63 protein-coding genes and 1 pseudogene (2 of these 64 only partly in view) are annotated in these 52,089 nt (G+C 62.1%); 35 read left to right on the top strand and 29 right to left on the bottom strand.

Annotated elements, in window-relative coordinates; genetic code table 11:
* The 3 genes from ACP7AD_RS03580 to ACP7AD_RS03570 form a co-directional block, all read left to right on the top strand.
* Nucleotides 1-230: the 3' end of a tRNA-dihydrouridine synthase gene (locus ACP7AD_RS03580; protein WP_426144483.1), read on the top strand. It extends 826 nt beyond the left edge of the window; the window shows 230 of its 1,056 coding nt (coding positions 827-1,056); its start codon lies beyond the left edge, outside the window; its stop codon occupies nucleotides 228-230.
* A 148-nt stretch (nucleotides 231-378) separates the two neighbouring features.
* Nucleotides 379-762: a hypothetical protein gene (locus ACP7AD_RS03575; protein ID WP_426144484.1), complete on the top strand. Its 384-nt coding sequence runs from the start codon at nucleotides 379-381 to the stop codon at nucleotides 760-762.
* Nucleotides 763-962: 200 nt separating this feature from the next.
* Nucleotides 963-3,230, top strand: a complete 2,268-nt coding sequence (locus ACP7AD_RS03570) for a glycoside hydrolase family 5 protein (protein ID WP_426144485.1) — start codon at nucleotides 963-965, stop codon at nucleotides 3,228-3,230.
* Nucleotides 3,231-3,628: 398 nt separating this feature from the next.
* Here the strand turns inward: ACP7AD_RS03570 and ACP7AD_RS03565 are convergent, their stop codons facing one another.
* Nucleotides 3,629-4,084 carry a DUF4864 domain-containing protein gene (locus tag ACP7AD_RS03565; protein WP_426144486.1) on the bottom strand — a complete coding sequence of 152 codons (456 nt, stop codon included), beginning with the start codon at nucleotides 4,082-4,084 and terminating at the stop codon, nucleotides 3,629-3,631.
* Between the two features lie 204 nt (nucleotides 4,085-4,288).
* Here ACP7AD_RS03565 and ACP7AD_RS03560 point away from each other — a divergent pair, with 204 nt between their 5' ends.
* The 4 genes from ACP7AD_RS03560 (at nucleotide 4,289) to gshA (ending at nucleotide 8,056) form a co-directional block, all read left to right on the top strand.
* Nucleotides 4,289-4,693 (top strand): TspO/MBR family protein, encoded by a 405-nt coding sequence (locus tag ACP7AD_RS03560; protein ID WP_426144487.1) that lies wholly within the window; start codon nucleotides 4,289-4,291, stop codon nucleotides 4,691-4,693.
* A gap of 31 nt (nucleotides 4,694-4,724) precedes the next feature.
* Complete coding sequence (locus ACP7AD_RS03555; RefSeq protein ID WP_426144488.1) at nucleotides 4,725-5,495, top strand: SGNH/GDSL hydrolase family protein; 771 nt, start codon at nucleotides 4,725-4,727, stop codon at nucleotides 5,493-5,495.
* An 89-nt stretch (nucleotides 5,496-5,584) separates the two neighbouring features.
* Nucleotides 5,585-6,247, top strand: coding sequence for an alpha/beta hydrolase (locus ACP7AD_RS03550; RefSeq protein ID WP_426144489.1), 663 nt, complete (start codon nucleotides 5,585-5,587; stop codon nucleotides 6,245-6,247).
* Between the two features lie 234 nt (nucleotides 6,248-6,481).
* Nucleotides 6,482-8,056, top strand: a complete 1,575-nt coding sequence (gene gshA, locus ACP7AD_RS03545) for a glutamate--cysteine ligase (protein WP_426144490.1) — start codon at nucleotides 6,482-6,484, stop codon at nucleotides 8,054-8,056.
* A 9-nt stretch (nucleotides 8,057-8,065) separates the two neighbouring features.
* Here gshA and ACP7AD_RS03540 read toward each other — a convergent pair whose 3' ends face one another.
* Together ACP7AD_RS03540 and ACP7AD_RS03535 are read right to left on the bottom strand one after the other, a co-directional pair.
* Nucleotides 8,066-8,296 (bottom strand): oxidoreductase-like domain-containing protein, encoded by a 231-nt coding sequence (locus ACP7AD_RS03540; protein ID WP_426144491.1) that lies wholly within the window; start codon nucleotides 8,294-8,296, stop codon nucleotides 8,066-8,068.
* A 17-nt stretch (nucleotides 8,297-8,313) separates the two neighbouring features.
* Nucleotides 8,314-8,583, bottom strand: a complete 270-nt coding sequence (locus ACP7AD_RS03535) for a hypothetical protein (protein ID WP_426144492.1) — start codon at nucleotides 8,581-8,583, stop codon at nucleotides 8,314-8,316.
* Nucleotides 8,584-8,758: 175 nt separating this feature from the next.
* On the opposite strand from ACP7AD_RS03535, the gene ylqF reads away from it, so the two are divergent.
* The 15 genes and pseudogenes from ylqF (at nucleotide 8,759) to ACP7AD_RS03460 (ending at nucleotide 18,449) form a co-directional block, all read left to right on the top strand.
* The gene (ylqF, locus tag ACP7AD_RS03530; protein WP_426144493.1) at nucleotides 8,759-9,718 is read left to right on the top strand and encodes a ribosome biogenesis GTPase YlqF; all 960 of its coding nucleotides are present in this window, start codon (nucleotides 8,759-8,761) and stop codon (nucleotides 9,716-9,718) included.
* 173 nt (nucleotides 9,719-9,891) lie between these two features.
* A complete protein-coding gene (locus ACP7AD_RS03525) occupies nucleotides 9,892-10,110 on the top strand; it encodes a dodecin family protein (protein WP_426144494.1) in 219 nt (72 codons plus the stop codon).
* A 239-nt stretch (nucleotides 10,111-10,349) separates the two neighbouring features.
* Entirely contained in the window at nucleotides 10,350-10,706 is a 357-nt protein-coding gene (locus ACP7AD_RS03520; RefSeq protein ID WP_426144495.1) for a hypothetical protein, read from the top strand.
* A 67-nt stretch (nucleotides 10,707-10,773) separates the two neighbouring features.
* Entirely contained in the window at nucleotides 10,774-11,346 is a 573-nt protein-coding gene (locus tag ACP7AD_RS03515; RefSeq protein ID WP_426144496.1) for a hemerythrin domain-containing protein, read from the top strand.
* 195 nt (nucleotides 11,347-11,541) lie between these two features.
* Nucleotides 11,542-12,258 carry a Crp/Fnr family transcriptional regulator gene (locus ACP7AD_RS03510; protein WP_426144874.1) on the top strand — a complete coding sequence of 239 codons (717 nt, stop codon included), beginning with the start codon at nucleotides 11,542-11,544 and terminating at the stop codon, nucleotides 12,256-12,258.
* Nucleotides 12,259-12,454: 196 nt separating this feature from the next.
* On the top strand, nucleotides 12,455-13,195 hold the full coding sequence (locus tag ACP7AD_RS03505; RefSeq protein ID WP_426144497.1) for a Crp/Fnr family transcriptional regulator: 741 nt from the start codon (nucleotides 12,455-12,457) through the stop codon (nucleotides 13,193-13,195).
* A 121-nt stretch (nucleotides 13,196-13,316) separates the two neighbouring features.
* Nucleotides 13,317-13,601 (top strand): hypothetical protein, encoded by a 285-nt coding sequence (locus tag ACP7AD_RS03500; protein ID WP_426144498.1) that lies wholly within the window; start codon nucleotides 13,317-13,319, stop codon nucleotides 13,599-13,601.
* 223 nt (nucleotides 13,602-13,824) lie between these two features.
* A pseudogene (locus ACP7AD_RS03495) lies at nucleotides 13,825-14,022 on the top strand (ice-binding family protein); the annotation flags it as partial.
* Between the two features lie 134 nt (nucleotides 14,023-14,156).
* The gene (locus ACP7AD_RS03490) at nucleotides 14,157-14,522 is read left to right on the top strand and encodes an OmpA family protein (RefSeq protein ID WP_426144499.1); all 366 of its coding nucleotides are present in this window, start codon (nucleotides 14,157-14,159) and stop codon (nucleotides 14,520-14,522) included.
* Between the two features lie 707 nt (nucleotides 14,523-15,229).
* Nucleotides 15,230-15,610, top strand: a complete 381-nt coding sequence (locus ACP7AD_RS03485; RefSeq protein WP_426144500.1) for a hypothetical protein — start codon at nucleotides 15,230-15,232, stop codon at nucleotides 15,608-15,610.
* A gap of 41 nt (nucleotides 15,611-15,651) precedes the next feature.
* A complete protein-coding gene (locus tag ACP7AD_RS03480; protein ID WP_426144501.1) occupies nucleotides 15,652-15,894 on the top strand; it encodes a hypothetical protein in 243 nt (80 codons plus the stop codon).
* Nucleotides 15,891-16,337: an Hsp20/alpha crystallin family protein gene (locus ACP7AD_RS03475; protein WP_426144502.1), complete on the top strand. Its 447-nt coding sequence runs from the start codon at nucleotides 15,891-15,893 to the stop codon at nucleotides 16,335-16,337. The genes ACP7AD_RS03480 and ACP7AD_RS03475 overlap by 4 nt, the downstream gene beginning before the upstream one ends.
* A gap of 38 nt (nucleotides 16,338-16,375) precedes the next feature.
* Nucleotides 16,376-16,933, top strand: a complete 558-nt coding sequence (locus tag ACP7AD_RS03470) for an Hsp20/alpha crystallin family protein (protein WP_426144503.1) — start codon at nucleotides 16,376-16,378, stop codon at nucleotides 16,931-16,933.
* A 68-nt stretch (nucleotides 16,934-17,001) separates the two neighbouring features.
* Nucleotides 17,002-17,418 (top strand): hypothetical protein, encoded by a 417-nt coding sequence (locus tag ACP7AD_RS03465; protein WP_426165985.1) that lies wholly within the window; start codon nucleotides 17,002-17,004, stop codon nucleotides 17,416-17,418.
* A 53-nt stretch (nucleotides 17,419-17,471) separates the two neighbouring features.
* On the top strand, nucleotides 17,472-18,449 hold the full coding sequence (locus tag ACP7AD_RS03460) for a DHH family phosphoesterase (protein WP_426144504.1): 978 nt from the start codon (nucleotides 17,472-17,474) through the stop codon (nucleotides 18,447-18,449).
* Here ACP7AD_RS03460 and ACP7AD_RS03455 read toward each other — a convergent pair.
* From ACP7AD_RS03455 to ACP7AD_RS03430, 6 genes are all read right to left on the bottom strand, one after another.
* Nucleotides 18,422-19,045, bottom strand: a complete 624-nt coding sequence (locus tag ACP7AD_RS03455; RefSeq protein ID WP_426144505.1) for a class I SAM-dependent methyltransferase — start codon at nucleotides 19,043-19,045, stop codon at nucleotides 18,422-18,424. The two genes, ACP7AD_RS03460 and ACP7AD_RS03455, sit on opposite strands and share 28 nt — an antisense overlap.
* Entirely contained in the window at nucleotides 19,042-19,458 is a 417-nt protein-coding gene (locus tag ACP7AD_RS03450) for a hypothetical protein (RefSeq protein ID WP_426144506.1), read from the bottom strand. Before ACP7AD_RS03450 ends, ACP7AD_RS03455 begins: the two co-directional genes overlap by 4 nt.
* On the bottom strand, nucleotides 19,442-20,068 hold the full coding sequence (locus tag ACP7AD_RS03445) for a nucleotidyltransferase domain-containing protein (protein WP_426144507.1): 627 nt from the start codon (nucleotides 20,066-20,068) through the stop codon (nucleotides 19,442-19,444). Before ACP7AD_RS03445 ends, ACP7AD_RS03450 begins: the two co-directional genes overlap by 17 nt.
* A gap of 306 nt (nucleotides 20,069-20,374) precedes the next feature.
* On the bottom strand, nucleotides 20,375-23,206 hold the full coding sequence (locus ACP7AD_RS03440) for a class I SAM-dependent DNA methyltransferase (protein ID WP_426144508.1): 2,832 nt from the start codon (nucleotides 23,204-23,206) through the stop codon (nucleotides 20,375-20,377).
* A gap of 185 nt (nucleotides 23,207-23,391) precedes the next feature.
* Complete coding sequence (gene nirK, locus ACP7AD_RS03435) at nucleotides 23,392-24,792, bottom strand: copper-containing nitrite reductase (protein ID WP_426144509.1); 1,401 nt, start codon at nucleotides 24,790-24,792, stop codon at nucleotides 23,392-23,394.
* Between the two features lie 236 nt (nucleotides 24,793-25,028).
* Nucleotides 25,029-25,538: an RrF2 family transcriptional regulator gene (locus ACP7AD_RS03430; RefSeq protein WP_426144510.1), complete on the bottom strand. Its 510-nt coding sequence runs from the start codon at nucleotides 25,536-25,538 to the stop codon at nucleotides 25,029-25,031.
* A gap of 218 nt (nucleotides 25,539-25,756) precedes the next feature.
* Between ACP7AD_RS03430 and ACP7AD_RS03425 the strand changes: the two genes are divergently transcribed.
* The 3 genes from ACP7AD_RS03425 to ACP7AD_RS03415 all read left to right on the top strand — a co-directional run bounded on the left by ACP7AD_RS03425 (nucleotide 25,757) and on the right by ACP7AD_RS03415 (nucleotide 28,918).
* A complete protein-coding gene (locus ACP7AD_RS03425) occupies nucleotides 25,757-28,033 on the top strand; it encodes a nitric-oxide reductase large subunit (RefSeq protein ID WP_426144511.1) in 2,277 nt (758 codons plus the stop codon).
* Between the two features lie 78 nt (nucleotides 28,034-28,111).
* Nucleotides 28,112-28,375 (top strand): DUF2249 domain-containing protein, encoded by a 264-nt coding sequence (locus ACP7AD_RS03420; RefSeq protein ID WP_426144512.1) that lies wholly within the window; start codon nucleotides 28,112-28,114, stop codon nucleotides 28,373-28,375.
* Nucleotides 28,376-28,516: 141 nt separating this feature from the next.
* Nucleotides 28,517-28,918 (top strand): SirB2 family protein, encoded by a 402-nt coding sequence (locus ACP7AD_RS03415; RefSeq protein WP_426144513.1) that lies wholly within the window; start codon nucleotides 28,517-28,519, stop codon nucleotides 28,916-28,918.
* Between the two features lie 78 nt (nucleotides 28,919-28,996).
* Here the strand turns inward: ACP7AD_RS03415 and ACP7AD_RS03410 are convergent, their stop codons facing one another.
* A complete protein-coding gene (locus tag ACP7AD_RS03410) occupies nucleotides 28,997-29,878 on the bottom strand; it encodes a LysR family transcriptional regulator (RefSeq protein ID WP_426144514.1) in 882 nt (293 codons plus the stop codon).
* A gap of 104 nt (nucleotides 29,879-29,982) precedes the next feature.
* Between ACP7AD_RS03410 and ACP7AD_RS03405 the strand changes: the two genes are divergently transcribed.
* Genes ACP7AD_RS03405 through ACP7AD_RS03395 form a run of 3 tightly spaced genes read left to right on the top strand, consistent with a single transcriptional unit; the run spans nucleotide 29,983 to nucleotide 31,871 of the window.
* A complete protein-coding gene (locus tag ACP7AD_RS03405) occupies nucleotides 29,983-30,330 on the top strand; it encodes an HPF/RaiA family ribosome-associated protein (RefSeq protein WP_426144515.1) in 348 nt (115 codons plus the stop codon).
* Between the two features lie 38 nt (nucleotides 30,331-30,368).
* Nucleotides 30,369-30,830, top strand: coding sequence for a TerB family tellurite resistance protein (locus ACP7AD_RS03400; protein ID WP_426144516.1), 462 nt, complete (start codon nucleotides 30,369-30,371; stop codon nucleotides 30,828-30,830).
* A 42-nt stretch (nucleotides 30,831-30,872) separates the two neighbouring features.
* Nucleotides 30,873-31,871, top strand: coding sequence for a TerC family protein (locus ACP7AD_RS03395; protein WP_426144517.1), 999 nt, complete (start codon nucleotides 30,873-30,875; stop codon nucleotides 31,869-31,871).
* A gap of 19 nt (nucleotides 31,872-31,890) precedes the next feature.
* On the opposite strand, the gene ACP7AD_RS03390 is transcribed toward ACP7AD_RS03395, so the two are convergent.
* On the bottom strand, nucleotides 31,891-32,355 hold the full coding sequence (locus ACP7AD_RS03390) for a TerB family tellurite resistance protein (RefSeq protein ID WP_426144518.1): 465 nt from the start codon (nucleotides 32,353-32,355) through the stop codon (nucleotides 31,891-31,893).
* Between the two features lie 369 nt (nucleotides 32,356-32,724).
* Here ACP7AD_RS03390 and ACP7AD_RS03385 point away from each other — a divergent pair, with 369 nt between their 5' ends.
* Nucleotides 32,725-33,330: a hypothetical protein gene (locus ACP7AD_RS03385; RefSeq protein ID WP_426144519.1), complete on the top strand. Its 606-nt coding sequence runs from the start codon at nucleotides 32,725-32,727 to the stop codon at nucleotides 33,328-33,330.
* 191 nt (nucleotides 33,331-33,521) lie between these two features.
* Here the strand turns inward: ACP7AD_RS03385 and trxC are convergent, their stop codons facing one another.
* Nucleotides 33,522-33,959: a thioredoxin TrxC gene (gene trxC / locus ACP7AD_RS03380; RefSeq protein ID WP_426144520.1), complete on the bottom strand. Its 438-nt coding sequence runs from the start codon at nucleotides 33,957-33,959 to the stop codon at nucleotides 33,522-33,524.
* Nucleotides 33,960-34,125: 166 nt separating this feature from the next.
* Here trxC and ACP7AD_RS03375 point away from each other — a divergent pair, with 166 nt between their 5' ends.
* Nucleotides 34,126-34,668 (top strand): DUF2242 domain-containing protein, encoded by a 543-nt coding sequence (locus tag ACP7AD_RS03375; RefSeq protein ID WP_426144875.1) that lies wholly within the window; start codon nucleotides 34,126-34,128, stop codon nucleotides 34,666-34,668.
* Between the two features lie 3 nt (nucleotides 34,669-34,671).
* Here the strand turns inward: ACP7AD_RS03375 and ACP7AD_RS03370 are convergent, their stop codons facing one another.
* The 3 genes from ACP7AD_RS03370 to ACP7AD_RS03360 form a co-directional block, all read right to left on the bottom strand.
* Complete coding sequence (locus tag ACP7AD_RS03370; protein ID WP_426144521.1) at nucleotides 34,672-35,262, bottom strand: pseudouridine synthase; 591 nt, start codon at nucleotides 35,260-35,262, stop codon at nucleotides 34,672-34,674.
* A gap of 258 nt (nucleotides 35,263-35,520) precedes the next feature.
* Nucleotides 35,521-36,642 carry a zinc ribbon domain-containing protein gene (locus ACP7AD_RS03365; RefSeq protein WP_426144522.1) on the bottom strand — a complete coding sequence of 374 codons (1,122 nt, stop codon included), beginning with the start codon at nucleotides 36,640-36,642 and terminating at the stop codon, nucleotides 35,521-35,523.
* A 76-nt stretch (nucleotides 36,643-36,718) separates the two neighbouring features.
* Complete coding sequence (locus tag ACP7AD_RS03360; protein ID WP_426144523.1) at nucleotides 36,719-37,789, bottom strand: SPFH domain-containing protein; 1,071 nt, start codon at nucleotides 37,787-37,789, stop codon at nucleotides 36,719-36,721.
* Between the two features lie 209 nt (nucleotides 37,790-37,998).
* Here ACP7AD_RS03360 and ACP7AD_RS03355 point away from each other — a divergent pair, with 209 nt between their 5' ends.
* Nucleotides 37,999-38,970 (top strand): YcjF family protein, encoded by a 972-nt coding sequence (locus tag ACP7AD_RS03355; protein WP_426144524.1) that lies wholly within the window; start codon nucleotides 37,999-38,001, stop codon nucleotides 38,968-38,970.
* Between the two features lie 34 nt (nucleotides 38,971-39,004).
* On the opposite strand, the gene ACP7AD_RS03350 is transcribed toward ACP7AD_RS03355, so the two are convergent.
* From ACP7AD_RS03350 to ACP7AD_RS03340, 3 genes are all read right to left on the bottom strand, one after another.
* The gene (locus ACP7AD_RS03350) at nucleotides 39,005-39,433 is read right to left on the bottom strand and encodes a hypothetical protein (RefSeq protein ID WP_426144525.1); all 429 of its coding nucleotides are present in this window, start codon (nucleotides 39,431-39,433) and stop codon (nucleotides 39,005-39,007) included.
* A gap of 109 nt (nucleotides 39,434-39,542) precedes the next feature.
* A complete protein-coding gene (locus ACP7AD_RS03345) occupies nucleotides 39,543-40,151 on the bottom strand; it encodes a DUF938 domain-containing protein (RefSeq protein ID WP_426144526.1) in 609 nt (202 codons plus the stop codon).
* A 96-nt stretch (nucleotides 40,152-40,247) separates the two neighbouring features.
* Entirely contained in the window at nucleotides 40,248-41,141 is an 894-nt protein-coding gene (locus tag ACP7AD_RS03340; protein ID WP_426144527.1) for a peptidoglycan DD-metalloendopeptidase family protein, read from the bottom strand.
* A gap of 169 nt (nucleotides 41,142-41,310) precedes the next feature.
* Between ACP7AD_RS03340 and ACP7AD_RS03335 the strand changes: the two genes are divergently transcribed.
* Nucleotides 41,311-41,781, top strand: a complete 471-nt coding sequence (locus tag ACP7AD_RS03335) for a hypothetical protein (protein WP_426144528.1) — start codon at nucleotides 41,311-41,313, stop codon at nucleotides 41,779-41,781.
* A gap of 41 nt (nucleotides 41,782-41,822) precedes the next feature.
* Here ACP7AD_RS03335 and ACP7AD_RS03330 read toward each other — a convergent pair whose 3' ends face one another.
* Nucleotides 41,823-42,038, bottom strand: coding sequence for a hypothetical protein (locus ACP7AD_RS03330; RefSeq protein WP_426144529.1), 216 nt, complete (start codon nucleotides 42,036-42,038; stop codon nucleotides 41,823-41,825).
* A 447-nt stretch (nucleotides 42,039-42,485) separates the two neighbouring features.
* Here ACP7AD_RS03330 and ACP7AD_RS03325 point away from each other — a divergent pair, with 447 nt between their 5' ends.
* The gene (locus tag ACP7AD_RS03325) at nucleotides 42,486-43,193 is read left to right on the top strand and encodes an SOS response-associated peptidase (protein ID WP_426144530.1); all 708 of its coding nucleotides are present in this window, start codon (nucleotides 42,486-42,488) and stop codon (nucleotides 43,191-43,193) included.
* A 199-nt stretch (nucleotides 43,194-43,392) separates the two neighbouring features.
* Here ACP7AD_RS03325 and ACP7AD_RS03320 read toward each other — a convergent pair whose 3' ends face one another.
* From ACP7AD_RS03320 to ACP7AD_RS03305, 4 genes are all read right to left on the bottom strand, one after another.
* Nucleotides 43,393-43,776 (bottom strand): DUF86 domain-containing protein, encoded by a 384-nt coding sequence (locus ACP7AD_RS03320; protein WP_426144531.1) that lies wholly within the window; start codon nucleotides 43,774-43,776, stop codon nucleotides 43,393-43,395.
* Nucleotides 43,773-44,063 (bottom strand): nucleotidyltransferase family protein, encoded by a 291-nt coding sequence (locus ACP7AD_RS03315; protein ID WP_426144532.1) that lies wholly within the window; start codon nucleotides 44,061-44,063, stop codon nucleotides 43,773-43,775. Before ACP7AD_RS03315 ends, ACP7AD_RS03320 begins: the two co-directional genes overlap by 4 nt.
* Before the next feature lie 125 nt (nucleotides 44,064-44,188).
* Nucleotides 44,189-45,061, bottom strand: a complete 873-nt coding sequence (locus tag ACP7AD_RS03310; RefSeq protein WP_426144533.1) for a GIY-YIG nuclease family protein — start codon at nucleotides 45,059-45,061, stop codon at nucleotides 44,189-44,191.
* Nucleotides 45,061-46,926: a glutamine--tRNA ligase/YqeY domain fusion protein gene (locus tag ACP7AD_RS03305; protein ID WP_426144534.1), complete on the bottom strand. Its 1,866-nt coding sequence runs from the start codon at nucleotides 46,924-46,926 to the stop codon at nucleotides 45,061-45,063. The genes ACP7AD_RS03310 and ACP7AD_RS03305 overlap by 1 nt, the downstream gene beginning before the upstream one ends.
* Nucleotides 46,927-47,062: 136 nt before the next feature.
* Here ACP7AD_RS03305 and ACP7AD_RS03300 point away from each other — a divergent pair, with 136 nt between their 5' ends.
* Complete coding sequence (locus ACP7AD_RS03300; protein WP_426144535.1) at nucleotides 47,063-47,560, top strand: hypothetical protein; 498 nt, start codon at nucleotides 47,063-47,065, stop codon at nucleotides 47,558-47,560.
* A 142-nt stretch (nucleotides 47,561-47,702) separates the two neighbouring features.
* Here the strand turns inward: ACP7AD_RS03300 and ACP7AD_RS03295 are convergent, their stop codons facing one another.
* From ACP7AD_RS03295 to ACP7AD_RS03285, 3 genes are all read right to left on the bottom strand, one after another.
* Nucleotides 47,703-48,293, bottom strand: a complete 591-nt coding sequence (locus ACP7AD_RS03295; RefSeq protein WP_426144536.1) for a DUF3455 domain-containing protein — start codon at nucleotides 48,291-48,293, stop codon at nucleotides 47,703-47,705.
* 132 nt (nucleotides 48,294-48,425) lie between these two features.
* Complete coding sequence (locus ACP7AD_RS03290) at nucleotides 48,426-48,740, bottom strand: DUF924 family protein (RefSeq protein ID WP_426144537.1); 315 nt, start codon at nucleotides 48,738-48,740, stop codon at nucleotides 48,426-48,428.
* 22 nt (nucleotides 48,741-48,762) lie between these two features.
* Complete coding sequence (locus ACP7AD_RS03285) at nucleotides 48,763-48,897, bottom strand: hypothetical protein (RefSeq protein WP_426144538.1); 135 nt, start codon at nucleotides 48,895-48,897, stop codon at nucleotides 48,763-48,765.
* A gap of 100 nt (nucleotides 48,898-48,997) precedes the next feature.
* On the opposite strand from ACP7AD_RS03285, the gene ACP7AD_RS03280 reads away from it, so the two are divergent.
* On the top strand, nucleotides 48,998-49,831 hold the full coding sequence (locus ACP7AD_RS03280) for an undecaprenyl-diphosphate phosphatase (RefSeq protein WP_426144539.1): 834 nt from the start codon (nucleotides 48,998-49,000) through the stop codon (nucleotides 49,829-49,831).
* Nucleotides 49,832-50,510: 679 nt separating this feature from the next.
* Here the strand turns inward: ACP7AD_RS03280 and ACP7AD_RS03275 are convergent.
* From ACP7AD_RS03275 to ACP7AD_RS03265, 3 genes are all read right to left on the bottom strand, one after another.
* Nucleotides 50,511-50,804 (bottom strand): hypothetical protein, encoded by a 294-nt coding sequence (locus tag ACP7AD_RS03275; RefSeq protein ID WP_426165982.1) that lies wholly within the window; start codon nucleotides 50,802-50,804, stop codon nucleotides 50,511-50,513.
* Nucleotides 50,805-50,811: 7 nt separating this feature from the next.
* A complete protein-coding gene (locus tag ACP7AD_RS03270) occupies nucleotides 50,812-51,654 on the bottom strand; it encodes an alpha/beta hydrolase (RefSeq protein WP_426144540.1) in 843 nt (280 codons plus the stop codon).
* A gap of 88 nt (nucleotides 51,655-51,742) precedes the next feature.
* On the bottom strand, nucleotides 51,743-52,089 hold the 3' end of the coding sequence (locus tag ACP7AD_RS03265; RefSeq protein ID WP_426144877.1) for a peptidase. It continues 481 nt past the right edge of the window; only the last 347 of its 828 coding nucleotides appear in the window; its start codon lies beyond the right edge, outside the window; its stop codon occupies nucleotides 51,743-51,745.

The raw sequence follows: 52,089 nt of genomic DNA, 5'->3' as shown, positions 1-52,089 counted from the left end.
CACGCGCCGGCCGGCTCAAGCAGTGGCTGAACTTTTTGCGCCGGCGTTTTCCCGAAGCCGAAATCGCTTACCAACAGATCAGGACGGTGAATGACCCGGCGCTGATCGATGCCTGGCTGGCGGGAATGCTGCAGGCGCAGTTTGTTGATGCCGCGTCATTACCCAAAGCAGCCGTTAAAGCTATCTCATCGGTTTGCGCGACAGCAGACTTCATTGGAAAAGTGTCATGACGTGTGTCAAGGGTGGCAGTACAACTGGAGGTTGTCTGACGGCGTCGCAGTCGCTTGGACCACGTGAACGGCGTGGCGTAAGAATTAAATTGGTGTTTTAACCAGCGTACCGCTTGTTTTTTCGCGTTAATTTTCTACAGGAGCGCCCATGAACTCATCGACCACCCAATCTACAGGCGTACAACCTGCTGATCCAGACCTTGCAGAGCAGGCAGTTCCCGGCCATGGTGTTCCATCCCAGGACCCGAACTCTGCAGCACAGGTTGCTCTCGATCCTGAGGAAGCCGAGCGGGAATCAAAGTCCGCCCTGATGGGGGGCGGGATCGTGGCCGGTGTGGCTACAGGTGCAGCCATTGGTGCTGTGGTTGCCGGTCCGGTCGGTGTCATGGTGGGAAGCACGATTGGCGCTGTTGCCGGCGCGCTCGGCGGCAGCGCTGCCGGTGGGTTGGCAAGTCCGGAAAGTACGACCAGCGCTGATGAGGCGCCAAAGGATGCCGAAGGCACCGATCGCAGCATCCCGCCACGCCCTTGACGACGGCGGATGTCAATAGGCCGGTCGCTGGTTGACGAGGGGCCGACGTTCCCTTAAAAAACAGGGTTTTCACGGGGAAAACATCAATGCACAGGCGAGAATTTTCACAGGCTGCCGCTGCCATGGCTGCCCTTGGCCTCTGGGGCCGGCAGCATGCGCAGGCGGCCGGACAGCTTGATGCAAAAAGGCCTCCGGTTGTCATGGGGAGCAATCTTTCCGGCCTTGAATGGGCCAAGCCTGGCCTGCGCCATGGCCTCAGTTCCGCGCCCAATATTCATTTCACGGTGCCGCGAAAAGCCGATGTGGCCTATCTGGCGTCGTGCGGTTTCACCAAGAACCGGCTGCCCATCCAGTGGGAACTGCTCCAGCCCATGCTGCCGGGCACCGTGGCGAATGCCGCTGCCCGGTCGCTGATTGGCGAACCTGGCGCCTTTCATGCGGGCTATGCGTCCTACATCACCGGATTGCTTGACGCGCATGCCGCTTCAGGCACGCGCTGCATCATCGACCTGCATAACTACGCGCGCTATCAGGACTTCGTCTATCAGCTTGACGGCTCGGTCATCGGCCTGAAGGCGGCGCGTGATTCCTTGCTTCGGCCCTACACGACCGACAGGTCGCAGATACAGCGGCGGATTTTTGCGCTGGCAAAGGGCGCCACCCTCACGCCGGCCCTGTTTGCCGATGTGTGGCGCCGCGCCGCGACGATGTGGAAAGACCATCCCGGCCTGGGCGGCTACGGGCTGATGAACGAGCCCCGCGAAATGCCAGAGCGGGGCAGCATCGTTGAAAGCACAAGAGGCCGCGACGACCTGATGATCCTGCCGGTGTTCATGCAGGCGGCCATTGACGCCATCCGCGCCATTGACAAGGAAACGCCGATTTACGTCGGTGGCAACGAATGGAGCAGCGCAGCCAGCCTGGCGACGAAAAACCCGGGTTATCCGCTGTCGGGAAGCGGGCTGATTTATGAAGTGCATGCCTACCTGGACCGGCGCAGCACCGGACATGCCTTTGACTGGGACACCGAATCGTCTCCCCGGACAATCGGCGGTGTGCAGGGCGCGCCGATCACCCGCAACACCGGACGCGAGCGGATCAGCTCGGCGGTGGACTGGGCCAGGGAGAAAGGGGTGAAGCTCGCGCTGGGTGAAATCGGCATGCCGGTCGATGACCCGCGCTGGGCCGACAGCTTCAGGAACACGATCGACCTGGCGCTGCAAAACGGTGTCGAGGTGTACAGCTGGATGGCCGGCAACCACTGGCCGATACGCAGCAATGCCTTGAACCATGTGGCCGGCTGGCACCAGAACAAAACGCTTGAGCCGCTGGTTTCAAGCGTCATGAAAGCGTCGGCCGGCATTGCGCAGGCCATGCTGTTCGACGACGGCCCGGGCCATGCACGCGCGGGCACGCCTGTCACCATCACGGTGTATGCCCGGGGCAACCTGGCCTGGCCCCTGCGCCTTGCGGTGACGGTCAAGGGACGGGGCAAGCTCAGCAAGGAGGAGCTGACGATTCCGGCCGGTCCGAACGGACAGGATTCCTTCAGCTACACGCCGGCTGAAAACCAGGTGGCCGTGCTGAGCTATGCCAGCCTGGGCCAGCCTTCCGTGCCGGTGCCGCCGTCGCGCAAGGTGTTCTCGCTGACCGACCCGGTGGCCCACGCGGCCACCAGCCTGGGCGACGCGGCCATGGCGATCATCGCCCGCTATGGCGCCTGCAAATGGGACATGGCCGACGGCCACACCGACTTCATGCTCGGCGCACCGGCAGCCAGCGGCCAGGTGGTGCGCGCCGTGTCCGACTCGGGCTACGGCTCAAACCCGGGCAATGCGATGGAAATGATCAACTGGATCAACACGGAAACCCCGGCCATGGGGAAAATGACGCTGCCGGTGCTGCGCGTGGCCAATGGCCGGAAAAGTTCGGTGCACCAAACGGACACCTTTGGCTTCTGGTGCAAGAAGTCGGTGCCGCAAGCCGGCGTGCGGCCCAATCCCGTCAACCGCGTTCCCTACAACATCGAGGACAGCTACTTTGCCATTGCCGCCGTCGGCATTGCTGCGCAAGACAGCAGCGGCCTGGTCTTTCAGGCGTCCGAGACAGAGGCCAGTCACGCCTGCGAACTGGCGTTTTCAAAGGGCCACCCTGTCGTCAGGTGGGAGGATGCCAAGGGCCGCAAGGTGGAACTGACCGGCCCCGACAAGCTGGCGCCGAACCGGTTGTCGGTGCTGTCCTTCACCTGCGCGCCCGAGGAACAGGCGCTGCGCATCAATTCGGCGCTGGTGGACAGCGCCAGCGCCACGTTTGCACCGGGCTATTTCAACCAGATGCTGATTGGCTGGGGTTTTCGCAGCTATTACCCGCAAGAGGGTTTCAGCGGCAACATTTATGCAGTCATCACCGGCAAGGGCGTTCCGTCGATGAGCGAGTTGGCCGTTTTGGAGCGGTATCTGCGCGGCTAGCGTCGCGCGCAGCGCAAGCAAACCAGATCAAACAGAGCGTGAAGCTGTTGGCGAACGAGCGGTAGAACCAGCAAGCCTTCGGCATCGTCGCCAGCCATCGATCAAGTACCCAAGGGCCCAGCGCAGCGATGGCCCGTCAGAGCGTTCAGATCTAACCCGCTCCCGCCCCCAGGGCAACTTTCTTTGGTGACTTTCTTTTTTGCCAGAAAAGAAAGTCACCCTCCGCCGGGCAGGCGCTCACCCCTAAAACCACAGAAGAACCCACCAAGCCAAAGGCAATCAACAAACGACGTAGTAATTAAATCGGAAGCGTTAGCAGTTACGAATTTTTGATAAAAAGTGGCTTTCGCGCAATACTGGCGGGCGCGAGCAGCTATTGAATATATAGCGGCAGCGCGTCACGCCATGCGCCCCTTGTTCGGCACGACCTGGCAGCCGGTGATGCGCCATGACTTGTCTTTTTGCCGCTGCACGCTGTAGAGCGCCAGCCAGGCGCTGCCGCTTTCATCGGTCAATTGCACCCGCTGGATCACCTGGCCATGATGGTCCTCGGGCTTGAGGAAAGCGGTGGAAGCGGGGCGGTAGATGGCCGGGTAGCTTTTGCGCACCATCTCCATGAAACGGCTGGCCGTGCCGACCGATGCGCGCACATTGGGGGCAGCGAACGAAAACGCGGCGGCGGCATCGTCCCGGGCCAGCGCTGCCAGTTGCGCCTCGACCACGGCGCGCACGCCTTTTTCATCGGCCTCTGTCATGGCCCATGAGGGCATTGGCGCCAGAAGCATGAAGGCCGCCGCCAGCCAGCCTGCCAAATGGGCAAGAAAAAGACGTGAGGAAAGCAGGCTGTTTTTCATGGTGACGCTTTTCATTAAGGCCCCGCAGATGCAGTCATTGCATCATGCCGCAAGCCTTGCTGAAAAGTACGCAGCGGCTTCGCAAACAGATTCAAGACCGTGCAACTCGCGCCTGCGTCCTACCCGGTCAAAGGGCTGCCAGGGCATGACCGGGCCAGGCGCTGGTGTTAAAAAGCAGCATTCCTACTTCACAGATGACTCGACATGGACAGCATCAGCAGCGCCGCATGGTATGCGCAACTCGCCAAACCCTTTTTTGCGCCGCCCGCCTGGATTTTTGGCCCGGCCTGGACCGTGCTGTACATCGTCATTGCCATCAGCTTTGGCTTTGTGCTGGTGCAGACGCTCAGGCGGCGGCTGCCCTTCGCGGTTTTGCTGCCCTTCATTCTGAACCTGCTGTTTAACGCCGCCTACACGCCGATCCAGTTCGGCCTGCGTAACAACTCGCTGGCAAGCGTTGATATCCTGCTAGTGTTGGGCACGCTGGTCTGGGCTATGGCAGTTATCTGGCGGCGGGTGCGCTGGGTGGCGCTGGTGAACATTCCCTACCTGCTGTGGGTGGCGTTTGCCACGGTGCTGCAACTGAGCATCACCTGGCTGAACCGCTGAAAATCCGCCGAACCCGCCAGCGTCGCCGGCCATGACATCGAGTTTTTTCAGCGCCCGCCGTCTGCCCCGTGCGCTGTGGGCGGTGGCCACGCTGGCCATCGCGGCCACCGCCGGCCAGGCGGCATGGCGCATCAAGCAAGCCGCCGAGCTGGCGCGTCAGAGCGAGCCGCTCCAGGTGTCGCCAGCCGGCGCCACGGCCAGTGTGCTGATTGCCGGCGACAGCACGGCGGTCGGTACCGGCGCGACTTCAGCCGCTCACAGCGTGGCCGGCCTGATCGCCAGCAACCATCCCCGCTTGCGCATCGTCAACCGCGCCACGGACGGCGCGCGGTTTGCCGACATTGCCCGCCAGCTGGAAGGCGGCGAGCGCTTCGACGCGGTGCTGGTGCTGGGCGGCGGCAACGACGTGATTCGCCTGACCGCTCAAGACGCGCTGGAGCAGGACATTGCCAGGGTCGCCCGAATGGCCGCTGCCCGCGCGCCGCTGGTTGTCATCATGCCGCCCGGCAATGTCGGAAATGCGCCGTTTTTCATGGCGCCGCTGTCATGGCTGATGGCGCGGCGCTCCCGCGCGATGCACCGTCTGGTGCGCCAGGCCGCCGCAGACCACGGCGCCCTCTATGTCAGCCTGTACAAGGAAAAGGCCGACGACCCGTTCGCGCAGCGGCCCGATGAACTCAACGCCCGCGATGGCCTGCACCCCAGCGACGCCGGCTACCGGCTGTGGCATGACGCGCTCAATGCACAGGCGGGGCTGGACAGCCGGCTGGCGGCGCTGGCAGGTGTCACAGGCGGGAACTAAAATCCATCCTTGTGGCGGCCATGATGACCTTGGCGGCCCGGACAGCGGCACTGTCCCGAACTTTATTTTTACTTTTTATTGGCAAACGCATGTCCCTCCAGATCATTGAAGCGCAGACCGGCGAAGACCCCGTCGCCACCATTCTCATCCTGCACGGCCTGGGCGCCGACGGGCGCGACTTCGTGCCGATTGCCGAGCAGCTTGACCTGTCCAGCATCGGGCCAGTGCGCTTCTTGTTTCCCAGCGCGCCGCACATGCCGGTGACGATCAACGGCGGCTACACCATGCCGGCCTGGTACGACATTTTGGGCGCCGACCTGGTCAGCCGCCAGGACGAAGCCGGCATGCGCCAGACGCAGGCGTCGATGGAAGCCATCATCGCCAACGAAAAAGCGCGCGGCATTGCGGCCAAGCGCATCGTCGTCGCCGGTTTCTCGCAAGGCTGCGCCATGGCGCTGATGGCCGGCCTGCGCCACACCGAGCGGCTGGCCGGCATTGCAGGCCTGTCGGGCTATTTGCCGCTGGCTGAAAAAACCGCCGCCGAAGGCAGCGCTGCCAACCGGGACGTGCCGATCTTCCTGGCCCACGGCTCGCGCGACGGCGTGGTCGCGCTTGAGCGCGCCGTGGCCACGCGCGATGCGCTGACCGCGCTGGGCTACCCGGTCGAATGGCATGAATACCCGATGGAGCATTCGGTCTGCCCGCAGGAAGTGGCCGACCTGCAGAAATGGCTGCTGCGCGTGCTCGCCTGAGCCGGTTTTTAATGAAATAGGCCGTTTGCGCATGATGGGTGTGCGTCGGCAGCTCCTGAAAATATAGCAAGTAAAGCCACCGCAAGTTGCCCAAACCATTCTGCCCGGCGCTCAGCCGGCTTTTTGGCATGGGCTGGCGAAGCCTGTTGGCCGCAGGCAAACAACCCGCGACAACGCAAAGCACCCGCCTGTGATAACTTCCACGCCATTCCCAAGAATCCGAGAGAACACTGTATGACCCCATTGCAGGCCAACGCCGACGCAATTTTGCAACAACGCCTGAAGGCATTGACTCCCCAGCAGCTCAAGGGCATGCGCCGGGGCATTGAAAAGGAAAGCCTGCGCGCCCAGCCCAATGGCGCTCTAGCGCTGACGCCGCACCCCGCCGCGCTCGGTTCGGCCCTGACGCATCCGAGCATCACCACCGACTTCAGCGAGTCGCAGGTCGAGTTGGTCACCAGCGCCCATGCCAGCCCAGAAGTCGCGCTGGAAGAACTTACGCAGCTGCACCAGTTCACCTACCACGCGTTAAAGGAAAACGGCGACGAAATGCTCTGGGTGTCGAGCATGCCCTGCGGCCTGCCGACCGACGAAACCATTCCGATTGCCCGCTTTGGCTCGTCCAACGTCGGCCGCGCCAAGAGCGTGTACCGTATGGGCCTGTCGCACCGCTACGGCCGGCGCATGCAGACCATCTCGGGCATTCACTACAACTGGTCGCTGCCCGGCGTGAGCAGCGAGCAGTATTTCGCGCTGATCCGCAATTTCCGCCGCCATGCCTTCCTGCTGCTCTACCTGTTCGGCGCCTCGCCGGCGGTGTGCTCGACCTTTGTCGCCGGCCGCCAGCATGAACTGCAGGCGCTGACCGACACCACCATGTACATGCCGCACGGAACCTCGCTGCGCATGGGGCGCCTGGGCTATCAAAGCGATGCGCAGGCGTCGCTGGCCGTCAGCTACAACAGTTTGGAGGGCTATGCCGCGTCGCTGCAAGACGCCTTGAGCCGGCCTTATCCGGCCTATGAAAAGGTCGGCATCCGCAATCCGGGTGGCGACTACAACCAGCTGGCGACCACGCTGCTGCAGATCGAAAACGAGTTCTACGGCACGATTCGCCCCAAGCGCGTGATTCGCCAGGGCGAGCGTCCGCTGCATGCGCTGCGCGAGCGCGGGGTGGAATACATCGAGGTGCGCCTGATGGACCTCGATCCGTTCGAGACGGTGGGCATCAACGCGCAGACCATGCGTTTCATCGACGTGTTCCTGCTGCACTGCCTGCTTTCCAGCAGCCCGCCCGACACGCCGGCCGAAATCAACGAACTCAAGCACAACCAGCATCAGACGGCGGCGCGTGGCCGCGAACCCGGTGTGATGCTCAAGCGCCAGGGCGCCGAGGTGCTGTTGGCCGAGTGGGGTGGGGAACTGCTGGCCGAATGCGCGCCAATTGCCGCCGCGCTCGATGCCGAATTCGGCGGCACCCAGTACCAGGACGCGCTGGCCGCAGCCGGCATGGGGCTGGCGGATGCCGACACGCTGCCCTCGGCCCGAGTGCTCAAGGCCATGGCGCAGGACTTCGACAATTCCTTCGTGCAGTTCGTCAAGGCCCAGTCGCTGAAAACCCAGGCTGCCTTGCAAAGCCTGCCCCTAACCGACGAACAACTCGCGCTTTTCACCGACATGAGCCAGCGCTCCGTCCAGGCGCAAAAGGACATTGAAGCAGCCGACAGCATGCTGTTCGAGGACTACCGCAAGCAGTATGTGTCGCCTGAATGTCTGCAGGTGCGGGTGCGCGAAGCGGTGCACGGCTGAGCCGGAGGGTTACAGCGGGCCTTGGAATTGAAGCAAAGCCTCTTCGCGCCAATAAGCCGCCGCGCTGTAAAAACCCTCCCACACGCAGCCATTGCAGCCGCGCCCGCAGCAGCTTGTGGGTTCCGGCGGCGGACTGCGCAGTGCGATGTCGGCATCCAGGGCGCGCTGCTGCAATAGGCTGAACTGCCTGTGCCAGTCCTCGCGGCTGGCAGGCAGGCGCAGACTCTCAAACTCAAGCATGGCTTGGTGGGGAGCGTTCAGTGCTTGCGCTGCGCCGACATGCGCCGCTTGACGTACAGCCCCAAGAAGGCGCAGCCCAGCACCAGCGCGAACCAGCCGACCAGCGACGCCTGGGCGACGATGCCCTGCATGCCGGGCGAAGTGATGAAGTAGGGCGACACCAGCACGCCCAGCCCGATCAGGACGCACAGCACGCCTTTGAGCAGCAGGTCGCTGTTGGCCTTTTTGTCAGCCAGGCGGGTGTTGGGATTGTTGGGTCGGCGGGTGGGGGCATTGGGTAAAGGCATGCGCCGGATTTTCCCCTATTCGCATGGCCTCCCCAGGCCGCCGCACGGACCCGCTTCTGAAAAGGTGACAATTCGCCATTCGGTGCCGGGCGGCTGGCAATAAAAAGCCAACCGCCGCCTCGGCTGCAATCACGCAGCCTTGCATGCACCCGCAACCCAAGAAAGAAACATCCCGATGGCCATCCAGTGGTTTCCCGGTCACATGCACCTGACCAAAAAAGCTATTGCAGAGCGCATCAAGGAAATTGATGTGGTGATCGAACTGCTCGACGCCCGGCTGCCCGGCTCCAGTGCCAACCCGATGCTGGCCGGGCTGACCGGCGCCAAGCCCACGCTCAAGGTGCTGAACAAGCAGGACCTGGCCGACCCGGCGCGCACCGCGCTCTGGCTGGCGCACTACAACGCCCAGCCCGGCACGCGCGCCATCGGCCTGGACGCGAGCATGAGCACGCCGGCCAAGGCATTGATCGAGGCCTGCCATGCCTTGGCGCCGACGCGCGGCAGCATGGTCAAGCCGATGCGCGTGCTGATCTGCGGCATTCCCAATGTCGGCAAATCGACGCTGATCAACACGCTGACCGGCAAGCGCGCGACCAAGACCGGCGACGAGGCCGGCATCACCAAGGTCGAGCAGCGGCTGGTGCTGGCCGACGGCTTTTACCTGTGGGACACGCCCGGCATGCTGTGGCCGCGCATCATCGTCGCCAAGAGCGGCTACAACCTGGCCGCCAGCGGCGCGATCGGCCGCAATGCGTTTGAAGAGGAAGAGGTCGCGCTGGAACTGCTTGACTACCTGATGCACCACTACCCGGCCATGCTGGAGGCGCGCTACAAGGTCGAGATCACGCCGCAAACCACCGACGAGCTGCTGCTGGAGGAAATTGGCCGCAAGCGCGGCGCGGTCTTGTCCAAGGGCCGCATCAACCTGCAAAAGGCCGCCGAAATCGTGATCTATGAATTTCGCGCGGCCACACTGGGCCGCATCACGCTGGAAACGCCCGAGGAGTTCGACATGGCGCTGGTCGCCGGGCAATTGCTCGATGCCGAGCGGCAGGTGAAAAAAGACAAGATCGAGACCGACCGCCTGATCAGGCAAAAGAAACTCCCCCGGCCGGTCAAGTTCGGTTCGCGGTAAGCAGCCTGCGGGCAGCAGGTCCGGTCCACCACCGAAAGTCGCCTTTGCCCGCCGGAGAAAGCCGCAACCGCCATGCTGTTGGCGGCTACAGAAGGACGCGATGCAATCCGACAGCGCAAGCCCTGCAACTTCTCTACGATGAATATCGCATGCATTAACTTGAGGTAGCCTTGATGAGCAAAGTGACAGCGGTCGAAATCAGCGCCAGCAGTACCACTGGTTTTGACGACGCGATCAACCGTGGCATTCACCAGGCCTGCCCGGGGCTGCGCGACCTGCGCAAGCTGCACAGCACCTGTGTCAATGACCAGCAGATTTGTGTTGAAAAAGGCCATCCCGCCAGCTACCGGGTAAGCCTGCAGGTCACTTTCATGCAGGACAGCGAAGGATAACGCGCCGCTTGCTGGAGTTACTATAAAAAGCATAGCTGACTTGGTAGTTGCTGCCTGCGCAAAAGGCTGTTTTGGTTGATATATTTGGCATGGCGCGTCTGGCACCTTGGCCCAAGACAGTGGCACGAACTGTCTGACGCGAAGGCGCGACACTGGTTGGCTGCATCGCCCCGCCAACTTGTCTAACTTGTCCTTATGCAGGCGTCCATGAAATCCGCAGCAGCAACAGGGGAAAGCGCATGACTCAGCAACCAGCTCCATCGCCCGCCGGCCGCATGAATCAATCCACGGGACCGGCTTCAAAAACCGCATCCGGATCGGCCCCTGAGGTCAACGCCGACAGCCAGTCGGTCGCGGGCGAGGAAGACCCGGGCGCCGCGCTGGACATGTCCGGCGCTTTGCCGCCCAAGCCGTTCGTCGTCACGGTTCCCATGCCAACGGGCAGCGTGAACCCGGGCGACGAAGCGCCTGAAGGAACGCCCGGGACCGGCGAAGGACTTTGCCGCGATTGCGGTGGTTCCGGCCGAGTGGGTGATGCGGCTTGTCCATCCTGCAGGGGCAGCGGCATGGTCATTGTCGGAATCGGCGGGGCGTGACGGCCTTTGGCGCCCGGCTTTGCCGCTTGTCAATTCACTCTTTAACCTTGTTAACAAAGGACGTCCCATGAACTCGATCACCAGTGCCTTCATGCCCAATGCCACCAACATGATCCGGCTGGACCATACCCATACGATGGCCACTTTTCACCAGTACAAGGCCGGCACCAAGCCGCAGGTCAAGCGCGGACTGGTCAACACCGTCTGCCTGGCGCTGGAGGTGCATGCGCAGCTGGAAGAAGAAATTTTCTATCCCGCCGTTCGCGAAGTCAGCAACAGCGAGGCGATCAAAAAAGCGCTTCCCGAGCATGCCGAGATGAAGCGCCTGATCGCCTTGCTGCGCGACATGGAGCCTGAGGACGTGCGCTATGACGACACGTTCATGGAATTGATGCGCGACGTGATTCACCATGTGGCCGACGAAGAAACCCTGATTCTTCCCGAAGCCGAGCGGTTGCTGCAGGACCAGCTCGGCGAGCTGGGCGCCAGGATGATGAAGCGTCGGCTCGAACTGGTGGCGCCGCGCACGGCGGACATCGCGGTAAACATGGCGCGCGCCATGCCCGCGCCGTCGATTGCCATGCTCGCGGGCGCCACCTTTGCCGGTGTGCTGCTGGGCAGGCGCCTGATGCGCCACTGACGCGCGAGCGCATTGCAGGCAGCGCTTTCGGGCGCGGCAAGCGCGGGCCGGCAACCTGACGGATGAATAGGTCGCAAAGACGGAAAGTTGTGTACGCTAGCGCACATATGAATTGGCATGAAATGCCTATACTCCGGCTTCAAGCGACATCGCTACGCGGTAGTAAACCGAGCCACATCTACCCTGGAAGTCATGATGCCTGTTTCTCCCGACCCCAAGAAAAACCATCTGCTGGCTGCCTTGCCGGATGCCGAATGGCAGCGCTGGCTGCCGCAGCTTGAGTTGGTCGAGATGCCGCTGGGCCAGGTGGTGTATGAGTCGGGCAGCACGCTTAGCCATGTGTATTTCCCCACCACGTCCATCGTGTCGCTGCTCTACGTCATGGAAAACGGCGCGTCGGCTGAAATTGCCGTGGTGGGCCATGAAGGCATCGTCGGCATTTCGCTGTTCATGGGCGGCGAGTCAACGCCCAGCCGGGCGGTGGTGCAAAGCGCCGGCCAGGGTTTCAGGCTGAAGGCGCAGGCGATCAAGGAGGAGTTCAAGCGCGCCCCGGTGCTGCACCTGCTGCTGCGCTACACCCAAGCCCTGATCACGCAAATGGCCCAGACGGCTGTGTGCAACCGCCACCATTCGCTGGACCAGCAGCTGTGCCGCTGGCTGCTGCTCAGCCTGGACCGCCTGCAGGGCAATGAACTGGTGATGACGCAGGAACTGATTGCCAACATGCTCGGCGTGCGCCGCGAAGGCGTGACCGAAGGCGCGCTCAGCTTGCAAAAAGCCGGGCTGATCAGCTATTCGCGCGGCCGCATCCGCGTGCTCGACCGGCCCGGACTCGAAAAACGCACCTGCGAATGTTATTCGGTGGTGAAGAGGGAATACGACCGGCTGCTGCCGGAAAAGCTGGCAGCCTGAACAGGAATCCGCCAGCTCTGGGTTTCACCATGCGCCACTCGAATACTGGGCATCAAACAAGCTTGAAGCCTGCTCAATGTGAAGATTTGCAAGCGTAGGGCATACTCAGCCACTCCGAATCGAACTGTATTTGTCAGCTGCGCGGCTTTGAATTTGCCCCTTCCCTGGAAGGGTCTGCAACACACCGAAAGCCCGCATGAGCGCTGCCCAAAATCACCTGATTGAACTGCTTCCAGTTGCTGACCGCAGCCGCCTCTTGGCGCTTTGCGAGCCGGTCGAGCTGGCGCTGTCCGAGGTGCTGTGCGAGCCCGGGGAACCTACCCGCCATGTTTATTTTCCGACGCAGGGCTACATTTCGCTGGTGGCGCTGACGGACGGCAGCTCAGGCGTGGAAGTGGGCATGGTGGGCCGTGAAGGCATGCTGGGTGCGCAACTGGTGCTGGGCGTGTCAACCGTGCCCCTGCATGCGCTGGTGCAGGGACCGGGCATGGCCTTGCGCATCGCCACCGCGCCCTTCAAGCGCGAACTGACGCGCAGCGCGGCCTTGCGGCGTGGCCTGAACCGCTACCTGTATGTGCTCATGGCCCAGCAGGCAAATTCTGCGGCCTGCCTGCGTTTTCACCTGATTAGCCAGCGCCTGGCGCGCTGGCTGCTGATTAGCCAAGACCGTGCCCATTCGGACAGTTTTTACCTGACGCACGAGTTTCTGGCCTACATGCTCGGCATGCGCCGCGTCGGCATCACGGCAGCGGCCAGTGCGCTGCAGCGCGACGGATTGATCGAGTACCACCGGGGCAAAATCACCGTGCTGGACCGCAGCGGACTGGAAGCCGCCGCCTGCAGCTGCTACGCCTCGAGCGAGCAGACCTACAACGACTTGCTGGGGTCAGCTGTCAAAGCCTGCGCCAGCCAAAAACCGCCAGTCTATGTGCGCTAGCTAACAGACGAATTCGCGTTAAAAAGTTACAAGTACTTTCAGGCGATCGATTCGATAGCCGCTTCCTTTGCGAGCAGGTACGGCGAAGGGCGCCGCCGCAACAACTTTCAAGCGAAGCACCATGAACCATTCGATTGGCCACCCCGCTGAAGCCGGACGTCTCCTGATCGACGGCACCAAGCACGGCGTCAGCCAGACCGGCATTGCAGCTGAAGACTGGAACCTTCTGTTTTGCGCCGTGACAGACCGGCTCAGGCAATGCGCAAACGATCTGCTCGCCGCAGGCAGCCTGCCGCAGCAAACACCCTCCATCATTTTATTTTCCAGCGAAATGCTGGAGTGCGTCGATGCCTTGGACCAACTCCATGTGGACCTCAGACTGCAACGCTCACGCCTGAATGAATGATCAAAAAATAATTGATCGAATCGTATTTTTTATACATTTTGAATTTTTGACCCTTTGCAGGACGTGGCGCTGACATTTCCCAACATGTACTTTCGCGTCCTGATCAATTTCATAATCGCGCCCTGAACGCGTAAAAGTAGCGAATTTTCGTAATTTTCCTTCGCGTCCCACGCCGACAGGAACATCAAATGAAACAACCCACAAGCCATTCCAGCCACCGTCCGTGGCTGCCGGCGCTGGCGAACTGGGTCTGCTGACGCTGGCCCCCGGCACCTATGCCTCGGCCACGTCCTACGAAAATGTGTTCTGGCAGGTCGGCTCCGCGGCCACCATCAATGCGGCCGGCGGCTTCATGAAGGGCACCATCATTGCCCGGCAGGGCGTGACCTTTTCGACCGCCGACAACGCCAAGCTCACGGTGCTTGATGGCCGCGCACTGAGCCAGATCGCTAGCGTGACCATGGTGAATACGCGCATCAACCGGGGCCTGCTGGGCAGCGGCTTTAGTTCCAGCACCATCGTCGATGACGACCGCCCCAGTTTGAAAAGTACACCTTGTCGGCCACCGAGCTGTTTGCCTTCGACAGCGCCGAGCTGCGCATGCCGCAGGCCAGGCTTGATGAAATCGCCAGCGCCGTGGGCCGCCATGCCGAGGTCAACGACATGGTCATCACCGGCTACACCGACCGCATCGGCTCTGGCACCTACAACCAGAAACTGTCCGAGCGCCGCGCTGTCGCCGTCAAGACCTATTTGGCCAGCAAGGGCGTTGATGCCGCGCGTTTGAAGGCGCAGGGCAAGGGCGAAGCCGATCCGGTCGTAAGCTGCACCGACAGACAACACCCCGCGCTGATCAGGTGCCTGGAGCCCCACCGGCGGGCAGAGGTCGAGAGCATCACCATCGAACGCCGCGCGCAATAAGACCGACCAGAACAAAGCAAGGCCGGACAGGGCCGGCAGGGAAAACATAAAGGCGCTGTCCGCGCCTTTCTTCATGGCTGTCATGAAACCAGTGCGGCAAAAACCGGCCTGCCTTCCGACAAGGCTTGAGGGCATAGCCCTACAGCCGCGCCAGGCCATTTGTAAAAAATAAGGCCATGGCGCAAGCAGTTCAAGGCAATGTCCGCCAGAACTGGCCGCACGCTGGTCAATCGCCGGGCAGCGTCCGCAAAGCCAGCGCCGGTGCGGGTTTTGCGAGTTGTAAACATTGTTATCCACAGGGTAGCGCACAGAATTCGTGGGTAATTTTCAGGCGATGGCGCTGCGCAGGCCAAAACAGGGGAACTGATTGCGAGGGTCTGAAATACAGGTTTTCAGAGGCAAAGATCTGTTTTTGCACCCTGGTGGCCGATGAACTGGTGATTTAAAAGGCACCGCCCGGCAAGCCAGTGGTGGCGCGGCTTCCAGGGCTTTTAAACAATGTTATGCACAGGGTGGCCCACAGTAATTGGGGGCAATGCGATGGGTTGAAAAAACGCCGTTTTCGGTGTCCTCAATGCGTGGCTGGAATCTGCATTGCGCCTGGGCTGCCTGGACTGGCCGGCATCCCGGGTATTTTTGGCCGCAAAGGCCACAAAGGGATAAAGGCTTACCCTTAGGCCACAGGCAACATTTCAAAGGGGCACTTCATGAACTGGTTTAAAAAAATTCCGCATCAGTACCGCGCCGCCAGCGGCCTGGAATGGCGGCTGTGGCGCAAGCTGCCGCTGATTGCCTTGGCCGGCACGGTGCTGCCCCTGCTGTGCCTTGCGCTGGTGCACCTGCTGGGCGATCCGGCGCCTGACGCCACCGAGGCGCGCTGGATCCAGATGATGGACTATGTGGTCGGCGGCGTGATCATCTTTCATTGGTCCATGGTCCTGACCATCGGCATTGGCTGCTTCATCGTGATGGTGATGAAGGGCCCCGGCTATGTGGCAGACGGCTACCGGGTGTCGCACAGCGACCAGCCGCGCGCCGCGCACGAAACCGCCGAAGAGGCATTGACCTACCGCCTGCCCGAAGCCTGAGGCCGGCGTCCCGGACCGGTCGCGCTGGTCTGCGCCGGAGCATGGCGCCACTTGACAAGCCTCAATCCAAGCGCATTGACTGCATGGATTTGCCTCACCGGCTTGCAAAACCCCTTGAATTTTTTCAGGCCGCCAATATCGTGATGTTGTCAGGGCTGGCTGGCACCCGTGCTGGCCAGAAAGCATGTCTGGCGCATCGCCCGATGCGCCAGCGGGCAACAGGACCTGCGCTGTTGACCCAAGATGTTTTTCACCAACGCAAAGCAAGGAGAGACACCTCATGAATGGAACACTGAACCTTTACGGCGACCTGTTTGCCGAACTCAACCGCCTGCAGGAAAGCTTCGAGCAGGCTTTCAGGCCCGAAGGCGCTGGCAGCATCCGTGCACTGCCGCGCCACACCTTCCCGGTCATCAATGTCGGCAGCACGGCCGATGCTATTGAAGTGCTGGCGCTGGCGCCTGGCGTGGACCCGGCCGAGCTGCAGATCACGGTGGACAAAGGGCTGCTGGTGATTGCCGGCGAACGCAAGAGTGACGGCCCGGCCCAGAACGAGCGCACCACCGTCTATGCGCAAGAGCGCTTCAAGGGAAGTTTTCGCCGCGTGATTTCGCTGCCCGACGATGCCGACCCGAGCCGCATCAGCGCTACCTGCCGGGACGGCATGCTGCGCGTGACCGTGCCGCGCCGCGAAGCATCCAAGCCCCGCCAGATCAGCGTCAACTGAGCGCCTGCAACCCATTTGTTTGATCAAGGAGGAATCCCATGAGCAATAGCAACCAGCAAAACCAGCAGACAGGCCAGCCCGCCAGCCAGGCTTCCCAGCAGCCTGGACAGACGCAAACGCAAGGTATCCAGTCGAGCCAGGACAGCCGCTTGGGCGCTGGCCAGCAAAACGCCGTGAATGCGCAGGACCAGGGCCCGGGCAAGGGAAGCCGCGAGGTTTCGTCCGCCGACCCTTCAAGCCGGCAGGCAAAGCCGTCGCAGGGCGGCAGCGTTTTGCTCCCGCCTGTCGATATTTTTGAAGATGAGAGCGGCTTTACCCTGATCGCCGACATGCCCGGCGTCGCCAAGGAGCAGCTGGTGGTCCGGGTAACCGGCGACAACCTGTTGATCGAAGGCGCCGCGACCGTTCCGGCGACCGGCAACATGGAACTGGTGTACGGCGAAATCCAGTCGCCGCAGTACCGGCGCAGCTTCACGCTGAGCCGCGAGCTGGATCCCGGCAAGATCGAGGCCAAGCTCGCCAACGGCGTGCTCAACCTGCGCATCCCCAAGGCCGAGGACGCCCGGCCGCGCCGCATCGACGTCAGCGTCGGCTGACGCCTGTCCATCTCGCCAGGCCCGGCTGCGCCTGCGCTGCGTTAGCCGGGCCTGGCTGGCCGGCTGCGATGCGTCTGGTGGAAACGGCAGGAAGTTTATCAAAACTGATAGCTGCTCATGACCTGCCAGTAAGCGCGAACAGCAGTTTTTACATAAAATCCAGGCCAATCGTCCGCGTGACATGCGCCGTTGGCGTATTTGCGCCGGATGAATGCGCTGCAGCGTCAGCCGCCCGGCTGGTCAATTTTCAGGCACTGCCCGGCAGGCCAATGGCGGCGCGGCTTTCGGGGCTTGTGAACATTGTTATCCACAGCTTCGCCCACAGAAAAGGCGGACAAGCCTGCGCGGCGTTGATGCCTGCCGTTTGTCATTGCGGGCTTGACCCGCAATCCATAGCGCCGCCATCAACGCAAGAATTGAAAACGGCTGGCGTTCATGGTCGGTTTAACCATGCGCCGATGGATCCCGGGTCAAGCCCGGGATGACAGGCTTGGTTGTTGCGAAGGGCAGGCCGCCGCGAGGCGACAATTCGCCCATCATGAAAACCATTCTTCCCCTGCAACTCCTGTTCGCCCCCGACCTCAACGACCCGCAGCCACTGGTCATCTACCACGGCCGCAAATGCCCCGATGGCTTTGGCTCGGCCCTGGCGGCTTGGCTTTTCTATGCGGGAAAAGCCGAATTCCTGCCGCTCGACCACGGCGACATCAAGTCGGTCGATGACCTTCCCGCGCTGTCAGGCCGCGCCGTGTACATCCTCGACTTCTCGTTTTCGGCCGACATTTTGCGCGGCATCGAGGAGCGTGCCGCCAAGCTCGTCATGCTCGACCACCACAAGAGCGCCGCCGAAAAGCTGACCGGCTTTGCCTGCCGCTGCGGCGTGGTGCATTTCGACATGGACAAGTCCGGCGCCCGGCTGGCTTGGGAGTTTTTCCATCCCGACAAGCCAGTGCCCGACCTGGTGCGCTTTATCGAAGACCGCGATATCTGGGCCTGGCAGTATCCCGAGAGCGCCGGCTTTCTGGCTGCGCTCGACATGGAGCCGCTCGACTTTGCCCGCTGGGCCGAGATTGCCCAGTTCAGCCCCGCGCAAACCGCCGACTTCATGGCGCGCGGCGTCGCCATGGACGAGAAATTCAAAAAGCTCGTCACCGACATGGTTGACTCTGCCCAGCCCATCGTCTTCAACGGCCAAAGCGGCTTGATGGTCAACGTGCCCGGTGTGTTCCACAGCCTGCTGGGCAACCTGCTGTCCGAAAAAAGCGGCAGCTTCGCGCTGATGTGGCATGTGGGGAAAAGCGGCGGCGTCAAGGTTGGCCTGCGCTCGCAACGCGGCTTTGACTGCATCGCGCTGGCCGAAAGCATGGGCGGCGGCGGCCACGCGCAGGCCTGCGGCTTCAAGATGGGGATTGAGCGCCTGCTTGAACTGCTGAGCGGCGTGTTTGTCGCTGCGCCCGCGCCTTTAGCCGCGCAGGAAGCCGACAGCGTTCAAACCGGCAGCGTCTCGCCCCAGTAATGAAAGGTGAACGGGCGCGGGCCGGGCAGGTAGCGCGTGTGCAGATGGGCCACGCTGAAACCGCTTTCGACAAGCAGCGCTGCAATGTCGCGCCCCAGGTGGCAGCCGCCGGCCACCTTTCCCCATAGCGGCTGCAGCCGGTCCTGCCAGCGCCGCACGCCTTCATCGGGCGCCCGGCCGTGTTCGCAAAACAGCAACTGCCCGCCGGGCGCCAGCACGCGGCGCATCTCGCGCAGCGCCGCCAGCGGGTCGGGAATGGTGCACAGCGTGTAGGTGATCAGCACCGTGTCAAAGCTGGCGTCGGGCCGGGGAATCTGTTCTGCCGAGAGGCCCACCAGTTCCACCTCCAGCCCGGCCTCTTCGATGCGCTCGCGCGCCCGTGGATGCAGTTGCAGGGCCGGGTCCAGCCCGGTGATGCGGGTCACGCGGGTCCGGTCGTACCACGGCATGTTCAGCCCGGTGCCAATGCCCACTTCCAGCACCCGGCCGCGCGCCAGCGGAACAATCAACTGGCGCTGGCGGCTCACCATGGGCAGACCGCAGGCAAAGTCCAGTGCGGGGGGCAGGATGTAGCGGTCGTACCAGGAGGGGGTCATGGCAGTCGGGCTTGCAACGCATCAGCCACCGCTTGCGTCGCTGCAATCAGGTCTGTGACCAGCCGCTCATCCACTTCAAGCAAGCCCTCGTATTCACCCAGGTTTCGCGTGTTGTGGCACTTGTCCAGCACACGCCACACTTCGGCACCCAGGCCCAGCGTGTGCGGCAGCACCTGGAACACGATGTAGCGGTTGCCGGAGCGCCAGCCCATGCGCCGCAGCGCCGCCAGGCTCAGCGAATGGGCGGCGTTGTAGGCCAGGTCAAACCGGCTTTCGAGCGCCAGCGTGGCGTTGCGTGCATCCTTGAGCCGGGCCAGGCCGCTGCGCAACAAGCCCGCCAATTCCTGGGCGTCCGGCGCCTCCGCCTTCAGGGGTTTTCCGGGGCCGCTCAGGTTCTCAAGCGGGTTGGGCATGGAGTTTCTCCTCGGTTCCGATTAACCAGATTTTGGGTTGCTGCAGCACGCGCGTGACAAACGCATTGTCTTGCCTGATGCGCCTGGCCAGCTCGACGGGGTCATAAAGCGTCGGGTTGATGGTGCGGCCCAGCGTGGCAGCGGCGCTTTCCAGGGCGCCGTACACGTCGGCATAACCGAGGCTGGGGCTGACGATCATCAGATCAATGTCGCTGGACGCCGTGTCCTGCTGTTTCGCCACCGAGCCATACACAAAGGCTGCCTCGATTTGCAGTGCCAGCGGCGCCAGGGCCACGCGCAGCACATCGGCCAGGCCCATGGTCTTGAGAACCAGGCCGCGTAACTCGGCAAACACCGGCGCCGCCGCGTTGGCCTGAAAGTGCTTCTGGTTGCCCTGTTTGCTGACCGTGAGCAGGCCCGCTTCAGCCAGGGCCGCCAGTTCGCGCTGCACGGCCCCGGTGCCCGACTGCGCAAGCGCAATCACTTCATTGGCGTAAAAGCTCTGGTCTGGCTTGCCAAAAAGCACCGCCAGCACACGCTGCCGCACCTTGGGAAACAAGGCGTCGGCCAGGCTGGAGGCGGCAGGGGAACTGGTTTGTATCGTACCCATATTGGGTTGCATCATACCTATATTGGGGTTTCTGCGACAAGCCTGCAGGCATTTGCACCATCCGGCTTCTGGCCATGGAGCGGCCCTTGACTTTCCCTGTTTTCCTCCTTCCCGCCTTTGGGGGAAGGCTGGGATGGGGCCAGCGGTGGTTGACCGCCAGCCGTCCGCCTTGCAGGGCGCGAGGGGGGCCATGCCGGCTGCCGGGGTTGATCGCGGCGACAGGCCGGATTCGGGCAGGCCCCCATCCCAACCTTCCCCCAGCGGGGGAAGGAGGAAAACGGGCGCGGGGCCGGGCGGCATGGCAGGTCAGCTGAGTTCGCCCTGAACGGCTTTCGTCCGGCGCCTGGGTTTGGCCTTTTCGGCGGGCAGCAGGCTGGTGTACTGCTGGTACAGCTCGAACAGATAGGCCACGCGTTCGGCGTCGTTCTTGTAGCTTTTCCTGCCGCCGCCGAGTTCATACGCCTTGTCCACCGCCGCGTCGAGCTTCTGGTGCGCCTTGACGAGCGCGGGCGGCATGGACAGCGGGTCGTACAGGTCGGCCAGCGACGAATCGGGGAACTGGGCGCGCGCGTCGAGCACGGCTTGTGCTGCGGTTTCGATAGCGGCTTGCGCCCGTCCAGTATGCGCTGGAGGCTGATTTGATGATAAATCGGGCCAGGGGAAGTTGTTGTAGACGATGCTGGCTGAATAGCGATAGTCGCTTTTCAGGCGTCCGCAGGTGGTTCGCACCCAGGCGTTGTGCATGGTGCTGGAGAGAATGCCGAAGTGATACAGCGTTGCATTGGGCGCAAGCTTGACCAGATTGCTACACAACGTGGAGGGTTGTTCAAAGCCGAACGGAATGAATTGCCGACGTTCGGATGAGACTTCAGGTAATACCAAATACGGGTTTTTAGGCATGTTCTCAACGTGAAACCGCGTTGGCGTAGCGGCCAGTTTTTGTGTGGGCGGACTCTTGCTGGCCAATCGAGATGCCTTGACAGCTTGGACCCGTTTTAGGGCTTCAGGCATAGCGCGCAATTCGACAGGTGAGCAGTCGCCCAGCCACAGACACCAGCGCTCGTATCCGTTAAGGAATTCGTCGGCTCCCAGCCAACGGCGAAACCACTTTTGGCTGGCAGGCTCCAGCGCGATGAAGTCCTGTTTTTCATTTGTCGTGAACAGGTAATTGCCGTCGTCAATCGGCTTGTTGCCAATGCCAATTTCAGGTGCTTCGCAAATGGGTGTTGACCGTCGCGGCAGCGTCACGTCGGTTGCATCGACCAAATAAGGATTGATGTTGTGAGCCGGGACGGCGTGCGGTTCGCCTTTGATGTCCTCGTACTCGTAAATCACCTTGCCGGGCCGGTCTTCCAGACCAAAGCCCACGATCACGCAATGCACGGCGGCCTTGCCTTTGGCTTCGTTGGTCCAGCTGAAAGTGCGGTGGGCAAAGTGAGTATGAATGCCCTGTGCCAGCAGCCAGCCCCACAGCACGCCGACCTGCTCGCCTTGGGTGACGCTATTGGTTGAGACGAATGCACAGCGGCCATATGCAGGTTCGATGCCGGCCCCGGGCACCTTGATGTAGCGCGCAGCCTTGACATACCACGCCGCCACAAAATCAAGCAGGCCCGCATTGCCGATGCCGGAAAACACGGCACGGGTGTCTTCACGCTGCGCATCGTCCATGAACTTGGCGCCCACAAAAGGCGGATTCCCCAACACAAAGCTGCAGCGCTCCGCCGGCAGCACCTCGTTCCAGTCCAGCCGCAGCGCATTGCCATGCACGATGTGCGGCGTGGTGCGCAGCGGGATGCGGGCGAAGTAGAGGCCAAACTCCTCGCTGACGCGCAAATTCATCTGGTGGTCCATCAGCCACAGCGCGACCTGCGCGATCTGGGCCGGGAATTCCTCGATTTCAATGCCGTAGAACTGATCGACGTTGATGCCGATGAGCTGGTGCACGTCCACGCTGAGCTGGCCCGACGAATGGGACGCGCGCAGCACTTCGAGTTCGAGCAGGCGCAGCTCGCGGTAGCTAATGACCAGGAAATTTCCGCAGCCGCAGGCCGGGTCAAAAAACGTCAGCAGCCGCAGCTTTTTATGAAATTCAAACAGCCGGTTCTTGTTGCTTTTGACCCGCCCAAACTCGCCCCACAGCTCGTCCAGAAACAGCGGCTTGATGAGCTTGAGGATGTTTTCCTCTGATGTGTAGTGCGCGCCCAGGTTGCGGCGCGCCTTGTCGTCCATGATGCTCTGGAACAGGCTGCCGAAAATGGCCGGGCTAATGGCCGACCAGTCGAGCGCGCAGGCGTCGAGCAGGGCCTCGCGCATGGCAGGACTGAAGTCGGCCATGGGCAGGTTTTCATCGAACAGCTTGCCGTTCACATACGGAAAAGCGGCCACCTGTTCATCAAGCGCCTGGCTGCGCCTGGCTTCGGCGGTGTTCAGGATCTGGAACAGCTGCGCCAGCCGTGAACCCAGGTCAGACCCATCGGCGGCGGTGCGCTCTTCAATGAAGGCGCGAAACGCCTGCGCCGGCTGAAAAATGCCGGTGTCGTCGGCAAACAGGCAAAACAGCAGCCGCACCAGCAGCACCTCAAGCGGGTGGCCGGTGTAGTTGCTGGCTTTGAGCGCATCGTGCAGCCGCCCCATGCGCTCGGCGGCCTTGATGTTGACGGGGTCTTGGGGCTTGATTTCAAGCGTCTTGTAGCCGGCCACAAAACCAAACACCTTGATGTGCTTGTGCAGGTCTTTCAGCGCGAATTCGATGGTTTCGCCGGTGGTGAGCCGGTGCACCCGAAAGCGCGCGAAGTCGCAGACGATGACGATCTGCGGCAGGTCGCGCTCGGCCAGGCCGGGAAAGTAAGACAGCGCCTGCTCAAGCGCCGCGTCCAGATTCTTGCCACGCGACTTTTGCTCCACCAGCAGCATGCCGGGCCAGAACAGATCGACAAAACCGTCTGTTTTGGCCTTGGCGCCGGGCAGCTTTTTGACGGCATGCTCGAACGTGGCGACACGCTTGTTGGTGATGCCGAAAATTTCAAAAAAATCAATCCAGAAGGGCTTGCCCTGGCTGTCTTCATGGGCCGCGTCGGCCCAGGTGCGGCTGAAGGTGAGGGCGCGGGATTTGATTTCGTTCCAGGAAAGGGGCATGGCGGTGGCGGTCTTTGAGTGAGCTGGGGGCTGGACGAGTGTAGGTCTGGCGCATTGGACAACTCCTGCCGTTTGGCCTGCAAGAAACAAAAAAAGGCGCGACAGAAACCTGTCGCGCCTTGGAAGGCAGCCTGCGCCGCCATCAACTGGCCGCTGCGCGGGCTGCAAACTCCTCTTTTCCTTGTTCAATGGCCCGAGTTGGCGCTCGTCTTTTCAGAGGTGTGGAAGACCTCTGGATTCTCAGGGCCGACCACATGCAGGAAGCCAACCAGGCCTTTTTCAAGCCTTGACAGGGCATGGTCCACCAGGATGTAGCGTCCGGGCACTTCCACCTTGAACTCGACCATGGACGCGCCACCGGGCGGTACCGAGATGGTTTGCACGTTCCTGTTGGGTGGCGAGGTCAGGTCGGCCATGTTGAACACCCGGTCGAACACTTCGCCGATCACATGGAAACTCGACGTGGCGTTGGGGCCGCCGACACCAAAAAAGATGCGCACGGTTTCGCCGACTTTCGCTTCCATGCGGTGCGTCTTGGTCAAGGCGCCCATGGCGCCGTTGAACGTCATGTGCTCGGGCTGCTCTTTCAGCAGCTTTTCGAGCGAGAACTCGTTTTCGCCGAGCGTACCGTGTGGCTGGCTGGTGTACAGCTCGCCCTGCATCACATAGAACTCGCGGTCCACCTTGGGCAGTCCGCCTTCGGGCTCGACCAGGATCATGCCGTACATGCCGTTGGAAATGTGCTGAGCCACCATGGGCGTGGCGCAGTGGTACACGAACAGGCCGGGGTTGATCGCCTTGAAGGTGAAGCTCTTGCTGGTGCCGGGCGCCGCCTGCGTCACGGCCGCGCCGCCGCCAGGGCCGGTGACCGCATGAAAGTCCACCGAATGGATCATCTTGCTGTCGGCGGCATTGGCCATGTTGACGGTCACGGTGTCGCCTTGGCGCACGCGGATGAACGGTCCTGGCACCTTGTTGTTGAAGGTCCAGTATTTGTAGGTGGTGCCGTCGTCCAGCTGGCCCAGCACTTCGGTGGTGTCCAGGTTCACCGTCACGCTTTGCGGGCCACGGGCGCCGACCGGCTGCGAGACGTCCATCGGGTTGCGTGAAACGTCCGCACCGAGCGCCTTGGGTTTGGCAGCGCCATCGCCGACCATGATTTGCCCCATCATGCCGGCTTGCACATGGCCGGGCAGGGTGCAGATGTACTTGAATTCGCCCTTCTTGTCGGCCTTGAACACAATCGTGGTGCTGGCGCCCTTGGTGTTGAGCTGGTTTGACGAAGCTTTGAAGTCCGGCACGCTGATGTCGTGCGTCGCGCCGTCGCCGTTGACCAGGTTGATCTGCACGATGGCGCCTTCGGGTACGGCGAGCTGCGGGTTGACCTTGCCCTTGATGGCGCCGGCTTCGCCGATGAACACCAGCTTGCCGTCGGCAATGTCGGTGCGCAGGGTAAAGGTCACGTCAGGTATGGCCTTGACGCCCGTGTCGTGCTGGCCATGGGGTGTGGCGGCGTAGCTTGACGCCAGTCCGACAACACCGATGACTGCGCTTGCTACTGCTTTACGAATAAAACCGGCTTTCATTTTTCTGACCTTAAACATGTTTTAACTTCATGTCTGGCGTGGAATTCGCGCCAGGTTTTTTTGCGGTCCACCGTACTGTCGCCGTTTAGGCGAGTGAATCGGCGGTTATCTGCGGCAGGCTCTTTTGGCCTGCTCGGAAATAATGTACATATTTAATACATGTTTTAATTTGACATAGATCAAGGTTTGCAAGGGGCTCAAGCATCGTGGAAAGCCTGGTCAGTTCCAGGCCTGTTTCAAACCGGATGCTGGAGGTCTGTCGCCGGTTCAGCCGTCTGCGGCGCATCCGGCCGGAGTCGGACCGGAATCAATTTGAAGGACGCTTCCGGGGCGTTGCGCTTGCCGTTGGTCTTCATCAGGTAGTCGAGCGTGATGCCGTCGAGCACCGCCAGATAGGCGGTCGTGGCGTCGTTGAGCACATCCTTCAGCGAGCAGGCCGCGCTCATGATGCAATGGCTTTTGCCCGGGTTGAAACACTCGGCCATGTAGAAGTCGGGTTCGGTGCTGCGCACCACCGCGCCAATGTTGATCTGCTCGGGTTCCTTGCCCAGCCTCAGTCCGCCGTTGCGGCCCCGCAACGATTCGACCACGCCCATGATGCCCAGCTGATGCACCACCTTGGTCAGGTGGTTCTTGGCAATGTCATGCGCATCGGCAATGTCCTGGATGGTCACCAGCCGGTCGCGGTTGGCGGCCAGGTACATCAGCGTGCGCAGGGCGTAATCGGTGTAGGTGGTGAGTCTCATGCGCGTGAATTCTCGGGTGTGGGGGCGGGTGGACGCATGGGCGTGTCTGCGTGGAAAACCTTGTCAATTCTATCGAGCGTGATGCTTTTCAGGAACGTTCCAAATAAAAAAATGTACTTCATTGGTATCTTTATAAAAGATGCAGATAGAATCCATGTTATTAAATTTGAAGTGTTTTCAGATTTTTCAACTGCTCTCCAAAAACAAGGAAATTTGCCATGCACGCCACGCGCAAACTCTGGACCTGGCTGGCTGTCATCTGCGCGATGTCCTTTGCCGTTCTCGGCTGGGTCGGAACAGAGATTTACCTGACAGCTCCGCCAATTCCCAAACAAGTCATCAGCACCAAAGGCACGGTGCTTTTCTCCGAAGGCCAGGTCCAGCGCGGCCAGAAAGCCTGGCTGTCGGCCGGCGGCCAGCAACTCGGTTCGGTCTGGGGTCACGGCAGCTACCTGGCGCCTGACTGGTCGGCTGACTGGCTGCACCGCGAAGCGCTGGCATTGCGCGCCTTGTGGGCACAACGTGATTTCGGCAAGCCTTATGAAGCACTGAGCGTCGGCCAGCAGGGCGAACTGAACGCGCGGCTCAAAAGCGAGATGCGCGGCAACACCTATAACGCCGCCACCGGTGCAATTACCCTGTCGCCCGAGCGCACCGAGGCAGTCCAACAGGTTGCCAAGCATTACACCGACCTGTTTGGCGATGCGCCGTCGCTGGACAAACTGCGTGAGCAATACGCGATGAATTCCGGAGCGCTGCCTGACGCGGATGACCTGAAGGCGCTGCCCGCCTTCATTTTCTGGGCCTCCTGGTCCGCCGCCACCGACAGGCCGGGCGAAGCTGATCTCAGCTACACCAGCAACTGGCCGCATGAGCCGCTGGTGGACAACACGCCCACCGCCACTGCGGGAATCTGGTCCATCGCCAGCGTCATTCTCATGATTGCCGGCATCTGGGCGATGGTGTTTTACCACTCGACCGTCAAGGAAGAGGAAGACCCCAAGCCGCTCAAATCCGACCCGCTGTTCGACATGAAGCCGACGCCGTCGATGAAGGCCACGCGCAAATACTTTTATGTGGTGATTGGCCTGATCCTGACGCAAATCGGCATGGGCGTGATCACGGCCCACTATGCGGTCGAGGGCAACGACTTCTTCGGCTTCCCGCTGGCAGAAATCCTGCCGTTCAGCGTGAGCCGCACCATTCACACCCAGTTTGCAGTGCTGTGGATTGCCACGGCCTGGCTGGCCACCGGCCTGTACATTGCGCCGGCCATTTCCGGTCACGAGCCCAAGTACCAAAAACTCGGTGTCAACGTGCTGTTTTACGCCTTGCTGTTCATTGTGGTGGGTTCCACCGCCTTCGGCTGGATTGGCTCGCTGCAGCATCTGGGCACCAACTTCAGCTTCTGGATTGGCAACCAGGGTCTCGAATTCACCAGCATGGGCCGAATCTGGCAAATCCTGTTGTTCGTCGGCCTGCTGTTCTGGGTCTTGCTGCTCGGTCGCGGACTGATGCCTGCGCTGAAGAAACCATCGGAAAGCCGCGGCCTGATTGCGATGGTCTTCCTGGCCGCCTTGTGCATCGGCGCTTTTTACGCCACGTCGCTGACCTGGGGTCAAAAGACCCATTACTCGATGATCGAATACTGGCGCTGGTGGCTGGTTCACCTGTGGGTCGAAGGCTTCTTTGAAGTGTTCGCCACCGCCGTCATTGCGCTGCTGTTCACCCGTCTGGGCCTGATCCGCGCGGCCACGGCCAACAGCGCCATCGTGCTGGAAACCATCGTGTTCCTGTTCGGCGGTATTCTGGGCACCTTGCATCACCTGTACTTCACCGGTACGCCAACCTTCGTGATTGCGATTGGCGCGATGTTCTCGGCGCTCGAAGTGGTGCCAATGGCCATGATCGGTGTCGAAGCCTATCGCAACTTCCAGCGCTCCAAGTCCGCGCCCTGGGTGCAGACTTACAAGTGGTCCATCCTGTGCTTCATTGCCGTGGGTTTCTGGAACGTCGTAGGTGCGGGCCTGCTGGGCTTCACCATCAACACGCCGATTGCGCTGTATTACCTGCAAGGCCTGAACATGACGGCTGCCCACGGTCACGCCGCCTTGTTTGGTGTGTACGGCATGCTCGGTATCGGTTTGCTGCTGTTCTGCCTGCGCGGCCTGTCGCCTCGCGCTGCCTGGTCGGACAAGCTGCTGGCGCCGATGTTCTGGTGCCTCAATATCGGACTGGCCATGATGGTGTTCATCTCGCTGGTGCCGGCTGGCATCTACCAGGCCTGGGCCAGCATTACCCAGGGCACCTGGTTTGCACGGTCACCCGACGTGGTGCATTCGCCCTTCATGGAAACGATGGTCTGGATGCGGGTGCCGGGCGATGTGGTGTTCAGCATTGGTGCGGTCTGCCTGGCCTGGTTTGCCATCCGCCTGCTGATGAGTGGCAAGAACCAGCCAGCCCAGGTTGCTGCAAGCCGCGCCAAACAGGCTTGATTACCCACCGCTGGCTGAAGATGCTGGCCTCCGCCGCGTCTTCAGCGAGCACCTTTAAAATCCTCCAGGAAAATTTTCATGAACCACAACTGCGCCCTTCCCGTGACGTCCGAAGGCGTCTATCCATTTGATGCGCGCGGCGTTGCCAAGCGTTTTCGCCATGCGGCGATCTTTGGCGCGCTCGACTCGCTCCAGCCCGGCGAAACCATGCGCTTTTGCAATGACCACGACCCCTTGCCGCTGCTGTCGCAGATCAACGCGCGCTTTGGCCCCAGCGTGGCGATTGACTATGTCCAGCGCCAGCCGGGCGAGATCGTGATTGATTTCAAGGTCATCGGCTGATCGAACGCCCGCGCTCGCAGCGCTTATAAAATGGCGGCTTTGCAGTGCTGCCACCTTATGTGCCAGGACGCGGGTTCAAGACCGGCGGACCTGGCACTGTTGTTTGCGCCCCTTGTCAAGCTGAACCCACCGGACCCGCCCGTGAACTACCTCGCCATCAAGCACCTCCACATCACCTTTGCCGTCCTGAGCGGCAGCTTTTTCCTGCTGCGCGGCCTGTGGATGCTGCTGGACTCGCCGATGCTGCAGCGGCGCTGGGTCAGGATCGTGCCGCATGTTGTCGATACCCTGCTGCTGACCAGCGCCCTGGCGCTGGTGTTCTGGAGCGGCCAGTACCCGTTCGTGCAAAGCTGGCTGACGGCCAAGGTGCTGGCGCTGGTGGCCTACATCGTGCTGGGCACCATCGCCCTCAAGCGAGGCAAGACCAAGGGCGTGCGGACGTTTGCGCTGCTGGCGGCGCTGGCCACCTTTGCCTACATCGTGGCGGTGGCGCTGACGCGGCAGGTGGGCGTGGTGTTTCAGGCTTTGGGGCTGGGTGGCTGATCTTTTGGCTGAAAATGGGTTTTGTGCAATCCACGCATACATAGTAAGCTATTGAATCAATAGCATAAATGCGGCATTTCAAGGCTTGGCCAGCAGCATCTGGACCAGCGGATGCAGCACTTTCTTGTGCGCGGCTATTGCAAAGAAATGCTCCGCGACGCCTTCGCAGGTACCGACGCGCTCCACGCCATAGCGGCTGGTCAGTTCTTCATGCACCAGCTCGGGCGCCGGGAAAACGCCCATGCCGCTGCTGCCAAAGGTCTTGAGCAGCGCGCTGTCCTCGAATTCGCCCACGATGTGGGGCCGGATGCCCAGGCGTTCAAACCATTGGTCGAGCGCGGTGCGCACGTCGGCATGGCCGGTCGGCAGCAGCACCGGCACCGTGGCCAGCGAGCGCGGAAAATCCTGCAGCGCCGCTGCCCGCCAGGCGGGCGGCGCATACCAGGCCAGCGTGGACGAGCCCAGCGAATGGCTGTACACCTTGAGGTTGGGGTTGGACGGCGCCGGCCGGTCGGCCAGCACCACGTCGAGCCGGTGCAGCGCCAGCTCGCCGAGCAGGTCGTCGAACTTGTTTTCCTGGCACAGCAGCCGCAGGCCCGGCGTCTGCATGATGGGCTGCATCAAGAGCCTGACGGCCAGCTTGGGCAGCGCATCCGACACGCCAAGCGTCAGCCGCACGGCCGGCGAACCGGTGGCGTCGCGCAGCGCCGCCGGCAACTGCTCGCCCAGTTGAAAAATCTGTTCGGCCTGGCGCATGGCGGCCAGCCCGGCTTCGGTCAGCGCCAGCCCGCGCCCGGCGGGCTTGAGCAGCGCAAAACCCAGCGACCGCTCCAGTTCGCGCACCTGCGTGCTCACGGTCTGCACTGCCATGCCCAAGCGCTCGGCGGCGCGCACCATGCCGCCTTCCTTGGCGACCACCCAGAAATAGTAAAGATGCCGGTAGCTGAAAAGAATGCTCATCGTCAGGTTTTTCAGAAGTTTAGTTCAATAATTATCTGCTTTATAAGGATTGAAGAAGTCCGTATTCTTGGCTTCATCTTCAACCCCACCCCTGGAGCACTGCAATGCAAGTCATTTTTGAATCCCGCGACATCGAAGGCCGTCAATTCCATGCGCTGGCCGAGCAGCGCGTGCGTTTCGTACTGCGCCGCCTGAGCTGGGGGGTGCCGCAGGCGAGCATCCGGCTGTCGGATGTGAACGGCCCTCGCGGCGGCGTTGACAAGCGCTGCCAGGTCGAGTTCACCACGCAGGGCAGCGGCCGCATCGTCAGCACCGCAATGGCCGCCGACTGGCGCGCGGCGCTCGAAGGCGCGCTGGCCCGGGCGGCGCAGCGCATCGTTCGCAGCATGCGGCGCAGCCAGGAGCGCGAGCGCACGCAGCCGCACCACCGGCCGCCCGCCGCCGACCTCTGACGGCTTTAATCCCTCCACCGGCAACCCAGGAGCACTCCATGCGCAGCTATCCTCGCAACAGTCCGCAGGCCGTCACCCGGATTCTGGCCCTGACCATGCTGGCCGACGGCCACCAGTGCCAGTCGGAACTGGCCCTGCTCGAACGGCTTCAGGTCCATGAGCAACTCGGCCTGAGCCGCGCCGAACTGCACACCGTGGTGCATACCTTTTGTGAGGACCTGATGGCGTTTTCAGCCGGCATGTGCTGGGCCGACCTGTCACAGCTCAAGTCCGACCCGCTGCGCCAGGTGTTGGGCGAGGTGGACGATCCCGCGCTTCAGGGCCAGGTGCTGGACCTGTGCGTTTCCCTGGTGGCGGCCGACCGGCACCTCGCGGAAGGCGAGTCGGTGGTGCTGGCTGCCGCCCTGCTGCAATGGCGCCTGCCCTTGCAGACGCCGCCAGTTGCTTCGAGTCAACCCAAAGACCGAAAAATAGACACGGCAGGGCACCGCGTCGCCTGACGCTGGCACCCGTTTTAAATCCCATCGATTCCGGAGGATTTCTTGGACACTCTGATTCAATTGCTGCAGATTCCCTTTTTGGGCAAGGCCGCCTGGCTGTGGCTGGTCTTCATCGGCATCGTGATGACGCTGCTGGTGCTTGACCTGGGAATTCTGCACAAGGACGACCATGAGATAGGCGTGCAGGAAAGCCTGCTGCTGTCGGCCGGCTACATCAGCATTTCGCTGCTTTTTGGCGCTTGGGTGTGGTGGTACCTAGGGGCGCAAAGCGGCATCGAGTATTTCACCGGTTTCCTGATCGAGAAGTCGCTGTCGATGGACAACGTCTTCGTGATTGCGCTCATCTTCACCGCGCTGGCCATTCCCCGTGTCTACCAGCACCGGGTGCTGTTCTGGGGCATTCTGGGCGTCATCGTGATGCGGGCCATCATGATCGGGCTCGGCGCCACGCTGGTGAGCGAATTCAGCTGGGTGCTCTACATTTTTGGCGCCTTCCTGGTGTTCACCGGCATCAAGATGTGGATGACCGCCGAGCACACGCCCGACATGACGAACAACCCGCTGCTCGCTTTCCTGCGCCGGCACCTGCGGGTGACGGACGGCTTGCAGGGCAATGCCTTCATCGTGACGCAGCCGCATCCGGTGACCGGCAAGCCGGTGCGCTGGGCGACGCCGCTGTTTCTGGCGCTGTGCATGGTCGAGCTGATTGACCTGGTGTTCGCGGTCGATTCGGTACCGGCCATTTTTGCCATCACCAGCGACCCGTTCATCGTCTACACCAGCAACATCTTCGCCATCCTGGGCCTGCGGGCGCTGTACTTCGCGCTGGCCGCGATGATTCACCGCTTCAAGTACCTGAAGTACGCCCTGGCCCTGGTGCTGGTGTTCATCGGCACAAAAATCCTGCTGCTCGACGTCATTGGCAAGATGCCGGCGGTCGTCTCGCTGGGCGTGACTTTCGGGCTGATTGCCGGCGGCGTGCTGGTGTCGCTGTGGAAAACGCGCGGCGAGCGGTTGCCCCCGGGCAATGCCGACGCCTGAAACACGGCCCAAGGCGCCTTCAGGCCGGGCTGGCCGCTTCCTTGGCACGCAGCTTGGCGCCAATGTATTCGCCGTGGGTGACATGCAGCAGCCCGGCGATCTTGCTGATCAGCTGGTTTTCATTCGCATGCAGGTGGTCATCGGCATAGGCGACCTGCCACATGTGCTCAACCATCCGGATTTTTTCGGAATGGCTGAAGCGGTCGTTGATGCGCGAGGTGAACTGGTGGTAGTCCGAGGCATGGCGGGCGGCCTGCTCGGCCAGTTCCACCAGCCGCGCCAGTTCGTCGCCCTGCAGCGCAAACTTTTCCCGCAGGCTGGTCAGCACCGCCAGGCGCTCGGTGTCGTGGCTTGCGGGATCGGCCCGCATCACTTCCACCAGTAGCACGGCAGTGGCCAGCTTGAGCGCATGGTCGCGCGCCTGCGGGGTTTCTTCAGCCGGTCCGGCGAAGGCGTCGAACAAGTCTTTGAGGGTTCTGAGCATGGGTTTTCCAGGGAAAAAAACTGCACCACCGGGGGTGGCGGCCATCAAGGTGCGACTTCATCACTTCGGGATCAGTTTGTGGCGTTCAAGGGCAGCGTGTAACTACGCGGCTGCAACGCGTGTAAGCAGAAAGGACGCATGACGACACGCTTGTAGCCGCGAGGTAAATACCGGGTAAATGTCTGATTTCCTTACATCGCGTCAACAAATGCAAGATAACAATGGCGCTACTGAATCACACGGAGCCTTAGAAAAGCAGCGATTCAGGAGCAGCTTGGGTGACGGGGTTGACAACAGGCGGAAATTTTTCCGCTCCGGCAACCTTTTATTCGAACTGCCGGCAAGACCATCCATGTATTGGAGAACCCTATGAAATCGAAATTCCTTACCGCTTCCCTGTTGGCCACCGCTGTGTTTGCCGGACTGGGCATGAGCCCGGCCATGGCCCAGACCAGCACGCCGCGCATTGATCAGGCGCAACAAGCCATCACCACGCGCATCCAGCAAGGCATGGCGTCCGGCCACATCACGCCTTCCGAAGCGCAAATGCTGATCCGCCGCGACCGCGACATCCAGATGCGGGAAAGCCAGTACAAGTCCAACGGAACGGCGACGCAGCAGGAACGCCAGCAGCTGCGCAATGACCTGAACGCGCTGAACGCCGACGTTGAACGCATGATGGCAAACAACGACGTGGTGCGCCCGCCCGCCAATGCTGCCAACACCCCCGGCATCGACAACGCCGAATACCAGGTGAGCCGGCGCATCGACGAGGGCGTGCGCTCGGGCCGCATCACCCAGCGCGAAGCGCGCAGGCTGGAGCGCCGGGAGCGCGAGATTGCACGCCACGAGGCCTTCTTCAAGTCTGACGGCGTGGTGACGCGGCAGGAACGCCGCCAGCTGCGCGATGAGCTCGACATTTTGCGCGCCGACGTGGAGCGCATGATCAGCAACGACCGACGCGGTCGCGGTTGAACCGGCACGGGGCGCGCTGGCATGGCGCCCGCTTGAACGGGTTGGCATCAGCCGGGCAGTTCGGTCCACCAAGGCCGGTCTGTTTGGCTTTTTTAATGCCAAAAAAGGCTGTTGCGCATGCTGAGCTTGCCTAAGCAGCTATACAAATAATAGCGACCGAAGCCTGCTTCCGCCTGTCAGAACCCCTGGCTTCAACGCAGGTTAGCCTGCACCCAGCGCACGATGTCCGCCGCCCCCATGGCGCCCGGCTGCCGGGCAATCTCGCGGCCGCCGCTGAACAACGCCAGCGTCGGAATGCTGCGAATGTTGAAGCGCGTTCCCAGGGCGGGAACGGCTTCGGTATCAACCTTCACCAGCCGCACCCGTGGCTCCAGCTGCGCCGCCGCCTGCTCATAGGCCGGCGCCATCTGGCGGCACGGGCCGCACCACGGCGCCCAGAAATCGACCAGCACCGCAATCTGGTTGCGGCTGATGTGCTTGTCAAAAGCCGCCTCGTCCAGCGCGGCCGAATGCGCGGTGAACAGCGCCTGCTTGCAGCTGCCGCAGGTCGGCGCGCTGCCAAGCTGGTCGGTGCGAACCCGGTTGGTGGTGTGGCAATGCGGGCAAACGATGTGAAGTGAATCGGTCATTCATCTGACTTTGGGGCCTGGCGCCGGCATTTCAAGCGCTTGGCCAGCGATGGCGATTCGAAACGCCAGCGCGGGGGGATGACGCGCTGGCAATATCCTTTCGAGCTGATTGGACGAAAATAAGTCTTTGACACGCAAGGAGTGACTGGTTTTGAGATCTCTCAACATGCGCCGCAGCGCAACCGTCGGGCTGGTGATGGCAGCAAGCCTCTCGGGCCTGCTGGGCGGCTGCGCCAGCACGCCCAAATCGTTTCCGTCCCAGGAAAACTTCAGTTCCACCGTGACCTATTCCCGGCTGTTTGATGCCTCGGCCGCGCAGACCTGCGAAGCCGCCAGAAGGGCCTTGCTGAGCCAGGGCTACATCATCAGTTCGGCCCGGGAAGACATGGTCGAGGGCCGCAAAAGCTTTCAGCCCGAACCGGAATCGCACCTGCAGATGGAAATCCGTGTCGTCTGTGCCCCCGACACCCCCGATGGCAAGGTCAGCCTGGGTTTCGTCACCGCCTTGCAGGACGTGTATGCGCTGAAAAAAAGCAACAACTCGGCCAGTCTGGGCGTGGGCGCGCTGGGGTCGGTGTCGTTGCCGTTCAGTTCCAGTAGCGATGCCATGGTCAGGGTCGGCAGCAAGACCATTTCGTCCGATATTTTTTATGAACGTTTCTTCGACCTGGTCAAGCGTTACCTGGTGGCCGATGACGCCAGCAACTGACCGTCAAGCCGCCGTGGCCAGGCCGGCATCGGCTTCGCGCCAGCTACCCTGCGTCAGGCCGTCGAGCGAATAAGGACCGACGGCGGCACGGATCAGGCGCAACGTCGGAAACCCGACCGCCGCCGTCATGCGCCGCACCTGGCGGTTGCGCCCTTCGCGAATGCTTAGCTCAATCCAGCCGGTGGGAATGGACTGCCGGATGCGAACCGGCGGATCGCGCGGCCACAGGCCGGGCGGCGTGTCGATCAGGCTGGCGCGCGCGGGCAGGGTGGGGCCGTCGTTTAATTGAACGCCCCGGCGCAGGCTTTCAAGTGCTGCCTCGCCGGGCAGGCCTTCCACCTGGACCCAGTAGGTTTTTTTCATCTTGAAGCGCGGGTCGGCAATGCGCGCCTGGAGCTTGCCGTCGCTGGTCAGCAGCAGCAGGCCTTCGCTGTCGGCATCGAGCCGGCCGGCGACATAAACCCCCGGCAGGTCGATGAAATCCTTCAGCCCGCGCCAGCGCCCCTCCGGCGTGAACTGGCTCAGCACGCCGTAGGGCTTGTTGAAGACGATCAGCCCTGCCGGCCGGGCCATGCCTGGCATGCGCAAGCTCATCAGCAGCTCAACTGGTCGGCCAGCGCCATGAAGTCCCGGGCGTGCAGCGTATTGGCCGGGCGGGGCGACACGTCCTTGGGCGCGGGGGAGGTCGGTTTGTTCATTGCGCCATTATCGGCAGGCTGCTCCTGTTGGATGGAATCACGGCTGCCTGTTTTTAAGGCATGCCCCGCAAAGCCAAGGCTGGCGCCGCTTTCGGGACTTGTCCAGTCACTTGTCCACAGGGCCATTCACAGTTGTCGGGCATAACCCCGCCGGTCATTGGTTCAACGACACCATCAACAAAATCAGCAGCAGCACCGCCAGCACCGCGAGGGTGATCTTTACCCAGCTGTAGGGCTGCTCGCCTGCAATGGCGCCGGTGTAGCCGTTGGCCACCACCTGGAAGCTGCGCGCGCCGTAGGTGTAGCTGACCAGCCAGACCGGCACCAGGATGTGCTTGAAAGTGCGGCCCTCGAAGCGCGCATCGACCTGAAGGTTGCGAAAGGTGTCGCCCGGCACCTGGTGGCCGCACAGCACCTGCATTTGCTGCTGCATCGCTTGCTGGTTGAGCTTTTCGGCCTTGCCCAGGTCAATCTGGTAGCGTTCGACCGTCCAGCCACGCACAAAGCCAGGCGAATAGGGCTGGAGGTCGGTCAGCGTCGGAAAAGGTTCGATCTGGCGCAGCAGGGCGGGGTGCACGCCCATCGTTCCGGGCACCAGCACGTCATCAAAAAAATGGTCCAGGCTGCCCGCTGCCGGCACCCAGCGCACCTGCCGCACCTGTCGGCTTTGCAGGTTGCCTTTGGCGTCCCGGTAGCTTTCGGTCTCGTAGTAATAGTGGCCGGCCTCGGCACGCCAGCGGGCGCTGGCCTGCGCATCAAACGTCCAGTAGGGCAGGTACACGCCGCTCAGCGTGTCGGTCAGCGCGGCGGACTTGAGCTTGCTGGGCGCGAACCAGCGCGAACCGTACCACTTGCGCAGGCTGGCGCGCATCTGCGCATCGCTGATCTTGAACGGCATCAGGCTTTGCGGCGTGATGGCGTCGTTCAGCGATGCGTGCTCGATGATGGATGGCGAGCCGCAAAAGTCGCAGCGCTTGGCGACCTTGCCATCGACAAACACCGAGATGGCGCGGCAGCTCTGGCACTGCACCTCGCGCCTGGCGCTGCCTGCCTCGTCGCCCCAGCCGCGTCCGGCAGCCGGGTTGCTCAGGGCGTCGAGCAGGTCCTGCTCGACGACGCCCGCGCCGGGTTCGGGCTCCTTGCCTTGCGCCCACGGCACCACCGTGCCGCAATAGGGGCAGGCGAGCGCCTGCCGGGCGGCATTCCACTGCAGGTCGGCGCCGCATTCAGGGCAGGGGTGCTTGCCCACGGATGCGGCCTGGAAGATTTCCGCCATGTTTTTGTTTTTTCAGTGTCAGCGTTGTCGGGCAGTCGCCGTGATGGCGGCTGGCACGAATGAAAAGGCTATCCCGTCAGCCCCGCAGAAATTCTTCCAGCGCGCTTTTGGCAATGCGCCAGGCGCTGCCGATCTTGCGCGCCTTCAGGTCGCCGGCGTTGATGGACGCCATCACGTCGTCCACCGACACGCCCAGCAACTGCGCCGCCTGCTCGGGCGTCAGCACGTCCAGCCCGGCTGCTGCGGTGGCCGGCGGCGTGCTGGCGGCGGGTGCTGCCGCTGCGGTGGCACCGCCCTGCATGCCGCGCACCATTTCCTGCGCCATGCCAAAGCCCATCGCCATCTGCGCGGGCATCGTGGCGGCCGCGCCGGCTTCGCCGCCCTGTCCCAGCGCCAGGCCCATCTGGTACTTCACATAGTCGTTCAGGTTGCCGATCACGCCCATGCTGGAGCGCTTGTCGATGGCCTGCTCGACTTCGGGCGGCACCGACACGTTTTCCAGCACGAAGCTGGTGATTTCCAGTCCGTACTTCTCGCGCATGGCCGGGTTGACCAGCGGCAGCAGCGCGTCGCCCAGTTCGGCGTAGCGCTGCGCCACGTCGAGCGCCGGAACACCCGCGCGCGCCAGCGCTTCGGTGAACACGCTGACGATGCGCGAGCGCATGGTGTCGGCAAACTCGTCCAGCCTGAAGTTCTGGTCGGTGCCCGCCACTTCGCGCAGGAACTTTGCTGCCTCGACGATGCGAAAGTCATAGGTGCCAAAGGCCCGCAGCCGCACCACGCCAAAATCCTTGTCGCGCATCATCACCGGGTTGGCCGTGCCCCACTTGTTGCCGGTGAACAGGCGCGTGTTCAGGTAATAGATGTCGCACTTGAACGGCGACTGGAAGCCGTATTTCCAGCCCAGGATGGTGGACAGCACCGGCACGTTTTCAGTGGTCAAGGCGTGCTTGCCGGGATTGAACAGGTCGGCGTACTGGCCGGCGGCGACGAACTGCACCTGCTGCGATTCGCGCACGATGAGCTGCGCGCCGTTCTTGATTTCCTTGTCCTCGTCCGGCCAGCGGTAGGACAGCGTGTCGCGCGAGTCATCGGTCCATTCGATGACCTCGATCAGTTGGTTCTTGATGAGGTTGAGCAGGCTCATGGGGCGTCCTTGTCTGTCGGGTTGTGTCGGGTTGCAGGCGAAATGGAACGGGTCTGGCCGGCGGCTTAAATCCACATCAGACCCGATGAGAAATCCGCCGGGCAAAACCGGGCCGGCGTGCGCGGTTTTATTATGACCAAACGGCCCGCCGCCCGGAGGATGCATTGCCCTCGACGGCAAGCGGGTCCTGCATTGTTGCCAACCCACGCTTGAAAGAACCTCCCATGACCCCTGAACAGCAAGAAGCCCTTCTTTCCATCGCCCTGTTTGCCGCCTTTTCGGACGGCACCAAAACCGAGGCCGAACGCGAGGAAATCCGCCGCATTGCCGAGTCGCTGTCCAGCGAATCCAATGCGCCCAATTTGGCGCGCCTCTACCAGGACGTGCTGCTCAAGCGCACCAAACTCGATGCCGCCGTGCAAAAGCTGAGCGACGCCAGCCACCGCCAGCTGGCCTATGAAATGGCGGTCTGCGTCTGCGATGCCGACGGCCAGCAGACCGAGGCGGAGCGAACCTTCCTGGCCGACTTGCGGCAGCAATTGGCGCTGGACCCGGCCCAGACCCGGGCTTTCGACGCGCAGGCGGCGGCACTGGCTGAAATCGACGTGCTGGACGAGGCGCTTCCCGTGCCTTCGCCAGCGATTGCTGCTCTTCCGTCTACCGCCAATGATGCGGAACTGGACCGCTCCATCCTGAACCATGCGCTGGTCAACGGCGCGCTCGAACTGCTGCCGCAGTCGTGGGCGTCGATGGCCATCATTCCGCTGCAGGTCAAGATGGTCTATGGCATCGGCAAGGCCCACGGCGTGACGCTTGACCAGGGCCATGTGAAGGAATTCATCGCCGCAGCGGGCGTCGGCCTGACCTCGCAGTACCTGGAGCAGTTCGGTCGCAAGCTGTTGGGCGGCCTGCTCGGCAAGCTGGCCGGCAAAACCATTGGCAACGTCGGCGGCGCCGGCACCGGCATGGCGTTTTCGTTTGCCACCACCTATGCGCTGGGGCAGCTGGCCAAGCGCTACTACGTCGGCGGCCGGGTCATGAACACGGCGCTGCTGCGCGAAACCTACCAGGGGCTGCTGGAGCCAGCGAAGAAGTTGCAAACCGAGTACCTGCCGCAGATCCAGCAAAAGGCCGCCACGCTGGATGCAGGCCAGGTCATGGCGATGGTGCGCGGCCGATAGCAGCCGGTCGGTCCGGCCTGTTCACGGTTGCTTTCTACGCTGCGGTCAGGACCGCGCTCAGCCTTGAGTGAAACAGGCGGATCTTGTAGGCCAGATGGTGGCTGACCGTTCCGCGATAACTGCGCGAAATGGCGCGAACGGCGCATTTGGACAGCCATTCCCGCCAGCTCCGCGTTTCCAGCCGGTCGAACTGGTCGCAATCGGTGCAGAAGGTTTCGAATTGCGCGTATTCGTGGCCCATCGACGCGGCCGTGGTTTTGAGCGTACTGATTTCGGTCAAAAATTCCCTGTCGAATCCGCGTTTGTTTTCAAGCACCTGTTCGGCCCGGCCAAGGTAAGTCCGCGCCATTCGGGCTGACAACAAAAAGCCGTAATCGTTCATCGAGATGGTGGCGATCCGGTGCGTGCCTTCCACGATGAAAAAGGTAATGTCGTCCGAGGGTTCGAGGGTTTGCAATTGCATGGCCAAAGTCTCCGTACTTTGCCAAGATAGACCCGGTTCCAGGCGCTGGCTAGGCACCGGCTGCGACAACTTGCGTAGGAAAAAATCGACTTTGCAGCGACCGACAGCATCACAGCGCCCGGGTCCACACCAGCAGCAGGTTGTTGGCCGGCATCGCATGCCGGGCCGCCAGCCGCAAGCCGGCCCGCGCCGCTTCGCGTTCCACGTCTTCGCGGCGGCGCAGTCCCCAGGCGGCATCCTGCGCGCGCAGGCTCTGGTCAAACGCCAGGTTGCCTTCAGCGGTGGGAACGCCGTCCTCCAGGTAAGGGCCGTAGGTGATCAGCGCGCCGCCGACCGCCAGGTGACGCGCGCTGCCCTGCATCAGGGCGGCGCAGGTGGCCCACGGCGCGATGTGCAGCATGTTGGTGCAGACGATGGCGTCAAACCGCGCATCGTCAGGCAGCCAGCGCGACGCCATCACATTTAGCCGCAAGGGCGGCAGGACATTCGCCAGTCCGTGCTGCGCCACCCGCGCGGCAATGCTGTCCAGCGCGGCGGGCTGCATGTCGGTGGGCTGCCACGTCCAGCGCGGCAGGCCGGCCCCAAACCAGACGATATGCTGGCCCGTGCCCGAGGCGATTTCCAGCGCGCTGCCAGCGTCGGGCAGCACATCGCGAAGCACCGCCAGGATGGATTGCTTGTTGCGGTCGGCAGCAAGGCTGAAGCCGGGTGCGGGCATGGTCAAGATGCTTCAAACTCTGGGTTAAGGGTCAAAAGCGGCTCTTGCGCTTGATGGGCGTGCGCAAGCAGCTATGAAAAACAGAGCGCTGCAGGCTCAGGCTGGAAGAAACAGCGCCGGGTCCACCATGGCCCGGTTCAGCATCACGCCCCAGTGCAGGTGCGGCCCGGTCACGCGGCCCGTGGCGCCCACCGTGCCCAGGCGTTCGCCGGTTTTCAGCACATCGCCGGTGGCCACGCCAATGTCGTTCAGGTGGCAATACATGCTCAGCAGTCCGCCGCCGTGGTCCAGCCACACGGTGTTGCCATTGAAAAAATAGTCGCCGGTGTCGATGACGCAGCCGGGCAGCGGCGCCACGATGGCCGTGCCCGTGCTGGCTGCGATGTCCATGCCGCTGTGCGGATTGCGCGCCTGGCCATTGAACACGCGCCGCAGCCCGAAGGAACTGGAGCGCCGTCCCGGCACCGGCACGCGCATTTGCAAGGTGCCGGCCTGTGGCAAGGGTTCGCTGAAAGTCGCCATCACCTTGGCCTGGTGTGCGCGCTCGCGTTCGTACCTGGCCTCGTTCTCGGGCGACAGGTCCACCGTGCCCGGCGCCACCTTCAGGCGCTGCTCGGTGTAGCGCTTGGGCGCTACGGTGTAGCCGACCTGGCGCGGGCCGCTGTCCTCGGTGGTTTTGACCGTGATGCTTGCCCGGCCAGGCGCGGCGGACAAGGCAATGCCGACCAGCGCCGTCCATTCGATCACATCGCCCAGCACCAGGAGCGGCACGTCGCCCGCATGCGCCACCGGACGCGCCGCCGCCGGACCCAGCGACAGCCGCGCCACGCCGCCGGGAACCTGAAAGGCGTTCGGCCAGACATCGGGCGCCGGCGGCGTCGCGGCTGCCGCAAGCTGCGACGCAGGCAGCGCCAGCAGGCCGGCGGCGCCCAGCAGGGCAGCGCGGCGGTTCAGCTGTGGGGGAATGCGGTCGGAGTGATAAGTAGGCATGGCTGTAAGGGATAAAAAAGGAGGCTCAAGTTTCATTATGGCTTTGTTCATTGACCTGTTCGCAGGCGCTGCGCCCGGACAGGCGGGATGCCCGGCGTGCTTTTCAAATCATGCTCAGGCCGTACCATTAAAGGAATTTTTCTGCACCTGACGCCGAAACGCCTCGCCCATGAACAACAACCGCCATCCATCGACCCTGCCGCTTGCGCTGCGCGCGCTGGCCTTGCTGGCGCTCATCATCGTGGCCGAGGTTGTCAACGGCACCATTCGCACGCTGGCCGTTGCGCCGCTGGTTGGCGACTTCACCGCGCGGCAGATTGGCACCGTCACCGGCTGCGTGCTGATCGGCCTGATTGCTTGGTTCGGCAGCCCATGGCTCAGGGCTGCCAGTCCACGCGCCCAGTGGGCCGTCGGCGTGCTGTGGCTGACGTTGATGATCGGCTTTGAAGTTGCCTTCGGCCGGCTGCTGGCCGGCGCGTCGTGGCAGCAATTGGCCGCTGACTACAACTTGGCGCAGGGCGGACTGCTGGGGCTGGGCATGCTGTGGCTGCTGTGCGCACCAAGGCTGGCGGCGGCCGTGCGCCAAAGACGGGCTTCGCCGAGTTCCATGGAAATCCAGCAAAAGCGCGGGCAGCGCTGAAGCCTGTTGCCCGGCGCCGCCGGCTTTGGTTGGCTGGCTTGTTACGTCGTCATGGTGATCTTGCCGTCGCGCACATAGTCGTCGAACTGGATGCGCGGAATGGCGGTCAGGCCGGCGATGCCCTCGGCGGCTTCCCAGCTCAGCGTGGCGCTGTCGGGCGCCAGTTCCACCTCCACCCGGACGCGGGGGATTCCAATGGGCACACCGTCACCCGGGGTATAGGTGACGTCACCGGTGATCATGGCGAACTGGGACATGGCAATTTCCTTAAGAAGTGAAGCAAAGGCTCAGGGCCTCAACAAACATTCTGCGTGAAGGGCGCGCAAAAGTATGTCGGCCAAGGACGGGTTCTGCACGGCGGCTGGCGCAGCCGGTTGTACCGACAGCCCTGCAGGCGCCGAGCCGGTGGCGCACGGTGCCGTTAGGAAAAAATCAATAACAAAGAAGCCAAAAAAGTGCTTCTGCCCAATAAGAGCGGGCGCATGCAGCTATGAATAAAATAGCAAGCGTGATCAGGAAGTCGCAGCAGGTAAAAATCCTGCGGCCACAGGAAGCAGGGGCCGACCCGTTCCAGCGAAATGCGCACCTCGTCGCTGATGCGCTTGGTCGAAGGCACCTCTTGTAGAGGATTGACTGGAACCTGACCCCAAATTTTCCAGCAACGCCCGCAGCGGCGGATAGCGGCATTGCGATAGCATCGCCGCATGAGTACCCATTACGAAAGCGTTCACAGCGCCCTGCTTTACCCCGATGCCTTCCATGTGGCCGCTCCCGCTTTCACCGTGGGGCGCGAAGTGTGGCCGCGCCAACCGGGTGTTTTTATCCGCGCGGCCCAAGCCCAGGAAGCCCAAGAGGCCGAAGCTGCCGCAGACGCTGACAAGCCCCCGCGCGAGGCGCCGGCCCGTGAACTGGTGGCCGGCCAATTTGGTCTGGTGCCGCGTTGGGTCAAGTCGGCTTCTGACGCCAAACTGCGTTCGACCAAGCTGGTCAATGCCCGCTCGGAAACCGTGACCACGTCCAGCAACTTTCGCGACGCCTGGCTGGCCGGGCAGCGCTGCATCGTGCCGATGATGGCGTTCATGGAAGACGACTGGCGCAGCGGCAAGGCCGTGCCCACCCGCATTGCCAGGGTCGATGGCAAGCCCATGGGCGTGGCGGGCTTGTGGGAAAGCTGGACCGGGGCTGAGGGTGAAGTCATCGTCAGCTATACCTTGCTCACGGTGAACGCCAACAGCCACGCCTTGATGAGCCGCTACCAGCAGCCCGGCAATGAAAAACGCATGCTGGTGATCCTGAACGAGGGCGCCGCCGACGCCTGGCTGAGCACCCGCCCGGAGAAGGCTAGAGAGTTCATGCGGGCCTATCCGGCCAACTGGCTGACCGCCAACCCCGTGGAGAAAAGCCGCCAATAAGCGGCTGGGGCGGCCGACGGGGATTACGTGAGCTGCTTGGTCATAGCCAGTGCAGCCCGAGCGGGTCCTTGCGTGAGCTCAAAAAGCCAGGCGCTTGATTGCGATTTAATTGGAGGCTGACTCCGAATTCCCGCCATGCGTGTGATCGGAAAAGTTCAGTTCCAGCTTGAACGAATCAATCAGACTTGCGGTGAGCACTTTAATCACGCTCAGTTCCTTGGATTCTGTGCAGCGACTCAAACCGCTGGATCTGAACGCGTAAACCTGGCAAGTCTTGCTGAGTGGTTCGCCAAACTATGTCGAGGTCAACCGCAAAATATCCATGCGCCAGGGCGTTGCGCATTTCATAAGCGAATCCCCATGGCACAGACGAATGCGACGACGCAAAAGCAGGATGATTTTTGGCAACGTTGTTGCATGCCTCGCCAACGACTTCCAGATTTCGGATGACCGCATCCTGAGTTTTCCGGTCCACCATGAAAGCCGACAGATCCATGCCCGCTGTGTAGTTCTCAATGTTGTCAATCGCTTCAAGGATGTGCCTCAAACAATCACCAAGGCGCTGCGGGTCGGCGCGGCTCATACGGGCCTGGCCTCGCGCAGTACCTGCTCACGAAAACTCGCTGGCAAACCGTTGGGGGTGAGCACATCCACCTCAATGCCCAGCAGTTTCTTCAGTTTAAAGCGGATGGCGCCAATGTCCATCAGCGTGGTTTGCGGGGTAGGTTCCACCAGCAAGTCGAGGTCGCTGCCCGGCGTATCGTCCCCGCGCAGTGCCGAGCCAAACACGCGAATACTGTTCACGCGATGGCTAAGCGCAATCTCGCGGATTTGTGTGCGGTGCAGTGACAGGGCTTCGGACGGGCGCATGGGGGCAGTTTATGGGCAGTTGCAATGTTTGGCAATTCGGGCAATCTGGAAGTACGGATTTTCAATGAAAGTGTGCTATTGCGCATACTGGACGGTCGCAAGCAGCTATCGAAAACAGAGCAAAATCAGTTCATCACGGTTACCGACTGGCGCTTCACCTCGTCCAGCGTCTTACCCTGCGGATTTTTCCATTCCACCCAGCCATTGGCCGAGCGGCCCATGAGTGCCATGGCCGCCATGCTGGGGCTGGCGAAGAGATGGTCACGGGTAAAAACCAACATGTTGTTCTGCTCGACCATGATGCCCTCGGTGATCAGTTGATTGCGAAAACGCTCATTCGACGTGCCCTGAATAGATGCCACGTTTTCCACCCGCCCGCGTGACCCTTTGCGCACCACAAAGCCTTCGGTTGTGTACTCGCCCACGCCATCGGCGCCCGAGCCCTTGCAATAGAACAGCTCTTTCTTCTCGCCCGGAAAAGCGGGCGCGCTCGTCAGCGGCTCAAAAATCGGCTGGCCCAGCGTGGCCAGCAGGGTGGCGGCGGTTTCATGAATCTCGTGGCAGTCCGCCTCCAGCGGCGCGGGCGTGTGAGGCCGTGCGCCGGCATTGCCGTTCTCCAGGCTGTAGCGCCCGGCCTTGGTGGCCTCTGAAATCGCAAACCACTCCAGAAACAGCGCATGCGTTTGCGTCATGCTGTTGGTGAGCGAGATCACCACCAGCACCCGGTTCCAGAAATCCTTGCTCTGGTTGTGCTGCACCAGCCGGGCGCCGACGCTGCCCGACTGGCCGATGTACACACGCGGCAAACCCGCTTCCGACAACTCGCCCAACAAAAAATACACGCCCACCTGCTGCGCTTCCGGCATTTTGATGAACTCGCTCAGCTGGCTGCGCGGCACTTCGATCACGCGAACAATGCGCGTCGTGATTTCGGCCACGCGTATGCCACGTGGATCGCCAGCGGGGAGAAAGATTTGGATGGTCTGGGGACGAAACATCACTTCCCCCAACTATCCTTCAACCCCACCGCCAAGTTAAACACCGGCTTCCCCGCCGCATGATCCACCCGGTCGGCCACAAAATACCCGTGGCGCTCAAACTGGAACTTGTCATCGGACTTGGCTTCTATCGCGCCGCCGCTGGCCAGTGACGGTTCGACGTAGGCGGTCATCACCTTCAGGCTGTCGGCGTTCAGGTTCGTCAAAAAGTCCACGCCGCCGCCTTCGGGCTGCGCTTCCCTGAACAGGCGCTCGTACAGCCGCACTTCGGCGGGCACGGCATCGGCCACGCCGACCCAGGTGATCACGCCCTTCACCTTGACCGAATCTGAGCCCGGCGTGCCGCTCTTGGTGTCGGGAAGCAGCTTGGCTTGCACTTCAATGACCTTGCCGTCGGCGTCTTTAACAGCGCCGGTGCATTCGATGACGTGGCCGTATTTCAGGCGCACCTTGCTGGCGGCAATGGACTGGCCGCTGGCGTTGACGTGCGCGGGGAACAGGCGGAAAAAGCCCTTGGGCGGGGTTTCCTCGTAGTCGCTGCGGTCAATCCAGACTTCCTTGCCGATCCTGAATTCGCGCTTGCCCAACTCGGGGTGGTGCGGGTGAATCGGCGCGCTGCAATCGTCGAGCGTGCCTTCGCCCATCACCTCGTCCCAGTTGGTCAGCACGAGCTTGACCGGGTCGAGCACGGCCATGGCGCGCGGGGCGCTGCCGTCCAGGGTTTCGCGCAGGCAGCCTTCCAGCGTGCTGTAGTCAATCCAGCTGTCGCTCTTGGTCACGCCGATGCGTTCGGCGAACAGCTGAATTGCTTCGGGCGTGTAGCCGCGCCGGCGCAGGCCGACGATGGTGGGCATGCGCGGGTCGTCCCAGCCGTTGACGCGCTTTTCATTCACCAGTTGCGCCAGCTTGCGCTTGCTGGTCAGCACATAAGTCAGGTTCAGGCGGGCAAATTCGTACTGGCGCGGGTGCGGCGAGGCAATCAAGCCGCCTTCGGCCAGGCGGTCAAGTAGCCAGTCGTAGAACGGGCGCTGATCCTCGAATTCGAGCGTGCAGATGCTGTGGGTGATCTGCTCCAGCGCATCCTCGATCGGGTGCGCAAAGGTGTACATCGGGTAGATGCACCACTTGTCGCCGGTGTTGTGGTGGTGGGCGCGGCGGATGCGGTAGATGGCCGGGTCGCGCAGGTTGATGTTGGGGCTGGCCATGTCGATTTTGGCGCGCAGCACGGCGGCGCCGTCGGGCAACTGGCCATCGCGCATTTCGCGAAAGCGGACCAGGTTTTCGGCCGGAGTGCGGCTGCGAAACGGGCTGTCGGTGCCGGGCTTGACGAAGTCGCCGCGATTCGATCGCATTTCGTCGGCAGTCTGTTCATCGACATAGGCAAAACCCGCTTCAATCAGGTATTCGGCGGCGCGGTACATGAAGTCGAAATAGTCGCTGGCCTGATACAGATTCGACTCGTCGCCGTTGTGCCAGTCAAAGCCCAGCCACTGCACGGCGTCCTTAATGGAATCTACGTATTCGGTGTCTTCCTTTTCAGGATTGGTGTCGTCAAAGCGCAGGTGGCACACGCCGCCGTAATCGCGCGCCAGGCCAAAGTTCAGGCAAATGCTCTTGGCATGGCCGACGTGCAGGTAGCCGTTGGGTTCGGGCGGAAAACGCAGGCGCACTTTGGCTGCATCCAGCGGGCCGGCGGCGTGGTGGGCGGCGTCGCCCGGGCTGCCACCCCAGCGGCGGGCGGCGTAAGTGCCCTCAAGCAGGTCTTTTTCGATGATCTGGCGCAGGAAGTTGCTGGGCTTGTGGGCTTCTTTGTCAAGGGCGGCAGGGGCAGGCGGGGTGGCTTTGGAGGGGGCAGGTGAGGTCATTGCCTGATTCTATGGGGTAGATTGTTGGCGTTACGTTTTGCAACTTTCTTAACTGTGCATGCCGTAGGCGGCTTGAGGTGTGGCGCGTTTAATTCAGTACATGGGCATTTCGCGCCCAATATTTCAGGAGAAGATCATGAAGACAAGCATCCGGACCCATCGCTCTGCCATCCTGGCTGGCGTCGCCGCCACGCTGGCCGTGGCCGCCATGGGCTTTGTGGGCGCTGCCCAGGCGCGCGACAACGTGAGCTGGTCGGTTGGGGTCGGCATTCCGGGCGCGTTGGTGAATGTGGGCAACGTGGGCTCGGTGTACCCGCAGCCCATCTATGTCCAGCCACAGCCGGTTTACGTTCAGCCAGCGCCGCGCTACTACCAGCCGCAGCCGGTGTATGTGCAGCCCGCTCCGCGCTACTACGAGCCACGTCCTGTGTTCGTGAGGCCGGCGCCGGTGTACCTGGCGCCGCAGCCGATTTACTACGAGCGCCGTCATGGCCACCACAGGCGCCATGATGGCGGCAACTATGTCCAGGGCAACGGCAACGGCTACGGGCAGGATTATGGTCAGGTCTATTACCAGCGTGACGGCCGCGACGGCTACCGCGGCGACCGGCATGATGGCTACCGAGGCGATTGATATGACGACCGCCGCTGATCCGGCTATTTCCAATCCTTCACTATAAAAAGCCCGCAGGGCCTGAAGCCTGCGGGCTTTTTGACGCCTGTCGAGGCGTTATGAAGGGCATGTTGTGATCACATGCCCTTGCATTGGCAAGTAATCAAGCCGCTTTCCAGAAAATGTAGTCAGCCTGGTAGGGCAGCGTCAGCTTGTCGCCGACGTCGGTCTGGGTGCAAGCCTTGCTCAGGTCCTGTCCGCCCTTGGTCTTGATGCGCTGGATGTAGGTGATGTTCTGCATGGCGCCGGGCGCCGCGCCGGGCGTGCCCTTGGACAGCTGATAGGCCAGGTTGGTGGCGCCCGGGCGTGGGGCAATGGCGACCTGCGTGCCGACGACGCTGGAGCCGTCCATGTGCGTCCAGGTGGCCGGCGGGCCGGAATACTTGGCCACGTTCTTGCCGGTGCGGTCCATCAGGTCAGCCTGCGGGCTGGCGAGTACCCAGCCAATGGCGCCGTTCATGGCCGGGTTGGCCTTGCATTCGTAGTTGAGGATGCCGACCGCTGTGGTTTCCAGCGCCACCACATGGCCCGATGGCACCTGGATCTGGTCGTCCAGCCGTTCCTGGGTGTATTCCTTGGGCGGCGCCTTGACACCGGCGCAGCCAGCCAGCAGGGCGACCGAGCTGGTCACGAAGGCCAGCGCCAGTACCGCGCTTTTGCTGCGCATGCCGACGGGAGTGTGTGCGTTCTTCATCTGTTTCCTCATGTGGTGGTTGCTACGCATTTCAGTAAACCGCAAGGCGCAAAGCCCGGCGGTAGGACGCTGCGCTGACTCACTGAGGGACATTTCCAGCATGTAAAGTAAAAACGGTGGCGTGACTTGCACTTATTGCCCGAAGCGCGGGCCATCGCGCAGGAAGTCGATTTCCTCGGTGCTGCTGGCGCGGCCCAGCACCGCATTGCGGTACGGAAAACGGCCGAACCGGGCAATGATGGCCTGGTGGTGGATGGCAAAGTCGAGGTTGCCCTGCAGCTTGGGCTTGAGCGTGTCGGGCGCGTCGGCCACCAGTTGCGCCAAGCAGGCCACGCATTGGTCCTGCAGGGCCAAGTCTTCGGCGTGCATCAGCGGCATGTACAAAAACAGCCGGCCAACCCACGGCAGTTGCCGGTCTTCATGCTGCGCCAGGGTGTTCAGCGTCAATTGCCGCGCCCGGGCGTCGCCGTCAAAGGCCCAGGAACCAGCGCCGGTTCAGGTCCTCGGACGGCCAGCCCAGCGCCAGGCCATCGCCCAGCCAGAATTCGAGGATGTCGGTGACAAGGCCGGGTTGCGGTGCAGGCGCGCAGCGTGGTGGGGTCATGGTCCCGCAAGCTTAGCAGCGGCCAGGTGGCCCGGCCATGGCGCGTGCTCAGGGCTTGGTGCCAGCAGCGATAATCAGGCCCATTTTGAATGGAGCCAGCGTGGATATTGCACTGTTGATCAAAGCCGCCATCATGGGCATTGTCGAGGGACTGACCGAATTCCTTCCCATTTCATCGACCGGTCACCTGATCCTGGCCGGCGCGCTGCTGGGTTTTGACGACGACAAGGCCAAGGTGTTCGACATTGCCATCCAGACCGGTGCCATTTTTGCGGTGATCCTGGTGTACTGGCAAAAAATCCGCAGCACATTGATCGCGCTGCCGAACGAAAAGCAGGCGCAGCAGTTTGCGCTCAATGTCTTGGTGGCTTTTTTGCCGGCGGTGGTGCTGGGGCTGCTGTTTGGGAAGGCCATCAAGGCGCATCTGTTCACGCCGGTGGTGGTGGCCAGCGCCTTCATCGTCGGCGGCTTCATCATTTTGTGGGCCGAGAAGCGCCAGCAGCGCAACCCGGCGGTGGTTCGCATCCACGATGTCGAGTCGATGACGACGATGGACGCGCTCAAGGTCGGGCTGGTGCAGTGCCTGGCGATGATTCCGGGCACCAGCCGCAGCGGATCGACCATCATCGGCGGCATGCTGCTGGGCCTGTCGCGCAAGGCGGCGACCGATTTTTCGTTCTACCTGGCGATTCCGACGCTGATCGGCGCGGGCGGCTACAGCCTGTTCAAGGACCGCGCGCTGCTGTCGATGGCCGACGCGCCGATGTTCGGCGTCGGCCTGCTGTTTTCCTTCCTGAGCGCCTGGCTGTGCATTCGCTGGCTGCTGCGCTACATCGCCAGCCACGACTTCGTGCCGTTTGCCTGGTATCGCATTGCGTTTGGCATCGTGGTGCTGGCCACCGCCTGGAGCGGGCTGGTGAACTGGTCGGGCTGAGCCAGAAACTCGTAACTACTTGCCTCGCCGCAGGTCAACGGCTTTATCGGTCCTTGGTGTTGGCCTTGCTTGGCGAAGCGCTGGAATGCGTTGACTTTGCTTGCTTCTTCAGTGGATTGAGGGGTGAGCGCCTTCCCGGCGGGGGGTAACTTTCTTTTCTGGCAAAAAAGAAAGTCACCAAAGAAAGTTGCTTATGGAGCGGGTTAGAGCTGAGCGCTCTGTCGGGCCATCGCTTCGCTTGGCCCTGGATTCTCTGATCGGCGGCCAATCGCCCATGCCTGTGGCTGGCTGGTTCTACCCTTCGTTCGCCAACAGCTTCACGCTCTGCTTGATCTGCCTGGCTTGCGCTGCGCGCTTCGCTTTTTATTGCGGCCGCACCATTTTTCTTTCTCTCCTGCTGTGTGTCGGCTGGTGGGGTCGGTGGCTGTGGCTGCAGTTGCGGAACCACGATGGTTCTTTTCACTGTTCGATGTCAGCCTTTCCCATCCTGCCTGCCATGGCCGAGTAAAAAAGGCAAGCAACTGCCGGCAGTGCTTGAGGCACAAAAGAAACGATCAAGCAGAGCGTGAAGCTGTTGGTGAACGAGCGGTAGAACCAGCCAGCGACCGGCATCGCCACCAGCCCTCAGATCCAGGTGCCCAGGGCCGAGCGCAGCGATGGCCCGTCAGAGCGTTCAGCTCTAACCCGCTCCCGACCCCCAGGCAACTTTCTTTCGTGAGTTTCTTTTTTGCCAGAAAAGAAAGTTACCCCCGCCGGGGAGGCGCTCACCCCTCAATCCACAGAAGAAGCTACCCAAAGCCCCAAGCCCAAAAACAAAAACAGAAACAGAAAACGCAGCAATCAAATCAAAAGCGTTGGTAGTTAAAAAAATATAAGAAAATCCGGCTTTCCGCAAGTTGGGTAAAGCTTTACAGCTATCTATTCCGTAGCAGACCGTGGGCGCCTGGCCTGGCGCACGCAGAATGCCGCGCAAGCCAGCTTCAGCCCACGAAGTTCAGCAGCGCCGCCTCGATGGCGGCGGCCGTGGCCAGCGGCTTTTCCATCGGAAACAGGTGGCTGCCGTCGAGCATCATGATGCGGCCGTGGGTGATTTTTTGCGTCATCGCCATGCCGACCTGCTTCATCTCGACCGACTGGCGCCCGCCGATAAAGGCCGACGGGCATTGCAGCGGATGCGTTTTGAGCAGGCTTTCCAGATTGTCGGGCAGGGTGTTGTAGATCGCGGTTTCCACGTCGCGGTCAAAACTCAGCAGACGCTGGCCCTGCGCGCTGCCGCCTTCGTCATGCGTGCCGTGGTCGATGTAGTCGCGCAGCACCTGCTCGTCCCAGCGGGCAAAGGCTTTCTTGCTGCGAAAGTGCGCCAGCACCTCGTCCCGGCCCAGCCACTGCTGGCGGCGCTTGCGGCTGATGGCGCCGGGCGAGATCGAGCCGACCAGCTTGGCCCGCTTGGCCACGCTGAGCGCCTTGGCGCGCCAGCCGCCCAGCACGGGCGAGTCGATCAGCAGCACGCCGCCCACCTTGCGGCCGCCAAGTTCGGGATGGCGGGCGGCGCACATCAGGCTGAGAAAACCGCCCAGCGAATGGCCGACCAGAAAAGCCGGCTGGCCAGACTTTTCGACTTCGTGGCTGGCAAAGTCGGCCAGTTGCTGCACCAGGTTGGGCCAGTTGCTGGTGACCGGGTAGCGCGGGTCATGGCCGAATTTTTCAATCGCCTGGATTTGAAAACCCCGTGCCTTCAGGCTCTGGAACAGCACGCCGTAGGTGCTGGCCGGAAAGCTGTTGCCATGGGAAAAAATGATGAGGGGCTTGGGGCTTTTGGGCACTGAAATAAGGGGAAAGCTGCGACGCGCAGGGCCGCAGTGGTTGCCCGGAGGTAAATGTCGATGAAGGGTCAGTGAAATAAAAAAAGGCCTAGATCAGCTTTTCTTGCGGCGTGCTGATCTTTTTCAGCGCGGCATGGCGGCCGGCCGGCATCTTGATCGGCGTTTCGGTGTGCGCATCGTCCCAGACCGGGTCTTCGATGCTGTCGAACACCTGGCGCAGCTTTTGCCCCCAGCTGTTGTGCATCATGTTGTAGTAGGGGTTGTCGTGGTCGATGCAGACGATCTTGTCGCTTTTGAAGCTGTCGGCCTCATACACCACCAGGTCCAGCGGCAGGCCGACCGACAGGTTGGACTTCATGGTCGAATCCATCGACACCAGCGCGCATTTGGCGGCCTCGTCCAGCGGGGTTTCGGGCCGGATGACCCGGTCGAGCA

The organism is Polaromonas sp. DSP2-3-2b2, from assembly GCF_049895905.1.
In the GTDB taxonomy this organism is placed as follows: domain Bacteria; phylum Pseudomonadota; class Gammaproteobacteria; order Burkholderiales; family Burkholderiaceae_C; genus Polaromonas.
The sequence above is the reverse complement of the archived record's forward strand: the minus strand, read 5'-3'. Positions and strand labels throughout refer to the sequence as shown.

Excerpts from the sequence above, each read along its gene's own strand:
- ACP7AD_RS03480 (WP_426144501.1), top strand. The coding sequence starts at position 15,652 with ATGGCGCCACTTGACAAGCCTCAATCCAAGCGCATTGACTGCATGGAT.
- ACP7AD_RS03535 (WP_426144492.1), bottom strand. The coding sequence starts at position 8,583 with ATGCCTTTACCCAATGCCCCCACCCGCCGACCCAACAATCCCAACACC.
- ACP7AD_RS03420 (WP_426144512.1), top strand. The coding sequence starts at position 28,112 with ATGAACCACAACTGCGCCCTTCCCGTGACGTCCGAAGGCGTCTATCCA.
- ACP7AD_RS03375 (WP_426144875.1), top strand. The coding sequence starts at position 34,126 with ATGCGCCGCAGCGCAACCGTCGGGCTGGTGATGGCAGCAAGCCTCTCG.
- ACP7AD_RS03360 (WP_426144523.1), bottom strand. The coding sequence starts at position 37,789 with ATGAGCCTGCTCAACCTCATCAAGAACCAACTGATCGAGGTCATCGAA.
- ACP7AD_RS03440 (WP_426144508.1), bottom strand. The coding sequence starts at position 23,206 with ATGCCCCTTTCCTGGAACGAAATCAAATCCCGCGCCCTCACCTTCAGC.
- ACP7AD_RS03570 (WP_426144485.1), top strand. The coding sequence starts at position 963 with ATGGGGAGCAATCTTTCCGGCCTTGAATGGGCCAAGCCTGGCCTGCGC.
- gshA (WP_426144490.1), top strand. The coding sequence starts at position 6,482 with ATGACCCCATTGCAGGCCAACGCCGACGCAATTTTGCAACAACGCCTG.
- ACP7AD_RS03345 (WP_426144526.1), bottom strand. The coding sequence starts at position 40,151 with ATGCCCGCACCCGGCTTCAGCCTTGCTGCCGACCGCAACAAGCAATCC.
- ACP7AD_RS03405 (WP_426144515.1), top strand. The coding sequence starts at position 29,983 with ATGCAAGTCATTTTTGAATCCCGCGACATCGAAGGCCGTCAATTCCAT.
- ACP7AD_RS03330 (WP_426144529.1), bottom strand. The coding sequence starts at position 42,038 with ATGTCCCAGTTCGCCATGATCACCGGTGACGTCACCTATACCCCGGGT.
- ACP7AD_RS03410 (WP_426144514.1), bottom strand. The coding sequence starts at position 29,878 with ATGAGCATTCTTTTCAGCTACCGGCATCTTTACTATTTCTGGGTGGTC.
- ACP7AD_RS03445 (WP_426144507.1), bottom strand. The coding sequence starts at position 20,068 with ATGGGTACGATACAAACCAGTTCCCCTGCCGCCTCCAGCCTGGCCGAC.
- ACP7AD_RS03550 (WP_426144489.1), top strand. The coding sequence starts at position 5,585 with ATGTCCCTCCAGATCATTGAAGCGCAGACCGGCGAAGACCCCGTCGCC.
- ACP7AD_RS03320 (WP_426144531.1), bottom strand. The coding sequence starts at position 43,776 with ATGAGCCGCGCCGACCCGCAGCGCCTTGGTGATTGTTTGAGGCACATC.
- ACP7AD_RS03525 (WP_426144494.1), top strand. The coding sequence starts at position 9,892 with ATGAGCAAAGTGACAGCGGTCGAAATCAGCGCCAGCAGTACCACTGGT.
- ACP7AD_RS03555 (WP_426144488.1), top strand. The coding sequence starts at position 4,725 with ATGACATCGAGTTTTTTCAGCGCCCGCCGTCTGCCCCGTGCGCTGTGG.
- ylqF (WP_426144493.1), top strand. The coding sequence starts at position 8,759 with ATGGCCATCCAGTGGTTTCCCGGTCACATGCACCTGACCAAAAAAGCT.
- ACP7AD_RS03335 (WP_426144528.1), top strand. The coding sequence starts at position 41,311 with ATGAACAACAACCGCCATCCATCGACCCTGCCGCTTGCGCTGCGCGCG.
- ACP7AD_RS03390 (WP_426144518.1), bottom strand. The coding sequence starts at position 32,355 with ATGCTCAGAACCCTCAAAGACTTGTTCGACGCCTTCGCCGGACCGGCT.
- ACP7AD_RS03400 (WP_426144516.1), top strand. The coding sequence starts at position 30,369 with ATGCGCAGCTATCCTCGCAACAGTCCGCAGGCCGTCACCCGGATTCTG.
- ACP7AD_RS03450 (WP_426144506.1), bottom strand. The coding sequence starts at position 19,458 with ATGCCCAACCCGCTTGAGAACCTGAGCGGCCCCGGAAAACCCCTGAAG.
- ACP7AD_RS03475 (WP_426144502.1), top strand. The coding sequence starts at position 15,891 with ATGAATGGAACACTGAACCTTTACGGCGACCTGTTTGCCGAACTCAAC.
- ACP7AD_RS03520 (WP_426144495.1), top strand. The coding sequence starts at position 10,350 with ATGACTCAGCAACCAGCTCCATCGCCCGCCGGCCGCATGAATCAATCC.
- ACP7AD_RS03350 (WP_426144525.1), bottom strand. The coding sequence starts at position 39,433 with ATGCAATTGCAAACCCTCGAACCCTCGGACGACATTACCTTTTTCATC.
- ACP7AD_RS03500 (WP_426144498.1), top strand. The coding sequence starts at position 13,317 with ATGAACCATTCGATTGGCCACCCCGCTGAAGCCGGACGTCTCCTGATC.
- ACP7AD_RS03485 (WP_426144500.1), top strand. The coding sequence starts at position 15,230 with ATGAACTGGTTTAAAAAAATTCCGCATCAGTACCGCGCCGCCAGCGGC.
- ACP7AD_RS03300 (WP_426144535.1), top strand. The coding sequence starts at position 47,063 with ATGAAGACAAGCATCCGGACCCATCGCTCTGCCATCCTGGCTGGCGTC.
- nirK (WP_426144509.1), bottom strand. The coding sequence starts at position 24,792 with ATGAAAGCCGGTTTTATTCGTAAAGCAGTAGCAAGCGCAGTCATCGGT.
- ACP7AD_RS03305 (WP_426144534.1), bottom strand. The coding sequence starts at position 46,926 with ATGACCTCACCTGCCCCCTCCAAAGCCACCCCGCCTGCCCCTGCCGCC.
- ACP7AD_RS03310 (WP_426144533.1), bottom strand. The coding sequence starts at position 45,061 with ATGTTTCGTCCCCAGACCATCCAAATCTTTCTCCCCGCTGGCGATCCA.
- ACP7AD_RS03425 (WP_426144511.1), top strand. The coding sequence starts at position 25,757 with ATGCACGCCACGCGCAAACTCTGGACCTGGCTGGCTGTCATCTGCGCG.
- ACP7AD_RS03465 (WP_426165985.1), top strand. The coding sequence starts at position 17,002 with ATGCGTCTGGTGGAAACGGCAGGAAGTTTATCAAAACTGATAGCTGCT.
- ACP7AD_RS03370 (WP_426144521.1), bottom strand. The coding sequence starts at position 35,262 with ATGAGCTTGCGCATGCCAGGCATGGCCCGGCCGGCAGGGCTGATCGTC.
- ACP7AD_RS03365 (WP_426144522.1), bottom strand. The coding sequence starts at position 36,642 with ATGGCGGAAATCTTCCAGGCCGCATCCGTGGGCAAGCACCCCTGCCCT.
- ACP7AD_RS03510 (WP_426144874.1), top strand. The coding sequence starts at position 11,542 with ATGCCTGTTTCTCCCGACCCCAAGAAAAACCATCTGCTGGCTGCCTTG.
- ACP7AD_RS03505 (WP_426144497.1), top strand. The coding sequence starts at position 12,455 with ATGAGCGCTGCCCAAAATCACCTGATTGAACTGCTTCCAGTTGCTGAC.
- ACP7AD_RS03560 (WP_426144487.1), top strand. The coding sequence starts at position 4,289 with ATGGACAGCATCAGCAGCGCCGCATGGTATGCGCAACTCGCCAAACCC.
- ACP7AD_RS03455 (WP_426144505.1), bottom strand. The coding sequence starts at position 19,045 with ATGACCCCCTCCTGGTACGACCGCTACATCCTGCCCCCCGCACTGGAC.
- ACP7AD_RS03430 (WP_426144510.1), bottom strand. The coding sequence starts at position 25,538 with ATGAGACTCACCACCTACACCGATTACGCCCTGCGCACGCTGATGTAC.
- ACP7AD_RS03295 (WP_426144536.1), bottom strand. The coding sequence starts at position 48,293 with ATGAAGAACGCACACACTCCCGTCGGCATGCGCAGCAAAAGCGCGGTA.
- trxC (WP_426144520.1), bottom strand. The coding sequence starts at position 33,959 with ATGACCGATTCACTTCACATCGTTTGCCCGCATTGCCACACCACCAAC.
- ACP7AD_RS03515 (WP_426144496.1), top strand. The coding sequence starts at position 10,774 with ATGAACTCGATCACCAGTGCCTTCATGCCCAATGCCACCAACATGATC.
- ACP7AD_RS03325 (WP_426144530.1), top strand. The coding sequence starts at position 42,486 with ATGAGTACCCATTACGAAAGCGTTCACAGCGCCCTGCTTTACCCCGAT.
- ACP7AD_RS03575 (WP_426144484.1), top strand. The coding sequence starts at position 379 with ATGAACTCATCGACCACCCAATCTACAGGCGTACAACCTGCTGATCCA.
- ACP7AD_RS03540 (WP_426144491.1), bottom strand. The coding sequence starts at position 8,296 with ATGCTTGAGTTTGAGAGTCTGCGCCTGCCTGCCAGCCGCGAGGACTGG.
- ACP7AD_RS03460 (WP_426144504.1), top strand. The coding sequence starts at position 17,472 with ATGAAAACCATTCTTCCCCTGCAACTCCTGTTCGCCCCCGACCTCAAC.
- ACP7AD_RS03565 (WP_426144486.1), bottom strand. The coding sequence starts at position 4,084 with ATGAAAAACAGCCTGCTTTCCTCACGTCTTTTTCTTGCCCATTTGGCA.
- ACP7AD_RS03340 (WP_426144527.1), bottom strand. The coding sequence starts at position 41,141 with ATGCCTACTTATCACTCCGACCGCATTCCCCCACAGCTGAACCGCCGC.
- ACP7AD_RS03385 (WP_426144519.1), top strand. The coding sequence starts at position 32,725 with ATGAAATCGAAATTCCTTACCGCTTCCCTGTTGGCCACCGCTGTGTTT.
- ACP7AD_RS03285 (WP_426144538.1), bottom strand. The coding sequence starts at position 48,897 with ATGACCCCACCACGCTGCGCGCCTGCACCGCAACCCGGCCTTGTCACC.
- ACP7AD_RS03470 (WP_426144503.1), top strand. The coding sequence starts at position 16,376 with ATGAGCAATAGCAACCAGCAAAACCAGCAGACAGGCCAGCCCGCCAGC.
- ACP7AD_RS03315 (WP_426144532.1), bottom strand. The coding sequence starts at position 44,063 with ATGCGCCCGTCCGAAGCCCTGTCACTGCACCGCACACAAATCCGCGAG.